The organism is Streptomyces sp. NPDC058240 (assembly GCF_042882135.1).
Lineage (GTDB): Bacteria > Actinomycetota > Actinomycetes > Streptomycetales > Streptomycetaceae > Streptomyces.
The window spans coordinates 8157-63597 of record NZ_JBHVWT010000011.1 but is presented as its reverse complement, the minus strand read 5'-3'; the positions used below and the strand labels follow the sequence as shown (position 1 = coordinate 63597).

Sequence of the window (55441 nt, the reverse complement as noted above, 5' to 3'; positions counted from 1 at the left end):
GCTCAGAAATGCGGTGGCTCGCCGCTGAGGACGCCCACCCGGGTCGTCGACACGTACGAGGCCCGTGTCACCACGGACGCGGACGGCGGCACATGGAGGTCGTGGGGATCGACGAGCCGGGCCTGGGCGTGAAGAAGTGCCAGGGGCTCGGCGAGCGCGCGGGCTTTCCCGGCAAGTGGACCGCCAGTGGCGATCTGCAGGACTCACGTCGGTGACCACCTCGGGAGTGGCGGTGTCGAGCTTGCCGTCGAGGTGCAGGAATGCCAGGCCGCGGACGAGGGCCCACACCGTGGTCGACTGGAGGAACGACTGCGAGGCCGACCGGCAGATGCGGCCGGTGACCTGGTCCGACAAGGCCCGCCCCCGGTCAAAGCTCTCCCGTTCCATCGTCGGGGCCCGCCCGCAAAGCGCAACCTGCGGCAGGTACTCCTCCCTACGCCGACCGGTCCGCTCATCGAAGAAGTGAGCCTGCCCGGCACGAGGTGATCGCCGGGCCGCCCGGTGGGCTCGTGGACGCCGTACAGCTGAGGACCCGCGTACGACGCCACACCACGAGATCCGCCTCGATGTCACGGCCTCCACGGCGGGGGTGGAGCGTACATGTCAGCCGCCGAGCGCATGCACCTCACTCAGGATGGCGCGCATCTGCGGTCCCGACTTCTGGGCGTAGTCGCTGCCCGTGTATCCCCACCAGTCCCAGCAGCCCTGGGGATTGCCGCGCAGGAGGCTGATGTCGGTCTGCGGATAGAGGATCACCAGGTTGTTGGTGTCGGCGTACTCGTTGAGATGGGACTCGCGGGCGAACCGGTCACCCACGAACTTGTTGTCGCTCATGCAACCGTGCAGGGCGACGACCAGCTTGCACGCCGCCCCCGCCGCGCAGGAGTCCGGCGTGTAGAGGAAGCTGCTGCTTCCCATGCTGTACCACTGGGCCAGACCCCCCGGCACATACCGGTTCTGGTCGTGCCGGCTGACGGTGCCCGACTGGGCGGCGGCCGGTGCGTTCACCTGCCCCAGCCAGTGACCGAGCATCTCCCCCTGCGGATCGTTCCCGCAGTTGATCAGGAACGGGTAGAACGTGGTGCCACAGCTCAGCGGGGCGTTCGGAGTGGGCCAGCCGTGCCCTGCCGGATCGGTGTCGTGGTACGCGGTCCGGGCCCCGAAGTCCCGGTAGAGCTGGACTCCTTCGTCGCTCACCGATGTCCGGACGAGGGGATCCTTGGTGCCGTGGTACGTGTAGACGGGCTTGCCCGCCAGGTTCGACACGGGGTCGATCCGTCCCTCGGCCGACCAGCGGCGGACGATCTGCTCGATGCCTTCCGGGTCGGTCGAGATCAGTCCCGTACCGCAGGCGATCAGGCCGACGACGATGCCGCCCTTGCCGCAGTAGTACGGACCCGCGGCGACGATGCCCGCGCCCTTGAAGGTGCCCGAGTAGGCGACCTGGAGCTGCGAGGCCATGAACCCACCGGAAGAGATGCCGGTGACGTAGGTATCGGTGATGTTGAGCCGGGGGAGGCCCGGTTCGCCCGCGTGGGCGGGGGCGGTGAGCCCCAGGGCCGCGGCCAGGGCGGCCGCCAGGGTGACAGCGGCGGACCGCAGGGAGCTGAGCTTCATCGTGCGCTCTCCTTCACTGGTGTCCGTCCGGGGAAAGGGGGGGCGGGAGTCGGGGTCACGGAGGAAGACGGACGGGGCCATGGTTGGCCGTGCACCGCCCCGCGGGAAATGGAGGTGAGCCACGTCGTCCACGGCGATGAGTGGAGATTCTCTCCGTCGCCCGGTGTGCACGGCGGCAACGGTGCGGTATCACTGGCCGGGTGATGACAAAGCCGGAGACCACCGGTGCTCTGCTGCGCCTGCTGCGCGAGGAGGCCGACGAGACGGAGTTCCGCGCCGTGGCAGCGGCACCGCAACTCGTCGACGACGCCCTGGAGATACGTTCCAGGCTCGCGGCCCACCGCCGCCGGGAGGCCGCGCTCGCCGCGCTCTACGAGACCACCGGCGACCTCGCCTCGCTGCGCGATCTGGAGGACGTCCTGCCGGCGCGGAGGGGCTGGTGGCCATCCAGGGCGTACCGCTGAAGTTCGGCGATCAGGTGTACGGGGTGCTGTTCGCCGCCAACCGCCGGGTGCGGCCCTTTTCGCCGGACGAGGTCGACCTGCTCATCTCGCTCGCCAATCACGCAGCCCTCGCCATCGAGAACGCCACCCTCTTCGAAGAGGTCCGCAAGACCGCCGCCGTCCACGAGCGGCTCACCGCCGTCGCGCTCGACGGCGGCGGTCCGACGGGGCTGGCGTCGGAGCTCGCCGATGTACTGCGCGGCAGCGTCCTCGTCCTCGACGCGCAGGACCGGCCGCTCGCCTCGGCGGGCGACGCACCGCCCGAACCCGCCGGCCTCGTACGGGAGATGGCGCAGGCTCGGGCCCGCCGCGGCTCCGCGACGCGCGGAACCGTCTGTGTCACCCCGATCGTCGCCGCCGACGAACATCTCGGCACGCTGCTGCTCGTACGCGGCGGACTCGACGCCTCCGACATCCACGCCCTGGAACGGGCCGCCCAGTCGGCCGCCCTCATGCTTCTCGGTGAACGTACGGTCGCGGAGGCCGAGCGCCGGCTGCGCGGCGAGATCCTCGAAGACCTGCTGGGCGCTCCGCACCGTGACCCCGAAGGGCTGCGCCGCCGGGCCGCATTGGTCGGCCTGGACCTGGAGTGCGACCATGTGGTGCTGGTGGCCCGGGGCGGGGACAACACCAGGCGGCGCCGCATCACGGAACTGGCGGGCGGCCATGCCACCCGGCTCGGCGGCATCGCGGGGGAGTACGGCGGCAACACGGTCGTCGTTCTGCCCGCCGCCGACGACCCCGGCGGTGCTGCCCGCACCTTCGCCGAACTGCTGACCGACGGGACCGGACACCCTGTCACGGTCGGCGCGGAGCCCGCGGCACCCGGCGCGGCGGCCGTCGTCGAGGCACACCGCGACGCCGCCCGCTGCCTGGACGCACTCGTCGCGCTGGACCGTGTCGGCGAGGGCGCCTGCCGAGACGATCTCGGCATCCACGGCATCCTGCTGGGTGCGGCGGGCCGCGACGAACTGGACCGCTTCGTCCGCCGCACGATCGGTCCGCTGCTGGCGCACGACGAGACCCGCGGCAGCGAACTGGTGCGCACCGCGCTCACCTACTTCGCCTGCGACGGCAACCTGAGCCGTACCGCCACCGCCCTCTACGTCCATGTCAACACGCTCTACCAGCGCATCGACCGGATCTCCGCGCTGCTCGGCCCGCTGTGGCGGCATGGCGACCACGCACTCCAGGTCCACTTGGCCCTCACCATGAGGCGAACGGCGGGATAGGGCTCTGCCGGCTCGTGCGACGCCATCCTGATCAAGGCCGGCTCGGCTGGACGGCGTCCCTGCCGGGCGTGGCCGGCGCTCAGCTCAGGACGCCGGCCCGTCATGCGGGGACGCGCCGTGCACCTGCTGATGCCGGCCCGTCCGATGCCGGGCGTCGGCCCGTCGACGAAGCCGAACACCACCGATCCTGTTCGCCAGTTGTACGGTGCTCCCTGCACGCGATGGTGTGCAGGGAACCGAGGCACAGGCCGGGGAAGTCGCCCGACAGCCTCTAAGCCTTGCGGGCGACGGCGCACCACATGGGCAGGGTGTCGTCCGGGGTGTCGGACGGTCCGGGACGCCAGCGGGTCAGAGTGACGACGCCCGGTTCCAGGATCTCCAGGCCATCGCAGAATCGTTGCACCTCGTCGTGGGTGCGCGGGGTGGCGGAGGCGTGGCCGGCGGCGCGCTCGTTGTAGATCCGCATGGATTCGGCGACCTCGGGGGCGGTGACGTCGACGGCCGGATGGGACAGGACGAGGTGACTGCCCGGGGCGAGGCGGTCCAGGAGCCGGCGGGTGATGTCCCACGGGTCCTCGGCGTCCTTGATGTACTGCAGGATCGCCACCAGCATGAGGCCGACCGGCTGGTCCAGATCCAGGGTGTGGGAGGCCGCGTCGAGAATCGCGTCCACGTCCCGCGCATCGGCCTGCACATAGTCGGTCTGTCCCTCGGGGCCGCTGACCAGCAGTGCCCGCGCGTGGGAGAGGACGATCGGATCGTTGTCGACGTAGACGACGCGCGATTCGGGAGCGGCCCGCTGGGCCACCTCGTGGGTGTTCTCCGCGGCGGGAATGCCCGTACCGATATCGAGGAACTGACGGACCCCGGTCGCCGCGAGGTGACGTACGGCGCGGCCGAGGAAGGCCCGGTTGGCCCGGACCGACGGCACAATCGTCGGGTTCGCCCGAGCAGCGAGCTCGGCTGCCTCCTGATCCACCGGATAGTGGTCCTTGCCGCCCAGCCAGACGTTGTAGACGCGGGCGGGGTGCGCGTTCGTGGGATGTGTCGCGGACAGCGCGTGGTCGTTCATCGTGTGTCACCTCGTGCGGCATGAAAGGCCAGGTCGGACCCAGGTTTCGGCAACGGTACCCCGGTGATCCGCGCCGCACCGCCGATCGGTGGAAGCCGCTCGGCGGGCGTTCGGCCCACCGGGCTCAGAGCCCGGTGACCCTGGCACTCGCCGACAGTTCGTAGACCAGGGTGACCGTGCGGCGGCTGCCGGGCGGGAGGGCGACGTCCCAGCGGGCGATGCCCTCGGCGTCGACCGCGTCGGGTGCCGGGAAACATGCATCCTTGCGCAGGCGGGTCTCCACCGCCGAGACCTCGGAGACCGGGATCCGCTCCCGAAGGACGACCACCCGCTCGCCGAGTTCCCCGGGGGCGGAGAACCGGGACAGGTGCAGCCGGACCGTGCGGGTGACCACGGTCCGCTGGGTGAGGGCGGCGGAGTCGCGGGACTCCTCGGCCTGCCGGATCACCCTGTAGTCGTCGCAGCTGCCGAAGGCCAGCTCGACGGGGGCACCGGGGGCGGTGAAGTCCAGGGTGCCGCGGCCACTGAATCCGCTGCCGCGGACCAGGTCCACGGGCCCGGCGAGCAGCGCGTGGCCGGAGAGATTGTCGAACCGCACCACCTGGGTGACCAGCGGGGACAACTCCGGTGAGCAGGCGTACTCACTGGGCGCGGCCGTGGTGAACGCGGAGAGCGGCACCCGGTGGGCGCGGCCGTCACCGGGCACCGAGACCGGCGCGGGGGATCTCAACACCCGCGCCTCGCCGCCGTCGTCCACCCCCGGCAGGCCGAGCACCGGGGCCGGCTCGAGGGTCCCGATCTCCTCCTCGCGCAGCTCGACGTCGACGGCGCGGCGCTCCGCAGCGGAGCGGTCCATGAGCGCCAGCCGGTCCTCGCCCAGCCGTGGCGGATCGGTGGCCAGTGCCGAGCGGGCCGTCGACAGTGTCAGCCGTACGTCCGACCAGTCCTCACCGGTGCGCTGCCAGACCATCGCGTCGGTCTCCAGCGTCAGGGAGGCCCCGTCGAGCACGGCCCGGTAGGCGGGCCGCCACAGCGCACATGGGGTGAGGTGGCTCAGGCGCAGCCCGACCGGCCCGGCGGCCGAGGCCTCCACGGTCAATTCGATATGGCCGACCAGCTCGGCGGGCTCGTCCTCGGAGAGCTGCATGGCCCGCTCGGCTTCCCCGAGTTCGACAGCGAGGGCGGCCAGCCGGGCCTCCACGGTGCGGAGTTGCTCACCGTGCGCGTCGCGCTCTTCGTCCACCCGGTCCAGTTCCCGGGCCCAGCGGGACCTTTCGGTCTCCCCGGAGCCGGCGCCCTCGCCGATCTCCCGCAGCAGATCGGCGGCGAGGCGGCCGAGCAGGCCGAGGCGGGCATGCAGCCGGTCGCGGCTCCGGCCCAGGGCCAGTTGCTCCTCTTCGAGGATGTGCACGCGGTGGCGCAGGGCGGAGTCGCCGTCGGTGGGCGGCAGCGGCCCGCGCGGCGTCCAGCTGCGGACGATCCGCACGTCGAGCACGCTCGCGGGGTGATCGGCGGTCAGCTCGGCATGGAGGGTCCGGTCGACGGCCAGCGCACTGACCGGCCCGAGACGCAGCCGCTGGACACCGGCCTCCAGGTCGAGCAGGACGGCTCGCTCGATGTGGGCGCGGTCCTCCAGGCACGTGACGGCGGTGACGGGGAGGGCGATCGGCTTCGGGGCCGTGGACATGGCGTGTCAGCTCCTGCGGTTGCCGCCGACCAGGGCCTTGCCGGTCGGGATGCGGATCTCGTAGCCGCCGTCCAGGGCGGCAGTGGCGCCTGCGGGCAGGTCCAGTCGCCAGAGGCGGGTGCCCGGCGCATGCCGATCGGGCCCCGTGCCCTCCTCGGGTGCCGTCCAGTCGGCCCGTTCCTCGATCCGGGCGTCCGGTTCGAAGGTGACCGGCACCCTCTCGCGGACTTCCACGGTGACGGGCCTCGCGAGCCCGTTGGCCAGCTCCACGTGGACGCGGTGGTCGAGCACGGTGGTGTTGTTGCGCAGGCCCGAGGTCGACTCGTGCAGGTTCGTACGGCGGGTGACCCGGATGCCCTCGGCCGGCCCGAGCCCCACCCGGCGGACACCGCCGGGGGCAAGCGTGGGCAGTGCGGCGGTCAGCAGGAAGTCGTCATCGACGGTGACCTCCACCGGGCCTGCCAGCAGTGCCTGGTCGGTGGCGTTGGAGAGCACCAACGTCGCGTACACCGTCTGCTCCACGGACGGTACGCAGAGGTACTCGGTACGCAGGCCGACCGGGATCTCGCCGACGGTGACGGTGTGCCAGGTGCCGTCCGCCGGAATGTCGGCGCGGGCGGTGGCATCGAAGCGGTGGTCGAAGGAACCCGCCGACTCGCGGGGCCGCACGGCCTGTCCGGGCAGCGGCAGCGCGGCCACCGCTTCGGCGCGGCGGCGGTACTCGACTGCCACCGGGTCGAAGGGGGAGCCGGGAAACAGCCGGCCTCGGCGACCGCCCTGCTCGTCGGGGCCGCACAGGACAAGGGCGGCATAGTCGAGCTCGGTGCCGCTCGGCTGCGGCGGACCGGCCACCGGTGCCGGCGGGGATGGCGGCACAGCCCGGCCCGGAGCCGCGGGCGCCATGGGGGCGGGGGCCCCCGTGAACGGCATGCCCCGGGTACGCGGACTCTCGCCCGGTCGCGGACCGCCCGGCTGCGCGAGGGCGGGCATCCCGCCGCCGAAGGCCTCAGGGGGAGCGCCGTATCCGCCGCCGGGCGCCGGGGCTGCGGCCGGCGGGCCGCCGTAGCCCTGCGGTGCCGGTGGCGGGGGCGGTGGCGGAACGGGATCGGACGCGTAGCCGCCCGCGGCACCCGTGGCCCCTGGCCCGGCCACGGCAACCGCGGGCAGGGCGGTCGGGGCCGGGCCTGGGCCCGCGGCGTCGTACCCGGAGAACAGGTCGACGAGCCCGGCCGGGGGCTCGCGCCAGCCAGAAGGCGCCGGGGCGGGCTGACTGCGTCCGATCCGGATCGAGCGGAGCCTCGGCAGGTCGGTGCGGCGCCGAAGGTCGGCGGTGGCCAGGGCGATGCGTACACCGGTCCAGTCCTCGCCGGTCCGCTGGGCGACCGAGGCGCGCAGCACCAGGCGGCCGCCGCCGTCGCCCTGACGGTGGGTCAGGCGATAGGCCGGCACCCAGACGGCGCCCGGAACCCCGTACTCCAGCTCCAGCTCCACCTCCGCGTCACCGGAGCCGTCGAGGGCCAGGACCGCGCAGACCGTGGTCTCCAGATGCGCTGACGGCGCGTCGGAGGAGGCGCGGGCGAGCCTGTCGGCGGCGACGGTGAACTCGTGCTCGACGTTGCGCAGTGCCTCCTCCAGCTCGACGAGGCGGTTGTGCAGTCCCGCCAGCCGCTCGTCGACGAAGTCGGCGAGCTCCAGCCACGCGTCGACCGGGGTGCGGCGGTGCGGGTCCTCGCGTCTGCGGGGAGGCGGGACCGGGTGGAGGGCCCTGATCTCCTCGATCAGGCCCAGCTGCCGGTCCCGGCGTCCCTGCGCCGCCGCGTGCTCGTCGCCCAGCCGCTCGACCTCGCGCCGCAACTCGTCGGGCGTGCCCGTGCCGAGCGGCTCGGCCTCGACTTCCACCCGGGCCTCGGTGACGCGCACCCCCGGGGTGCCCAGGACACGGGCCCTCAATGAGCCCGGGTCCAGCGAGCGCGGCAGTCCCGTCACCCGCACCCGGCCGTCGGACGCCACGCTGCCCCGGGCCAGACGCCGGCAGACCGCGCCCTGCGCGTACACCACGACCGAATCGAGGGTCGACCCCCACCTCCGTGCCGACTCAGCCGTCATGTGCTCCGCCCCCGTTGCGTACATGCTGGGCGAAGCTTACGCCCGGCCGGTCCGTGCGTCCGCGTCGAATCAGGCAGCCGGTATCTCCGTCACCGCGGAGGCGTCCTTCGTGTACGGCTGCTTCAGCGGATCGCGCAGCGTTCACCGGGGTCTGCCCCTGCACCCCGGCCGCGCTGTTGCCGCTCCACGGGGAATCGTGCGGCACCGGCGGCGCCGCCGACAGCCCCGACGCCTTGACGGAACACGGCGTCTGTCGCGCCGATGGTGTGGTTGGCTACGCCGTATGGGTCTCACGCGAGTACTCCCCGGGTGCACGCCTGCGGGGGCGGCGAGCTGTTGCGGCGAGGATGCCGGGTGGTGTCCCGCTGTCCGACCGGGGGGTGGGGCATGAGTGTCCGTGGTGGGTCGTCGGAGTCCGGCGCTGTGCCGGCTGCGAAGGCGGTGCCCCCCTTGGACCCCGAGCTGAGCCTTGCGCTGGCCGCCTTGAGCAAGGAGGCCGGGGAGCCGCTCACCTCGGACAATCTGGAGGCCCGCCAGGAACGGGATGCCGCGGCCCGGCCCAGGCCGACGGCCGAGGAGCTTCGCGCCGACGGCCGTTTCGAGGTGGCGGAGCTCCGTGTGCCGGGGCCGCCGGACGGGCCGGACGTCACGCTCGTCAGCGCACGGCCGTCCGGGCTCGTCGGGCCGCTGCCGCTGCTGTACTACATGCACGGGGGCGCGATGGTCATGGGCAACGCGTGGTCCGTGCTTCCGCGGATTCTTCGCGAGTGGGCCCTCCCGCTGGAACTGGCCGTCATCTCGGTCGAGTACCGGTTGGCGCCGCGGGCGCAGTACCCGGAACCGCTGGAGGACTGCTACGCCGGACTCGTCTGGGCGGCCGGGCACGCGGCCGGACTGGACATCGACGCGGACCGCATCGTCATCGGAGGGAAGAGTGCCGGCGGCGGGCTCGCCGCGGCCCTCGCCCTGCTGGCCCGTGACCGCGGCGGCCCCCGGGCACTGGGGCAACTGCTGCTGTGCCCGATGCTCGACGACCGCGGCAGCACCTTCTCCAGCCATCAGATGACGGGCCTCGGCGGGTGGGACCTCACCTCCGGCGCGACCGCGTGGAAGGCGCTGCTGGGCGACCGCCACGGCGCCGCGGACCTGCCGCCCTACGCGGCTCCCTCCCGCGCCACGGACCTGTCCGGACTCCCCCCGGCCTATGTCGAGGTCGGGTCGGCCGAGATGTTCCGGGACGAGGACGTGGCCTACGCGAACGCGATCTGGCAGGCCGGCGGCCAGGCCGAACTGCATGTGTGGCCCGGTGCCTCCCACGGCTTCGACGGCCTGGCACCCCGGGCGGCTCTCAGCCGGGACGCACGCGACGCCCGTACCCGCTGGCTCCGGCGCCTCCTCGCGCAGTCCGGCACGGGGAACCGGCCCGCCGCAGGGGCCGCCGGACGGCAGACGTAGAGGATCGCTCCCGCCCCGGCGCGACGATGCCCGATTCGTCCGTCGACCCTACGGTGGAGGCATGGCGGTGATCAACGGTTGGCGGCCGGGAACAGAGGCCCGGCTCCGCGCGGTGGACGCGGTGGGCGCGGCCGTGCTGTTCGTGCTGTCGGTCGTGGCCGCCTCGCTCGAGCCGCACAAGCACCAGTTCCTGTTGCGCTGGCCCGCGGTGCTGGTGGCAGCCGTCGGCTGCTCCGCACTGTTGCGGCGGCGTCGCCACCCGTTCGGCGTACTGGCCGTCACCATTGGCTGTGGGGTGACCTTTCAGTTGCTCGGGGTCCGGGACAGCCCGCTGGTGGTGAGCCCGGTTCTGGTGGCCGTCTACACCGTGGCCGTGCGTACCGACCGGCGTACCGCCTGGACCTCGGCAGCTGTCTCGGCCGGCGTCCTGGTGAGCACCGCCGCGGTGTTCACCCCGCAGTCGTGGCTGGAACCGGACACGGTCGCGATGCTGGCCTGGACGGCCCTGCCGGCCGCAGTCGGGGACGGAGTGCGCTCACGCCGCGCCTATGTGGTGGCCGTGGAGGAACGGGCGGAGCACGCGGAGCGCACCCGCGAGCAGGAGGCGCGGCAGCGAGTGGCGGCCGAACGGGTCCGGATCGCGCGCGAACTGCACGACATCGTCGCGCATCACATCGCCTTGATCAACGCGCAGGCGGGCGTTGCCGTCCATCTGGTGGACCAGCGGCCGGAACAGATCCTCACCGCGCTGGAGGACATCCGGGACACCAGCCGCTCCGCGCTGGACGAACTGCGGGTGACCGTGGGCCTGCTCCGGCAGTCCGACGATCCGGTGGCGCCGCGCGATCCGATGCCGGGCCTGGCGCAGGTGCCGGCCCTGCTGGCGTCGTTCGAACGCGCCGGGCTGGCCGTGAGCCACACCCTGTGCGGCGACACCGAACCACTGGATCCGGCGGTCGACCTGGCCGCGTACCGCATCGTGCAGGAGTCCCTGACCAATGTGCGCAAGCACGCCGGAGCCGATCACGCCCGGCTGTGCCTGCACTACCACCGGGAGCGGCTTACGATCACCGTCGAGGACGATGGGTCCGCCGGACCGCGCCGTCCTCACCCGGGGGCCGGTCACGGGCTGATCGGCATGCGTGAGCGGGCTGCCACGATCGGGGGCAGGCTGCACGCGGGACCACGCCCCGAGGGCGGATTCACCGTGACGGCAGAACTGCCGCTGCGCCCCGGCCCGGCACGGGATCGGAGAGACGGGCATGACGATTCGCGTACTGCTTGCCGATGACCAGGCCCTGCTGCGGGGCACCTTCAGAATGCTGTTCGACGCCACGGACGACATGGAGACCGTCGCCGAGGCCTCCAATGGGTGCGAGGCGGTCGAACTGGCCGGCACACAGCACCCGGATGTGGTCCTGATGGACATCCGCATGCCGGAGATGGACGGCCTGGAGGCGACCCGGCTCATCAGCGAGTCCGAGGACCTCGCAGGCGTGAAGGTGCTCATCCTGACCACCTTCGAGGACGACGAGCACGTCGCCGAGGCGCTGCGTGCGGGCGCGAGCGGCTTTCTCGGCAAGGGTGCGCGACCCGAGGAGCTTCTCGATGCCGTGCGCACGGTCGCGGGCGGCGAGGCGCTGCTGTCCCCGACGGCGACGCGGGCGTTGATCACTCGGTTCCTGGCCCAGCCGGATCCCTGCCCGGTGGCCGTGCACGAGCGGCTGGAGTGCTTGACGCCGCGGGAGCGCGACGTCACGGCCCTCGCCGCCCTGGGCCTGTCCAATGATGAGATCGCCGATCGCCTGTTCGTCAGCCCGCTGACCGCCAAGACCCACGTCAATCGGGCGATGACCAAGCTGGCGGCGCGTGACCGTGCCCAGCTCGTGGTCGTCGCCTATCAGTGCGGGCTGGTCAGTCCGGCGGCCGAGCCGGATGGCCCGGAAGTGCCCGCGTAGCCGTAGGCACGGTGTTCCGCGGTCGGCCCCGGCAGTAGTCCGGCGTACCGGATACCGCAGTCGTGGTAGGCGGGAATCACTGTGTGGGGACGATGTGCCGGGGGCCCTCCCCGGGCGATGGTGGGACCATGAACGGAGGTTTCGCCATGATCGAAGCCCAGTGCCTGACCAAGACGTCCGGCGAGAAGCCGGTTCCCGCACACCTGACCCTGCTGCGCGACGCCCTCGCTTGCGGGCAGGGCCAGAGCATGAGGGCGGGCGTGGCCACCCGGGCCGAACGCAGCCACGCGTGCTCCCGTCGCAGCGGGCCGGACCGCGCCGCCCCGACGATGCAGATCACACTGGCCCAATGGGTCAGCAGGACCACGTCGTCCATCGGGTGAGCCGTGCATCGGGTGAAGGGACCCGACGAGGCTCCCCGCGGGTCCGGGCCGCCCGCCCATGCCGGCCATGGGCGGGCCGCATCCGGATCAGCCGGCGCCGAGGACGCGCCAGTCGCGCGTACCGGTGTCGGCGGGTGTGCCGTCGAGGATTCTGGCGGTGCGCGTCGCCGGTTCGAGGGCGACGGTCGCGAGGCTTGCCCAGCGCCGGCCGAGCGGCTTGTCCGGATCGGGCAGGCAGGTCACCGGCGGTTCGCCGTCCCCTGTCACGAGGTGGCCCGTGAGCTCGTCGAGCGTGGTCGGCGGCTCTGCGCGCGTGAGACGTGCGCGGACGAAGTCGTAGCGCTCGCCCGAGTCGGGCTGGTAGAGCCAGGTCTTCTCGTCCGCGGCGGGGGCCGGCGTCAGGAAGTGGTTGGTGCGCACGAGCGTGTCGTGTTCGGGCTGCATCGAGAACACACCGACCGGGCTCAGATCACCGCGGCGCCCGGGAACTCGTGGACGGCCGTGCCGGGACCCCGCAGCGATTCGAGGTCCGACGCGTCGCCGACGGCGATGACACGGCCGCCGGTGATCGCGACCGCGTTCGCGTCGGGGGCGACGGCCTCCCCGGCCAGATGCTCGATGTGGTGGGCGAGCACTATGACGTCGGCTTGCACAGGATTTCCTTCTGGTCTTGCGGAGTTCGATGTCTTGCCGCGTTCGATGCGCGGATCGGTGTACGGGGCGGTTCCTTCGCGCGCACGGCACGTGGCACGACGCCGTGCGCGCAGGATCGCCCGAAGGGCACGCGTCAGTCGCGCGGGATGCTCCGAAGGGCGCGGGTCATCGCCCAGTAGACGGCGGCGGCGGCGATCATGCCGGACGGAATCGCCATGTCGATGTCGTCCAGGGCCTTGGCGATCGGGCCGACCCAGAAGCTGGTGTTCACCCACAGCGCGGAGGTGAGGCCGACGACGACGACGATGGCGAGGAATCCGGCCCAGTGGACGCCGCGGTGGTACCAGAACGGGCCGCCGCGCCACTGTTCGAGGAGGTCGGGCCCGTTGTAGCGGTTGCGCCGCAGGACCAGGTCGGTCACGGCCACCGCCATGGCCGGGCCGGTCACGACGACCACGAGTTGGAGCATGGTGTTGACACTGGTCAGGAAGTCGAAGACGAGGATCGCGTACAGCGTCATGATCGTGCCCAGCACCCCGATGATCAGGACGGCCGGGATGCGCGCGAGACGGACGCCGACCGACTGGATGGACAGGCTGGCGCTGTAGGCCGTCATGCCGTTGTTCGTCATGGTGTTGACGACGACCGCGATGACGAAGACGGGGATGAACCAACCCGGCAGGATGCTCTCCAGCGCGGCCTCCGGGTCGCTCATGTCGAGGCTGGTGGCCGCCAGCGCCCCGACCATGGTGAAGACGGTGCTCGGCAGGTACAGAGCCGGGCGACCGGGGCGGCACATGCGTGTACCTGACCGACCTCTCCTGGTCGCTGCTCATCGGTTCCGCCCGCCGACCACCGGACGCCCCCGCCGGCCTGGCGCGGCACCTGCGCCGCCAGGCCCGTCTGCTCGTGAGCCGCCGCCTCCGGGACCCGCGGCTGCTGCCCGAACTGTCGCCCCCGTCCGTGGCCGCCCGGACCGGCGTGGTCCCCGGGGCCGGCCCCGAGCCGGACCTGACCGGTCCGGTCCGGCCACCCGGCGCGCCACCGAAGTGCGCGCCGCCGAGCTGGTGACGGGGCGGCTCCACGGCAGCCCCGGCCACCCGTCGGTCCTGCTCGTTCCCGCCCTGCGGATGGCCCTCGGCACCGCGCTGGCGGGATGGACGGCCCTCCTGCTGGGCCTCGGCCACGGATACTGGGCGGCGATCTCCGCCGCCGCGGTGCTGCACTCCGTCAACGTCCGTACGGCGGCCCAGCGGGCGGTGCAGCGCACCCTGGGCACGGTGGCCGGACTGGTGCCCGCTCTCGGCGTGCTGGCCGTACACCCCGATCCCCTGGTGCTCGTCCTCGTGATCGTGTTGCTGGAGTTCCTGCTGGAGTACGTCGTGGCCCGCAACTACGGCCTCGGCGTCGTCTTCCTCACGCCGCTGGCGCTGCTGCTGACCGACCTGGCCACTCCCTCGCCCGCCGGGACCTTCGTCCTGGACCGGGCGCTGGGCAGTGTCGTCGGGATCGTCATCGCGCTGGGCTGTGCGCTCATGGTGGTCCATGACCGCGCGGCGGTCCGGGCGGAACGCGCGCTGGCCGCGTGCACGGAGGCGGCCGAGCATGCGGAGCGCGCGTCGGACCACGGTCTGGAGCCGTCGTTCCCCGTCGTCCAGACGCATCTGGCGGCAGCCGTGGTGGAGTTGCGTGAGGCCGACGACGCCGCGGCGGGCGAGCTCTGGCCCGCGGAGATCGATCCCACCGAACTCGCCGCCGCGGAACAGCGGGCCCACCTCCTCCTGGAGCGGTTCGCCCGGTGACGGTGACGGTGACGGTGACCGTGATCGTGCCGCTGTGCGCGGCGCCGCCCGTACGGACCCCGCTCAGGCCGCGGGGTCGATGGTGACCTTGACGTGCTTCATGATCGGCTGGTCGCTCTGGGTGCTGTAGTCGCCGAGCGCGCACAGCACGTTCATCTCCGGCATGTACCCCGCCGCACAGCCGCGCGGGATGTCGTAGGGGATCGCGAGATAGCCGTTGAGGGACCGCCGGCTGCCGTCCTTGGCGGTGCTCGTGATGTCGACGGGGCCGAGGTCGGTGATACCGCGTTCACGCATGTCGGCCCGGTTCATGAAAACGAGCGTGCGCAGGTTCTTGATGCCGCGGTAGCGGTCGTTGTCGGAGTAGATGGTGGTGTTCCACTGGTCGTGGGACCGCATGGTGCCCAGCGCCAGGGTGCCGGCGGCCGGGACGACGTCGGGCAGCACGGCGGTGGAGAACTCGGCGCGCCCCGACGGGGTGAGGAAGACCAGTTCACGGGCGGGCTGCTTGATGCGGAAGCCCAGCGGCAGCCGCACCCGGCGGTTGAAGTCCTCGAAACCGTCTAGGACCCGGGCCATGGTGTCGCGGATCCGGTCGTAGTCCTCGATGTACCACTGCCAGGGCGTGTTGCTGTCGGGCAGGGCGGCGCGGGCCATGCCGGCGATGATGGCCGGCTCGGACAGCAGGTGCGAGGAGGCGGGGCGCTTCATGCCGATGGACAGATGGACCATGCTCATCGAGTCCTCGACGGATGTGCTCTGGACGCCCTTGCGCTGATGGTCCTTCTCGGTACGGCCGAGGCACGGCAGGATGAGGGCCCGGCGGCCGTGGACGAGGTGGCTTCGGTTGAGCTTGGTACTCACCTGGACGGTGAGTTCACAGGTGCGCAGCGCCGCGTAGGTGGCCGGGGTGTCGGGCGCCGCGAGGGCGAAGTTACCGCCCATGCCGACGAACACCTTCACGTCGCCGCGTTGCATCGCCTTGATCGTGCTGACGGTGTCCAGGCCGTGCTCACGGGGCGGCTGGATCTCGCAGACCTCGGCGAGGCGGTCCAGGAACGCGTCGCCGGGGCGGTGATCGATGCCGCAGGTGCGGTTGCCCTGGACGTTGCTGTGTCCCCGCACGGGCGAGGGGCCCGCCCCTTCCCGGCCCAGATTGCCGCGGAGCAGAAGCAGGTTGACGGTCTCCCGTACGGTGTCGACGCCGTGTTCGTGCTGGCTGAGCCCCAGGCACCAGCTGACGATCGAGCGGTCGGCTTCGCCGTACACACGCGCCGCCTTGAGGATGTCGGCGCGGCTCAGCCCGGACTGGGTCTCGATCTCCTCCCACGCCGTGGCCTCGCACAGCGCGCGTTACTCCTCGAAGCCCGCGGTATGGCGGTCGATGAACTCCCGGTCCAGCGCCCTGGGATCGGATTCGGACTGCTCCAGGATCGCCTTGGCCATGCCGCGCAGCAGCGCCATGTCGCCGCCGATGCGCGGTTGCAGGTTGAGGGTGCTGGTCCGGGTCGTCTTGAACAGGGCCATGTCCGTGAAGTCGTGGGGGACGATGGTGCGGGTGGCCGCTGCCTCGACGAGCGGGTTGATGTGCACGATCTGGGCGCCGCGGTGGTACGCCTCGGCGAGCGCGGTGAGCATCCGGGGCGCGTTGGAAGCGGCGTTGACCCCCAGGATGAACAGCGCGTCGGCGGACTCCCAGTCCTTGAGGTCGACGGTCCCCTTGCCGGTGCCCAGGGATGCCTGGAGGGCGCGACCGCTGGCCTCGTGACACATGTTGGAGCAGTCCGGCAGGTTGTTCGTGCCCAGTTCGCGGGCCATCAACTGGTAGAGGAAGGTGGCCTCGTTGCCGAGCCGGCCGGAGGTGTAGAACGATGCCTGATCGGGGTCGTCGAGCTCGCGCAGGGCACGGCCGACCACCTCGAACGCGTCCTTCCAGCTGATCGGGACATAGCGGTCCGACTCGGGGTCGTAGACCATCGGTTCGGTCAGCCGGCCCTGGTTCTCCAGGTCGTAGTCGCTCCACCCGGACAGCTCGGTCACCGAGTGGGCGGCGAAGAACTCGCGCCCGACCCGCTTGCGGGTCATCTTCCAGGTGACGTGCTTGATCCCGTTCTCGCAGATGTCCAGGTGCAGGCCCCTTGGTGTCGTCCGGCCACGCGCATCCGGGGCAGTCGAACCCGGTGTTCTCGTGGTTCATCCGCATGATGGCCCGCGGACCGTCGACCAGAGCGCCCTCGCGGACCAGGAAACGGCTCACACTCTTCGCCGCGCCCCAGCCCGCGGCGGGGTGGTGGTAGGGATGGAACTCCGGATCGCCCTCGGGGCCGGGACCGACCGCGGGTTCCAGGGGCTGCTGCTCGTCATGGTCGGTGCTCAAGGCCTTCAACCCTTCCGCCATCAGGGCGCGAGGTGAAAACGATCCTGAGGTGAAAACGATCCTGAGGTGAAAACGATCCTGAGGTGAGAAATGATCCTTTTGGGCAGGCTATGCATGCGGATCCACCCGCGCCACCCGGCTTCCACCGGTGCGGTACGCGAAGCACGGCCGCCCGGTGGGTCCCGCGCGGGGTGCGTCCGTCGCCCGCACCGGGCTGCATCCCGGTGCGGGCGCGGATAGCGTGGGGCGTACTTTTTGTCCGCCCGGTGTCTCATGGGCGGCATCCCGGCCGGGCACGGTGATCCACCGAGCCATCGAGGTGGTCACCCTTGACGTCCATGAACCGTTGGCCGACGCTCTCCGCCGTGCCCCGACTCGTCGGAGCGGTGATCGCCGGCGTGGTGGTCGGCGTGGTCACCGCCGTGCCGGCCAACGGACCGTTGGGAATTCTCGCCGGAATCGCCGCTGCGGAGACGCTCTTCGTGCTGACGGGATGGATCGTGCTGTGGCCCATGGACGCGGCGACCACCCATCGCAACGTCCGGCGCGAGGAGTTCCGGCCCGTCGTCGAAGAGCTCGTCGTCGTCGCGGCCTCCCTGTGCGGACTGGTCGGCATCGTGGTGATGCTCCTGGCCGGCCACTCGGACCTGAGCCACGCCGCCGCCGCGACGGCGCTCTGCGGCGTGTTCATGGCCTGGGCGTCGCTCCACCTGATGTACGCCACCCGCTACGCGTACCTCTACTACCTGCCGACCGAGGGCGGGATCGACTTCAATTCCCCGGACCGGCCGAGGTACGTCGACTTCCTCTACTTCAGTTACAACCTCGGGATGACCTATCAGGTCTCCGACACCGGCGTCTCCAATTCCATGATCCGTGCGGTCGTCCTCCGGCACTGCCTGCTGTCCTATGTGTTCGGCGCCAGCATCCTGGCCACCACGATCAACCTCGTCGTCGGAATCGTCACCAGCTGATACGGGGGCTGCCCCCGTACGGTCACGCCGGCAAGGGCACCGGCCCCGGACCGACGCGCGGGTGACGGGCGGCGGCACCCACGGCCGGGGCCGCCCGGGGTGCCGCGCCCGGACACCGTCAGCGCAGCGCCTCGGGCAGCTCCTCCCGGTGGACGATGCCCAGACGCTGCGTGGCACGGGTCAGAGCCACGTACAGGTCACTGGCTCCGAACCCGGCGGGCTCCACGACCAGCACATGGTCGAATTCGAGCCCCTTGGCCTGCCGCGGGCCGAGCAGCACCACCGGCCGGGTCAGATCCGGCTCGGCACCGGCCGTGACTCCGTCCAGCGGAGCCGCGATCTCCTCGTGGAGCGCCCGCGGCGCGATCACCGCGAGGCGTCCCTCCCCGGGCATCAGCTCTGCGACCGCCTGCGCCACGGCACCCGCCAGGTCCTCCCCGGCGTCCCGCGTCCACGGCACCTCGCCGGTGGACCGCACCGAACCGGGCGGCTCGAAGGAAGGGTCCTCGGCCCGTACGACCCGGGCGGCCAGCTCCATGATCTCGGCGGGCGTGCGGTAGTTGACCTGGAGCCGGACGTGCTCGAAGCGGTCACCGACGTACGGCTCCAGGATCTTCTCCCACGAGCCGACACCGGCCTCCTCGGAGGTCTGCGCAGGGTCGCCGACCAGGGTCATCGAGCGGGTCGGCGAACGGCGCATCAGCAGCCGCCACGCCATCGGCGACAACTCCTGCGCCTCGTCGACGATGATGTGCCCGAACGTCCAGCACCGGTCCGCGGCGGCGCGCTCGGCCGCACTGCGGTGATCGGCCTCCTCCTGCCGCTCCGCCATCCGTTCGGCATCGACGATGTCGTGGGCGGCGAGGACCTCGGACTCCTCGTCCTCGAACTCGTACGTCTCCGAGCCCCTCGAAAGCTCCAGCACGCCCTGTGCGTACGCGATCCGCTCCTGGCGCTCGGCCTCGGCCGCCGCCCGCTCGGCACTGTCGTCGACCCCGAGGAGTTCCGCCGTCTCGTCGAGCAGGGGAACATCGGCGGGGGTCCATGTCCCGTCGCCGGGCGCGCGCCGGATGGCTTCGGCTTCCTCGTCCGTCATGTGCACGGGGTCGGCCAGATACTCGGTGAGGAACCCCTCCGGAGTGAGGGCCGGCCACAGCTCCTCGACGGCGGCGTGCACGTCCTCGTCGGCCGCGACGCCCTTGCCGAGCTGGGCGATGTCGTCGGGGCCGAGCAGGTTGGGACCGCCGTACGGGTCCGCGCCGAGCCGCTCGGTGAGCTGCGCGGTGAGGGCGTCGATGATCCGGAAGGCGAAGTGCGGACGGGCGAGATTGTGCGGCAGTCGGGTGTCGCGAGCCGCCTCCCGGGCCTCGTGGGCGATCTCCCGGTCGAGCACGAGGTCCCCGTCGTCGTGCGGGACGACCAGGGGCGCGCCGGGTTCGGGCAGCCGCTGCCGGTCGCGGACGGCGAGGGCGAGCGCCTCCGCCATCCGCGCACCGCCCTTGACGGCGGCGGCGCGGGGCGTGTCGGTGCCGCCGGCGTGGACCCCGGGGAAGAGTTCGGCCTGCGTGGCGAGCAGGACACCGGTCTCGCCGAGCGCGGGCAGTACCTCGCCGATGTAGTGCAGGAAGGCGGGGTTGGGGCCCACGATCAGGACGGCGCGCCTGGCGAGCAGCTCACGGTGCTCGTACAGGAGGAAGGCCGCCCGGTGCAGCGCCACCGCTGTCTTGCCGGTACCGGGGCCGCCCTCGACGACGAGGACCCCGCGGTGCGGGGCGCGGATGATGCGGTCCTGTTCCGCCTGGACGGTCCGCACGATGTCGCCCATGCGGCCGGTGCGGGCGGAGTTCAGGGCGGCGAGCAGTACGGCGTCGCCGCTCGGGTCCTCGAAACCGGTGCGCTCCCGGTCCCGGAGGTCGAGGATCTCGTCGTGCAGCTCGGTGACGGCGCGGCCCTCGGTGGTGATGTGCCTGCGCCGGCGCAGCCCCATGGGCGTGTGACCGGTGGCGAGGTAGAAGGGGCGGGCGACCGGCGCCCGCCAGTCGATCAGCAGAGGCGTGTGCGCGGTGTCGTCCTCGCGGATTCCGATACGGCCGATGTGGTGCGCGGTGCCGTCGGAGATATCGATGCGGCCGAAACACAAGGAGCCGTCCACCGCGTTCAGGGCGGCCAGCAGACCCGAGCGCTCGGCGACGAGCACATCGCGTTCGAGACGGGCCTGCAGGCCGGTTCCGACCGGCGTCAGCGCGTCCTCGACGTCCTGCGCGGCGACTCCGCGCAGGACGTCGACACGGTCGTAGAGCCGGTCGACGAATTCCTGCTCCTTCTGCAATTCGGCGCTTTCCCGATTTGACAAAATGGCTCCCTGCCGGATACGGTGTTTCTTAGTGGCCCAGTGTTGGGTTTTTTCTGTGAGAACACGGAACCACTTAATATACCCGGGAGAATCCCCGGCCCACAATTGCGGGCCGGGGATTTTCTGTGCTGTCGGTACCGCCGGTCCCGGTCCCGTATTCCGGGTGGCTCCTGCCCGCAAGGGTTCTCACCCCGACGTTGTTTCCGGTTTCGGTTCGTGTGGTCGTGGTTTCAGTTCCAGCGGTCCTGGTTGATGAAGCGGCTGAAGCCTCGCCAGGAGTTGGGTCCCATCGACGGCGCGCGGACGAGCGATGCGGCCACACGCCCGCCGATGAGCGGTCCGGTCCACGGACAGCCCGTAGACTCCGCGAATGGCGAAGTACTTCGACGTGCACCCCGAGAATCCTCAGCGGCGCACCATCAGCAGCGTGGCCGACAGCATCCGATCCGGCGCGCTCGTCGCGTACCCGACGGACTCCTGCTACGCACTGGGGTGCCGGCTGGGCAGCCGTGACGGCATCGGCCGGATCCGGTCGATCCGGCACCTCGACGACCGTCACCACTTCACGCTCGTGTGCCAGAACTTTGCCCAGCTCGGGCAGTTCGTGCACGTCGACAACGACGTGTTCCGGGCGATCAAGGCGGCGACGCCCGGCAGTTACACCTTCATCCTCCCCGCGACCAAAGAGGTGCCGCGCCAACTGCTGCACCCGAAGAAGAAGACGGTCGGAGTCCGGATCCCCGACCACGTGGTCGCTCAGGCGCTGCTCGCCGAACTCGGGGAACCGCTGCTCTCCAGCACCCTGCTCCTGCCCGACGAGGACGAGCCGCTGACACAGGGCTGGGAGATCAAGGAACGGCTCGACCACGTGGTGGACGCCGTCGTCGATTCGGGCGACTGCGGCACCGAGCCGACCACGGTCATCGACTTCTCCGGCGGCGAACCCGAGATCGTCCGCCGGGGAGCCGGTGACATCACGCGGTTCGAGTAGCCGCGTCGGGCAGCTGCCGCGCCGTCTTCCTGGACGCCTCGTCGAAGCGCTTCAGCACCAGGCGCGCCACGGCAGTCCTTCCTGCACACGCGCAACGGGCAGGCGGCGTATGTGGCGTTCCTCGGGTACTACGGCCTGTGCCTGGTGGTGACCTGGGCCTGCTGCCTGCGCCGCTCCGCGTGCCGGCTGCCGGGGTGTGATCGCGTCGCCGGGCGTGTGATCCTGCCGGATTCCTCCAGTGCGCGGTCGGGCGCATACTGGGAGGAACCGCACGATTGGAGGACGCCATGATCGTCCTCGGTGTCATTCTGCTGGTCATCGGCCTGGTGGCCGGAATCTCGATCCTGTGGACCATTGGCGTCGCGCTCGTCGTGATCGGTGCCATCCTGTGGATCCTGGGCGCCGTCGGGCACGCGGTGGGCGGTCGGCGCCACTACTGGTAGCGCTGTCGCACCGGCTGTCCGGGGTACGGGTCACAGCCCCGGGAACCGCCGCATGCGGACGTCGCAGTAGGTACGCAGCCCGTCGACCAGGGCGTGGATGGCGGAGCGGGCGCAGTGGGTGGCGTCCCAACCCGCGTACAGGGGGACCGTGAGCGGGCCGTCCGGTGTGCGCACGGTCAGTTCGGACAGACCAGCTCGGCGAGGGTGATGGTGGAGCGTCGGCTCCAGGGGTGATCGGCGGGGACCTGGGCGATGACCGGCGTACGGCCCAGGAACGCGGATTCCAGCGGGGCGGGGGTGGGAGTGGTGGAGACGCCGAGGTCCGCGTCGCTGCGCGACAGCGTATCGAAGACCTTGCTGGGGTCCTCCTGAATGGCGTCGCGCAGCGTGGGCCCCGCGCTGCCGCCGCCCGCCATGAAAGGGGCCAGCAGGTAGGCGACGGTGGAGGGGGCGGTCACCACCGTGAGTGCCGCCTGCTCTCCCTGCCCCATCGCGGACATCGTCTCGGCGGCCTGTTCGGCCCGGCGCACCAGGTCCTGGGCGATGGGACGGAAACGGCGGCCGGCCGCGTTCAGGGTCAGCGAACCAGGGCGGCGGGTGAACAGGGAAACCCTCAAGTCCTTCTCCAGTGCGCTCAGCCGGCGCGAGAGGGAGAGCTGGGCGATATGCACCCCGGGCTCGTGATCCGTCTGAAGGTCGAGGAGTCGGGCGACTTCGAGCGGGTCAAGGAGAGCGGCGACGTGGTGAAGCTCCCGATCGCCGAGGTGCTGCGCACCGACTGGCGAACGTTTCTGCTGGGCATCGGCGCCTCGATCATGGGCATCTCCGCCGCGTACTTCACCAATACGTTCGTGCTCTCCTGGACCACGAACGATCTGCACATGAACCGGCAGACGATGCTGTACGTGCTGCTCGCGCTCTCCGTGGTGCAGTTTCTTTGTGGCAGCCGCTCGCCGCGTTGATCTCCGAACGGGTCGGCGAGGCCAGGTTCATGGTGTGCTCGCTGCTCGCCAACGTCGTCGTCGCCGTCCCGATGTTCCTGCTGATCAATACGGCGCGGCCGGTCCTGGTGTTCTGCGGCATCGCCCTCGAGCCGGTGGAGGCGTCGTCGGGGTCCGTACTGCGGGAGCCGCGGGCGGCATCAGGGGTCGGGCAGGCGCTGGCCTCGCCCTGCTGGTCGTGGTTCTGCTGACGCTCGCGGCCCGAGTGCCCCAACTGCTCAGGTACAGCGGTGTGCACGTCCCGTAGCGCGGGGGTACCGGCCATCGGGTGTGGACCCGGCCCAGGGCGACGTGGACCCGGACCAGGAGCACGGCCGCGGCGGAACCTCTCCGCCGCGGCCGTACCCGTCGTCACCGACCGGGATCAGATCCGGAGCTCGCCGTCCCGGACCACCACTCGCCCACCGGCGATCACCAGCTGCCGGCGCGGCGTACGGACGAGGGCGTCCTGGACGTTCTCGGCGTCCAGCAGCACGACGTCCGCCCGCGCCCCCGCGACGATGTCGTGGGCGTCGCGGTGCACGAAGCCCGCCGCGCGCGTGGAGGCCAGCTCCACCGCGTAGGCCAGTTCCTCGTCGGTGCGCAGACCGTGGAGCCGGGCGAAGCCGAGCGCGACGCGCAGGAGGTCGCCGTCACCGTACGGCGACCACAGGTCCCGGATCCCGTCGGTGCCCAGGCCGATCGGGACACCGCGGTCCCGCATCCCGCGCCAGGGCAGCGGGGCGGTGCGGACCGGGGCCACGGTCGCCCAGGAGATACCGGCTTGCTCGCAGGCTTCGAGCAGGCTCTGCTGCCGGTTCGCCGGCAGCTCGCCCAGGGCGAAGCCGTGCGAGACCGTCACCTTGCCGTGCAGGCCCGTACGCAGGGTGCGATCGATGATGAGCTCGATCTGGAAGGCGCCGAGATCCCCTCCGTCGTGCAGATGGATATCGAGCCCGACGCCCCGCCGCTCCGCGATGCCGAAGAGGCCGTCGAGCTGCGCCACGGGGTCGCGGTCGATCGAAGCCGGGTCGAGGCCGCCGATGGCGGTCGCGCCGGCAGCAGCCGCCTGATCGAGGAGTTCCAGCACACCGGGGCGGCGCATCACGCCGTCCTGCGGGAATGCGACGATCTCCACCTCGATCGCACCGTCGAACGCGGCCACCGCCTCGCGGACCACCTCGATTCCGCGCAGTCCGACACCGAGGTCGACGTCCACGTGACTGCGTACCGCCGTCGTGCCGTGCCGGAGGAACTCGCCCAGCACGGCGGTGGTCGAGGACGGGCTGGGGATGCCGAGCCCGTCGCGCTCCGCGCGTTCGTGGGAGATGCGCCCCTGCGTCGTGGCCTCCCCGCCGTAGGAAACCCATGGTTGCCCCCACCAGCTCTTGTCGAGATGGGCGTGCGCGTTGATGAAGCCGGGCAGGGCGAGAAGCCCGCCGCCATCGAGGCGGTCACCGTCGCCGGCCGCCGTTCCGGCGGGCACCACGGAGAGGATCTCGGCGCCGGACATCACGATGTCCACGGGCGCCGCACCCCGGGGGCGGACGTTCGTCAGTATCACATGAGCCATGAAGCGATGGTATACCAAATGCTCTGGTGTCGGTCGGTCGGGTGACGGAGCCCGGCACCGCGCCGACGCGCGAGGGCGAGCGGCAGTGTGGCGAGGGAGAGCGCGGCCGTGACCATGAGCGCCAGGGGGAACGAGGCCGCCGTGGCGAGGTAGCCGACGAGGAGGGCGCCCACTCCCGTTCCGGCGTCGAACCCGATGTTCCACACGGCGCTCGCGACACCGCTGGACCGACGGTCGACGGCGGCGAAGGCGTCCACCAGGGTCAGGTTCTGGAGTCCGCCGTAGCTGACCCCGACCAGGGCCGTCCCGGCCAGCAGGGGGAACACGCCCGTCGCCTCCGGCGAGGTCACCGCCCAGGCGGTCAGGGCGAGCCCCGAGGCCGTGACGATCACGAGCGGCCACAGGAACGGCCGGGTGCCGTACCGGTCGGCCAGTGCCCCGAACCGCCAGCGGGAGACGGCCGCCGTCCCCGTCAGGAGCAGCAATCCGGCCAAGGTCGCGGTGGGGTCGCTGCTCATCTGCGGGGCGAAGGTGATCAGGGCGCCCCCGGCCGTCGTGACGCCGAGCAGGAGCAGCATCGGCCGGAGCAGCGGAAGGTACGCGGCGCGTCCGCCCGCCGTGCCGTCCCGGTGCGGTGGGTCCTCGGTCCCGGCCGGGTGCCGGCTCAGCCGGCGGGCGAGCCGCAGTGCGGGCAGCACGCCGAGCAGGGGCAGCGCACCGATCGCGAACACGACCTCGAAGCCGAGGTTCTCCGCAGCCCAGGGCGCGGTCGAGACCAGGATGAACTGAGGCCCCGCGATCGCCAGACCGTATGCCCCGACCGCCTTCCCGCGCCGGGCCGGCTCGACGAGTTCGGCGACGGCGCTCGCGCCGCAGACGGTGAGCACGCCGAACCCGAGTCCGCGCACCGCGGCGAGGGCGAGCACCACCCCGAGGTCCGCCGTCAGCAGGTGCGGGAGCGCGGGAACGCCGAGCAGGACCATCCCGCAGACCAGGGTGGTCCGCCAGCCGAGGCGGCGTATCGCCGTCGGAACGAGGGTCTGGGCGAGCACGGTGCAGAGCATCAGGACAGCGTTGACCGAACCGGCGCCGGCCGCGTCGGCGCCGCCGTGCACGGCCCAGAGCGGCGCGGTGGGCAGCAGCACCGCGAATCCCGAGAATCCCGTGGCCGTCAGGAGCAGCAGCGCGGGCATGCCCGGCGCGTTCCAGACCGTTTCCCGCGTGGCGGTGTCCGCCGGAGCGTTCCTCACTGGCTCGTGCCTCCGTGTCGCCGTCGACGGACCGGCTGTCGCGGCCGGTCGGCATGCGAGGGAGGGCCGCGCCGAGGCCGCCCACCGTGCACGAATGGTATACCGAATGCAGTGGAACTGTTAGCCTGGAGAGATGGGCACGGAGAGTGATAAGGGCACGGTGAACGAGTCGCAGACGGTCACGGAGGAGGACCGCGAGTTCCTCCTCCGTTGCGTCGACCTGGCACGTGAGGCGCTTACGGCCGGTGACGAGCCGTTCGGCTCGCTCCTCGTGGACGAACGCGGCACGGTCAGGTTCCACGACCGCAACAGGGTCAAGAACGGCGACGCGACCCGTCATCCGGAGTTCGAGATCGCGCGCTGGGCGGCCGAGAACCTGTCCCCGCAGGAGCGGCGGACGAGCGTCGTCTACACATCGGGCGAGCACTGCCCGATGTGCAGTGCGGCCCACGCCTGGGCCGGCCTGGGCCGCATCGTGTACGCGTCGAGCGCCGAGCAACTGGTGGCGTGGCGCCGGAGTTGGGGCTTCGACGTGGGACCGGTCGCGGCCCTCCCCATTCATGCCGTCGCTCCGGGCATCCCGGTGGCAGGCCCCGACCCGTCGCTCGCCGACGAGGTCCGCGCCCTGCATGCCCGGATGCTGGGCGTGGCCGCCGACAGTTAGGGTCTTTTGTCCGGATCAGGCCTGCTGGTCGTCGCGGGCGGCGTTCTTCTCCTTGATGCGCACCGCTTCCTTCCGGACCTCCGCCTGGGTGGCGCGTTCCTGCTGGAGCCAGTCGGGGGCTTCCTGCTTCAGCGCGTCGATCTGCTCCGTCGTGAGGGCTTCGGTGATTCCGCCACGGGCGAGGCCCGAGATCGAGACACCCAGCTTCGCGGCGACCACCGGCCGGGGGTGCGGGCCATTGCGTCGCAGTTCCTGCAGCCACTCGGGCGGATCGGCCTGCAGTGCGTTGAGCTCGGTGCGCGAGACGACACCCTCCTGGAACTCGGCGGGGGTGGCCTCGAGGTACACACCCAGTTTCTTTGCCGCGGTTGCGGGCTTCATCGTCTGGGCGGTCTTGTGCGACGTCATGAGGACAAGGGTATCGAGCATGTGCGCTACCTCTGACCAGGGCCGGTAACCTGGCGGAGTGACAAGCTCGGAAGAAACCCCTTCGTTCCGGCTCGCGTACGTCCCGGGGGTGACACCCGGAAAGTGGGTGCGGATCTGGAACGAGCGGCTGCCCGACGTCCCGCTGACCCTCGTGGGGGTGTCGGCCGCCGAGGCGCCCGACGTGCTGCGGGGCCGTGACGCCGACGCCGGTCTGGTGCGCCTGCCGATCGACCGGACGGCCCTCAGCGCCATCCCCCTCTACGCCGAGACGACCGTGGTCGTGGTCCCGAAGGACCACATCATGGCGACGGTCGACGAGGTCTCCGCCGCGGACCTGGCCGATGACATCGTGCTGCACCCCCTCGACGACACCCTCGACTGGGAGCAGCGCCCGGGGCGGCCCGCCATCGAGCGCCCCGCCACCACCGCGGACGCCGTCGAGCTGGTGGCGGCGGGGGTGGGGCTGCTCGTCGTACCGCAGTCGCTCGCCCGCCTCCACCACCGCAAGGACCTCACGTACCGGCCGGTGTCGGACGCCCCCGAATCACGCGTCGCGCTGTCCTGGCTGGAGGACGAGACCACCGATCTGGTGGAGGAGTTCATCGGGATCGTCCGAGGGAGGACCGTCAACAGCACGAGGGGCCGAGCGAGGCCCCAGGCGCAGCCGAAGGGCAAGCGCGCCGACTCGGACGGTGCGCGGCGAAAGCCCGCAGCGGGCAGGGCGACCGGCGGATCCACCGGCAAGTCGGGCGGCAGAGCGGCCGGGAAGAACCCGCGGAGCGGCTCCGGCGGCCCCAAGGCCGCCAAACGCGGCAAACCCCGCCGCCGGTCGTAGGGCGTATCCGCGAGGGCCCGCCCGGCCCGGTCCCGTCTCAGCGCCTGCGCCGCACCTTCGGTTCCGGTACGAGACGCATGACGCCGTTGAGCAGATGGTCGACCAGGTCGTGCGAGGGCTTGTCCGTGAGGTTGGTGAGCAGCCGGGCCAGGGTGTTGAGCAGGAACGGCGACCCCATGACGTAACGGTTGAGGACCGGCTGGAAACCGGAACGGCTGAAGACCAGATCGGCGGCCGTGTTGCCGAGACGGTAGTAGCGCCCCCAGCGGCGGTTCATCTCGACGGGGTAGCCGTGCAGCACCTGCTCGCGCCGGGGGCCCCGGGGAAGGGCGAGGGCCAGCGTGGCGGTCTCGGCGGCGACCTCGCCCGCCTCCATGGCCTGGCCGATCCCCTCGCCGTTCCAGGGACTGATCATGCCCCCGGAGTCGCCGACGAGCAGGAGTCCGCGGGTGTAGAGGGGATGACGGTTGAAGCCCAGCGGAAGGGCCGCGCTGCGGACCGGGCCCTCCGCGTTCTCCTCGCGCAGTCCCCAGGCCTCGGGCGTACGGGCCAGCCACTCGTCCAGGGTGGCGCGCAGGTCCGCCTTTCCGTGCCGTCGGTGCGGCAGCGCACCGAGACCGACGTTGACGCGGCCGTCGCCCATGGGGAAGATCCAGCCGTATCCGGGCAGGTGGTGATCGCTCCCGGGGAACCGGAGGTCGGCCCACAGCTCCAGATACTCCTCCGCGGAGCGCTCGGGGCTGCGGTAGTAGCGGCGGGCGGCCGTCGCGATCTGCCTGTTCCTGTCCCGCTGCAGACCCATGGCGAGGGCGAGGCGGGCGGAGGCGCCGTCGGCGGCGATCACGATCGGCGCGTGGAAGGTCAGGGGCTCCTTCTCCGTGGTCGTGGCGGTGACACCGGTGATGCGGCCGGCCCGGTCGGTCAGCGGCTCGGTCACCTTCACGCCGCTGCGCAGCCGAGCTCCGGCGGCGACGGCGTGCCGGGCGAGGATGTCGTCGAAATCGTGCCGGCTGCGCGAAAGGCCGAAGTCCGGGTATCGGCCGAGCGCGGGCCAGTCGATGTGCACCTGGTGGTCCCCGGCCACCCATCGCATACCGCGTGAGCGCGTCCATCCTGAAGCCTTGATGTCGACGCCCATCCTGATGAGTTGGTGCACCGCACGCGGAGTCAGGCCGTCCCCGCACACCTTCTCCCGGGGGAAGTGGGACTTCTCCAGCAGCAGGACATCGACACCCGCCCTGGCGAGGTGGAAGGCCGCGGCCGATCCCGCGGGCCCCGCCCCCACCACGATCACCTGGGCCTCCTCATCCGGGCGGTGGTCGGACCGGGCGTCCGACGGAGACCGGTCTGGCGTCGTTTCCCGCATCGGGAACCCCTTCCTGGAGCCGGTGCCGTACCGGGGACGGCAGCCATCCGCATCATCATCGATCAAGGGCGGCCGGTGCGGAACCCGCCGCACGCCGAGGCCCGGTCCCGTCCCGGCCCGCCCCTCCGCCGCACGTGTTCCGTCGCCCCTTCCCGCCAGCACCGTTCTGCCGCCGCAAGGAGTGCCGTATGAGCACCATGGACGTCCCCTCGGAAGCCGAGTCGGAGATCCCCCGCACCGCGGCCACGGGCCGGGAAGGCCGCGGCGCCGGGGATGACCTGGATCACCCTGGCGCTGATGACCACCGCCTCGGTGGCCGGCCTGCGGTCCGCCCCGACGATGGCCGTGTACAGGCCGGCCTGCGTCTTCCTCTATGTCGTCCCGGCGATCGTGTTCCTGATGCCGACGGCGCTGGTCTCCGCCGAGCTGGCGTCGGGGTGGAACGGCGGTGTCTACCGCTGGGTGAGCGAGGGGCTGTCGAAGCCGCTCGGATTCCTCGCCGTGTGGTGCCAGTTCGCGATGACGATCTTCTACTACCCGAGCCTGCTCGCGTACGTCGCCGGCACCATCGCCTAAGTCATCGATCCGAGGCTGGCCGGCAGGGTTGCGGCGGGCCCGGCCCAGCAGCATGGCCAGTGCCACGAGCCGCTGCTGCACGCCGTCGTGCAGATCGCGTTCGATGCGCCTGCGTTCCGCGTCGACCGCCCGGAGCACCGAGGCCCGGCTGGCGGCGAGTTCGGCGATGCGCCGCTCCAGCAACTCCCGCTCGGAGGGCCCGAAATGATCGCGTGCCAACCGGGTGTCGAGTGCGTTCAGCGAGAAGAGACCCTGGAGGTCGAGGAAGAGGAGGACGCCGCCGAGTACCGCCTGGGGCAGCAGGCCCTGCCAGTCGGTGGGGTCGCGGGCCACCTCCGCGGCGAGCAGTCCGGCCAGTACGGCCCCGTATCCCAGCAGCGCGAGCACCCCGGCGTACAGTGCCCCGGCGCCGGGGCGGGCGGCCAGATAGCGAAGGACATCCCGGTCGGACGCGTGGTGGGCGGGGAACACGTCGCCGAAGAAGACACTGCGGCGGAGCCGTTCCAGGCCGGTGAGCCCCCGCGCCCCGGCGCTCAGCAGGGCCAGAGCGCGCAGCCGGGTACGGGGCCACAGGACGAACGGCAGCGACAGGCCGCCCGGTACGGCGAAGTACAGCAGTCCGGTCAGGGCGGTGCAGCAGCCGAGCAGTGCGCCCGCGGCTCTGCGGAACCATGGCCGAGGGTGCGCCACAGGGGCGCCCGTCTCGTCGCGCCGCAGGTCGGGCAGGTCTGGAAGATGGCCGGTCGTACCGTCCGCGGAGTCCCCCTGCACGGTTGCCGACCCCCGGGTCTCTCGTTCGGACCATGCCGGGCTCGCGTGCCCCGGCACCGCGCCTCGCCGCGTTGTCGTCGGTCGCCATGACTCCGCCATGACGCCCACCTCCGCCTTGCGATCCACAGCACCGGACCTCGCTCCCTGATCCGGCCTGATCCGAACGAGAGACCCTAGCCGCGCGGCATGCTCACGGCAAGATCCTTCCGGCCGGGCAGGCGCGACCGCAGGAGTGCGGGGCTTCGGCGTCGGGCTCACGGGACCCGGCGGTGTTGTGCCCGGCCACGGGGTCGCAGGCGCATGGCCACGTACCCGGCGAGGGCGACCAGGACCAGGACGAGAACGGCCTTGGACAGGACCCCGACGTAGGTCTCCACCAGATCCCACCGGTCGCCGAGCCAGTAACCGGCCATCACGAGCACCGAGTTCCACAGCAGGCTGCCCGCGGCGGTCAGCGTCACGAAGAGCGGCAGCGACATGCGCTCCACACCGGCCGGCACGGAGATGAGACTGCGGAAGATCGGCACCATGCGGCCGAGGAGCACGGCCTTGGTGCCGTGCCGGGCGAACCACTGTTCCGTACGCTCCAGATCGGAACCCTTCACCAGCGGAAGCCTCGCCCAGATCGCATGCATGCGGTCGCGGCCGAAGAGCATTCCGATCCAGTACAGAACCACCGCGCCGACCACCGAACCCAGGGTGGTCCAGAAGAGCGCGGAGGCCAGACCGATGACACCCTGCCCCGCCGCGAACCCGGTCAGCGGGAGGATGACCTCGCTGGGCAGCGGCGGAAAGAGGTTCTCCAGGGCGATGGCGAGGCCGGCTCCCGGACCTCCCATCGTGTCGACGAGGCCGGCCGCCCAGCCCGCCACACCGCCCGCGGGTTCTTGGGGGAGACCCAGAATGACGAAATCCATGAACTGACTCCTGGCCGTTGTGGTGAGGCGCGAGAAGTCCGCCGCGCCTCACCGGCAACGCTAGGAATCGACGACCGGCGCCGGTACGGGGGTTGCCGTCGAACCGGCTACGGTTCTCCGCACCCGCCACCCTGCGGTTTTCCGTAATCCCGGCGTCGCGCCGACGAGATGGCCGGGTCCGCAGGTCATCTCACTTCTGGGCGAAGACGATCCAGACCTGGCCCGGGGCGAAGGTCATCGGCTTGTCGTCCCGGGTGGTGAAGGAGGTCGTGGAGCCGGCCGCGGGCCGTGACCAACGGACGTCGTACTCCTTGCCGTCGCGCAGCACCAGGGCGGAGCCGGAGCCCACGGTCTCGGTGTACGGGGACGTGCTGCCCCACCGGTCCCGGAACAGCGAGGGGCGCACGGTGACGTACTGCACCACCACATCGGCCGCGCCGAGCCGGGCGCCTTCGGCGGTACGGGCCGGTGTGCCGTCCATGGACACGAGCCACCGGCTCCGCTCGGCCGACCAGGTGAACGCGAAGCTCGCCGCCGGATAGCGGACCGTGCGACCGGCGACGCTCCTGCCGCCCGGCACGGCGGCGGCGAAACGCAGCCCGATGTCCGAGGCCGCGTTCGCACCGGTGGTGGCGTGCGGCGTCCTGCCGGTGCGCAGATAGAGGTTGTGCGGTGCCGGGCGGCCGGTGTCGCGGAAGTACGCGTTCGGATCCTTCTCGGGGGACACCGGGTCCAACGGGGCCGCCGCGATGGCCGGGAGTAGCTTGGACTGGGCCCCGGAGAAGGCGAGCGTCGGCCGGTCGAACTGGCGGAGCAGCTCCAGGTCCGACTCCCGGGCGCTGCGCACCGGGCCGACCACGGTCGGCAGCCTGGACGAATAGGCGGCCAGTATGCGGCTGAGACCGGCCTCGACCTGCTCCACGTAGATGATGTCCGCCTTGTCGAGCCCGGTCTGCGGGCGGGCGGGGCCGACGTTGTCGATCTTCACGGCGAGCACATGGGCGCGCGATCCGGCGGACGTGGGCGTGACGGGGCCGCTCGGCGAGGAGGCCGTTCCCCCACCGCCGCCCCGGCAGCCGGCCAGCGCGGCGACGAGCAGCGCCAGCGCGACCGCTGACACCGCGACCGGTCTCTTCGTCCGGGATGCGTGCATGGCGGCCGTCCCTTCCGCATCGGCCGACGCGACGCCTCCGGCTACTGCCGCTCGCCGCGACGGCTCCCCGCCCATCATCACGCAGAGGGAGGCTCCGTGGGTTCCCACCGACAGGGCACGGCGCGGCCCCCGCCTTGGACAGCGGCGCGCCGGGACCCCGCGCTCAGTACGGCAGCGGGCGGCCGGACGGGGTCCTCAGATCGAGGGGCGGCGGCCGGGACGGCAGCTGCGGTCGTCGGACGATCCTGATGCGGCCCACTGCCACCACCCCCGGTCGGTCACCCGTCATATGCCCGGCGGACGACCCGTTCATGCGGCTCCTCCGTGAATCGTCCGGGCCACCGGGCGTAATCGGCCACCGCGCCCCATCCCGCAGGCAAACCAAGGGATATGACGGATCGTCGGATCGGGTGGTGCCACCGCGTAACGGGAGGGAACGGGAAGGCGCCATCTTTCCGACGCACAGGGGACAGCGCGCACACGCGCTCGCTATCCTCCCGGCTATGAGCCATGAGCGTGGCACGGGTGGGGCATCCGGCGGGGTTCCGCGGAGTTCCGGGTGACCGAGGGCATGGGCCCCGCGCCGGATGCCCGCACCGCAGAGGTGTGGCGTGCCTTCGGCACCTGTTTGCGTCAGTGGCGCAGGCGCGCCGGGCTCACCCAGGCCCAGGTGGGTGCCCGCGTCGGATACGACCACACCGCGATCAGCAAACTGGAGCACGGCACCCGCCGGACACCGCTGCCGCTGGCCCGCAGGCTGGACGAGCTGATGTCGGCGGGCGGCGCGCTCCTCGCCGCCTGCGAGGCGGCGGAGGCCGCGGGCGCGGGCGGCACGGGCGAGGAGGGTGCGAGAACGCGCCCCGCACCGGCCCCCGCACGGCAGGGCCCCCTGCCCGGGGAGCCCGCGGGAAGCACCCTGCTCGCGATGCTGCCGCCGGACACCGTCCTGCCCAGCCGCCTGCCCAGCTACGGGCTGATGTGTCCGGTGCACGGCCGTGACGGCTGCACCGTCCCCGTACTCGCCGATGTCGTCGCCCTGCACTCGGCCTTCTGCTCGCTCGGCCCGGCCACCGTGGCGTGCCCGGCGCTGGACATCGACACGGTGCATGCCCTGACGGCGCTGCTCGCCGTCTGCCTGCGGGCCGACGAGGAGCGCGCCTGGCCCGGAGCGACCGTCGTGGTCGAGCGCACCCTGCACGCGATGCTCCGTTGGATGGCCCTGCCCGCGGCCCCGTACCAACGCCAACTCGCGCCGCTGGCGGCCGAGTACGCGCAGTCCGCCGGCTGCCTGCGACTGCTGTGGGGCCGCAACGCGACGGCGATGGCCTGGCTCGACCGGTCGCTGGTCTGGGCCGGGCTGGCCGGTCACATCGGAACGGAGGTGGCCGCGCTCAGCGACATGAGCACTCTGGCGCGGCTGGAGGGCGACGGCCCGTCCGCCCTCGCCTACGGAGGCGCGATCCGGCAGGCCGCCGCCGGCCGGTACTGGGCGGGTGCGATGAGCGATCTGTACCTGGCGCGCGGACACGCGGTACGGGGCGACGCGCGGCAGACCCTGGGCCACATCGACCGTGCCTGGTCGCAGCTGGACCGGGTCGGCGAGCAGGATGAGACGGAGGCGCCCTGGCTGTCCGTCGCCTCCGTGCGCCTGCGGGTGGAGTCGGGTGCCGCCGGAGCGCTGCGCGACCTCGCCGCGGCGACCGGGGACCGGCGACTTGCGCTGCGCGCGGTCGGGGCGGCCCGCACCGCGCTGGGTCTGCTCCCGCCCGGGATGCATTCGGCGCGGATGCTGTTCCTGGTACGGATGGCGGACGCCCATGCCTGCGCCCAGGACCCGCAGGCGGCGATCGCCATCGCGGGACCGGTCCTGGACACCACCGAGGTCACCGCCTCGACACTGCTCGGCCAGGAACTGCGCGGCCTGCACAGCCGGTTGGCAGCCCGGCACGACAACCTGCCGGAGACCGACGACTTCACCCGCCGGCTGGCGGCCGTGGTCCGCTGAGACACCGGAGGCGGGACGTGTGTGCACACGCCCCGCCCCGGATGGCACACCGGCGGAGGATCAGCCGACGTTCAGCGTCACGTCGTCCACGACGAAGCTGGTCTGCAGATAGGCGTCCTCACTGCTGGTGAATCCGAGGGTGACCGTCTGGCCGGCGAAGGCGCCGACATCGACGGTCTTCTGGGCGTAGGAACCCGCGGCGTCCGCGTTGGAGTACGTCGCGAGCGTCTTGGTGCCCAGCTTCACGGTGAACGTGTCGTACGCGGTCGGGTCGCCCGCCGACTCGTCCGTGTCGGTGCGCAGATAGAACGACAGTTTGTACGTCGAGCAGCCCGACGGAATGGTCAGCGACTGCGAGGCCGTGTCCGAGTGCGTGGATCCCCAGCCCCCGAACCAGGCCGTGTACGCGCCCGTGTGGGCCGGCTTCTCCGACGTCCGGTTGTTGATCACACCGTCCGTCTGGGTCCACGGTGCGACACCGTTCTCGAAGCCGCCGTTGACGACGACCTGCCGGGCCTGGCAGGTGCCGCCGCCACCGACGACGAGCGAGTACGTGGTGGCGTGGGTGGCCGTGCCGGTCCCGGTCACCGTGATGGTGTATGTGCCCGCCGCGGCCTGGGCCCCGGCGGAAACGGTCATCGTCGAGGAGGAGCCCGACTGCACGGACGCCGGGGCGAACGAGACGGTGACCCCGCTCGGCGCGCCGGAGGCCGTCAGCTTCACGGTCTGCGCGGAGCCGCCGGTGGTCGCGGTGGACACGCTCGCGGTGACCGAGCCGCCCGGCTGGACGTTGCCGGTGACCGGCTTCACCGAGACGGAGAAGTCGTCGGCGGGCGCGGTGGTGCCGACCGAGGTCTTCCACACGGTGTACGCGACGCCGTCGGCGCTGCGGTCGAGCGCGGTCGCGTTGATGTTGGCCGTGGTGTCACAGGACGAGTGGTAGCAGGAGTCGTAGGAACGGCCCGCCGTGCCGCCCCACTTGGCGGCCTGAGCCGAGGTCTTGGTGTCGCTGGCGCCGGTCGCGTAGCCCGAGGTGGGGATGCCGCCCTGCTGGAAGGAGTAGTCGTCCGACCGGCCCTGGCCCTCGACGTTCTCCTCCGGCGAGAGGTTCAGCGAGTCCCAGTACTCCTTCATCGGCGCCGAGGCGGCCGAGTTCACGTTGTTGATGAAGTAGCCGGCGTTGGTCGAGGCCACCATGTCGAAGTTGTAGTACGCCTTGATGGCGCCGCGCTGGGCCGCGCTGAGCTGGCCGACGTAGTACTCGGAGCCCTGGAGGCCCTGCTCCTCGCCGTTCCACCAGGCGAAGCGGACGTGCTTCGTCATGGTGGGGTTCCGCTGGGCCAGCGCGAGGGCGTTCTCCAGCAGGGTGGCCGAGCCCGAGCCGTTGTCGTTGATGCCGGGGCCGGCCGAGACGCCGTCCAGGTGGGCGCCGAACATGATCGTCTGGTCGGTCGGGCCGCCCGGCCAGTCGGCGATGAGGTTGTTGCCCTGGTAGGTGCAGCTGGTGCAGGTCTGCTCGCTGACGGTGTAGCCGGCGGCCTGCAGCTTGCTCTTCACATAGGCGACGGAGGCCGTGTAACCGGCGCTGCCGGCCCGGCGGTTGCCGCCGTTCTGGGTGGCGATGGTGTTCAGCTGAGTGAGGTGCGCCTGCACGTTGGCGACGCTGATGTCCGGTGCGCCGCCGCCGGGGTTGCCGCCGCCGTTGTCGACGGTCAGGGTGTACTGCGCGGTGTGGCTCTGGGTGCCGTCACCCTTCACCGTGAAGGTGTACGCGCCGGGCGCGGCGTTCGAGGACGCCGACATGGTCATCGTCGAGGAGGCTCCGGCCTGCACCGACGACGGGCTGAAGGTCGCGGTGACACCGCTGGGCAGACCGCTCGCCGTCAGGCCGACCGCCTGCGCGCTCCCGGAGCTGACCGAGGTCCGCACCGTGGCCGTCACCGAACTGCCCGGCTTCACGGAGCCTGACGCCGGGTCCAGGGACATCGTGAAGTCGTTGTTGCCGCTGGGCGTACAGGCGGGGTCGCCGCTCTGCGCGGGAACGCTGATGGCGTCCCAGGCGGCCTTGGTCCGGTCGAAGAGCACACAGCCCGGGTCGAGGTTCTTCGCGGCGGTCAGCGTGGCCGTGCGGTAGCGCTTGTAGGTCATCCCGCTCGTCTTCAGCAGCATGCCGCCGTAGAAGACCTTGCCCGCGCTCTGGATGCCGACACCGGTGACCGAGGAGCTGTTGCAGGTGGGGCTGGACGGCTTGCCGCCGCCGGGGTTCGAACCCTCGGCCAGCAGATAGAACCAGTGGTTGAGCGGACCGGCCGCGGCGTGCTCCTCGGTGTTGGGTATCGAGGAGCTGTAGCAGTTCGGGTCGCCGATCTGCCCCGGGTTGTACATGATCCGGATCGGCCCGTTGCCGACCAGGTTGATCTTCTCGCCGACGGTGTAGTCGGGGTCGTCGTACGGCGCCGGCTCATTGGTGTACGCCTCGGTCAGGGCGCCCATGATGTCGCCCGTGGCCTCACCGAGACCGGACTCGTTGTTGGCACCGCCGGGCGTGTACTGGTCGATGCCGTGGCCGAACTCGTGGCCCACCACGTCGATCGCGCCGATCCACTGGTTGGCGTTGTTGTGGCCGATGGAGACCGAGGAGCCGTCCCAGTAGGCGTTGACGTCGTTCAGCCCGACCTCGACCGGCCAGCTGCCGCCGTTGCCGTTGTGTCCGTTGCGGCCGAGCCAGTCCTTGAGCATGTTCCACTCGTGCTGCGCCGCCCACATGACGTCGACGCAGCCGGTCTCCTTGCTGGAGGCGTTGCCGGTGCCCCAGGAGTCACTGGACTTGCTGAAGACACTGCCCGTGCTGTAGTCGGCGCAGCTCAGGCCGGGCCGGTTCGGGTCACGCAGCGAATAGCTGCTGCCGGACGCGGTGGTGTCGATGGCCAGCGGTGACGGGCCGTTCCACTGGCTGTTCCCGGTGCCCGCCTTGACGTCGTCGTAGCTGTCGAGCACCTTGCCGGTGCCCGCGTCGACGAAGACATGCAGCCGGCTGGGGGATTTGGCGGTGCGCCCGGTGAGTACCGTCTCCCAGGCCAGCCGGGAGGACTTGTCCGTGGCACGGACCACGAGCCGGTGCGATTCCACCCGCTGCACCGTGCGGAGCTTCTTGCGGGCGGTGGTCTCGGCCGCCCCGGCGGAAATGGTCGGTGTGGTCGGCACGTTGATCCGGCGGGACACCGCGGACTGGGTGCCGCGGACCCGGCCCTCGGAGTCGGCCACCACGACGGCGTCCCCGCCGACGACCGGCAGCCCGCGGTAGGTGCGCTGGTACGCGACGGAGTACAGACCCTTGACCCAAGGGGTCACCATCTGTCTCTCGTACCGCTCTTCGGGCCCCTTCGCCAGGGTGTCGAGACCACTGGCGGCGGCCCGGTCGGCCGCCGACACGGCGGCCGAGAGCGCGCTCGGGGCGGGCGGGGACGGTTCGGCGGATGCAGACTGCCCGCCGGTGACGACCAGCATTCCGGCGAGGACGGCCAGGGTCGTCCCGGCCGTCATCGGTCTGAGTTTCATCGAGGCTCCTTGATTCGGGGGGCCTCGATCACGGGCAGCCGCGTACCATGACGCACTTGCCCGGCCGTGGTCGGCCGCCCGCGCCCCCGGTGTCCGTGATCGAGCGACCGAACACTCACACGTCGTCATGGACTCGTCAACGAACTGCGGGGGGTGCCGGGGGACTTGGCAAGTTTGGTCAAGCCGCGGTGGTGGGATCGCACAACGTCGGTGCTGTGCGCGGCGGTTACTCCAGTCCGGAGATCGTGAACACCGTGCGCGCGTGCCTGCGGTCGATGCGGTCGGACAGCTGTCGCAGTGCCGTCACTCCGCATCGCAGCGTCCCGCGCTCCACGCAGCCGCGGGCATCCTCGTCCAGTCGGTGCCACAGAGCCGGATTCGCGAGGAACACCTCCGGGTCGACCTCGACCCGGCAGCCGTCGGCGTCACGGAGCACCAGGCGCTGGGCCACGCCGTCCGACCAGCGCACCGATACGAGCCGGTCGGTGCGCACGGTCCGCTCGCGCAACAGGCCCCGGCAGGAGAGCCGGCCGACGCCCGCCCGGACCCGCGGTGGCACCAGGACCGCGCACAACAGGGCGGCCAGCCCGGTCCACAACAGGGCGCGCGGCCAGCTGAGACGACCGGCGGCCGCGTCGACAGCCAGCAGCAGCCCGAGCAGCGCCACGGAGCAGTGGATCGCGAAACGCAGGTCGGCGGCCCAGCCGTGGTCATCGGCGGTCATGCCGGAGGGAGGCGGTCGCAAGCCGTGAGGGCCGGGAGTGCTCCGGGTGATGTGGCGTCGCATGGCAGTGACGCTAAGCGCGACCGCCGGTCCCGACGGCGTCCGTTGACGAAGCGCTGACGTCGGGGTGGAGGGTCCTGACGGTTGCTTGACGCATGGGCCGCAGGCCGTGAATGAGGCTGTACAGAACAGGTGCCCGCCATTATCCTGCACGCATGGCAAGATCTGACGAGAAGACAGTTCTCATAATCAACGTACCAGGGGCGGCGATTGATTGCAAGTCTGCCTGGTGGGCGGAGCTCCACAGCCCCGACGGAGCCGACTGCGGGATACGGACGGAAAGGCTCGGATCATGACCACGGAGACCCTTGCGGCAGCAGCGGCGGGCACCTGGCTGCTCGGCGACCTCACGGTCAACCGCATCGGATTCGGCGCCATGCGCCTGACGCAGAAGGGCGCGGCGTTCGACGACGACGCGGCCCCGAGCGACCGCGACCGGGCCATCGCCGTGCTGCGCCGCGCGGTGGAGCTCGGCGTCAACCACATCGACACGGCGGCTTTCTACTTCTCGTCGCTGCGCTCCGCGAACGAGCTGATCAACCGGGCACTGGGGCCCTACCCGGACGACCTGGCCATCACCACCAAGGTCGGGCCGGGCCGTGACCCCTCCGGTGACTGGCTGCCCTGGGCCCGGCCCGAACAGCTGCGGGGGCAGGTCGAGGAGAATCTCCGTCAGCTCGGCCGTGACCACCTGGACGTGGTGAACCTGCGCACCTACGGGCCCGCCCCGATCGCCGAGCACTTCGGCGTGCTGGCCGAGCTGCGCGGGAAGGGGCTCATCCGCCACCTCGGTCTCTCCAACGTCCGGCCGGCACAGCTCGCCGAGGCGCAGGCGATCGCACCCGTCGTCTGCGTGCAGAACCGGTTCGCGGTCGACTCGTCCCTTCCCGGCTCGTCGAAGATGCTCCGGATCTGCGGCGAAGAGGGAATTGCCTTCGTGCCCTTCTTCTCCATCGCGGGGGAGGGGCGCGAGGCGGGGCCCGTCGGGTCGGAACGACCGGAGATCCTCGCGGTGGCCCGCGCCCACGGGGTCTCGTCCGTTCAGGTCCGGCTGGCGTGGACGCTGCATCAGGGCTCCCATGTGCTGGCCATCCCGGGCACCGGAAATCCGGCCCATCTGGAGGCCAATGTGGCCGCCGGTGCGCTGCGGCTCACGCCGGAGGAACTGACCCTGCTGCAACAGGGCCTGTGCGCCGCTGTTGCTCCGCAGGCGGGCCTGTCCGCCGCCGTAGCTCCGCAGGCGCGGTGACGGAGTCAGTCCTCCTCGTCGCCCTCCTCGTCCTGTGCCGGCTGCTCCGGTGCGGACGAGGGGGCGTTCGACTGCGGCCCGGTGGTCGCGGTCGGGCCGGAGTCGGGGGTGTCGGGTGAGCCGGAGTCCGGGGAGAACAGGGTCATCCCCAGGTACACGGCCGCGATGAAGGCGACCGTACCGGCGATGGCGCTCGCCACCCTGGGCCGGCGCCTGATCGCGTCCCGGGCGCCGGAACCCCGCCGGGCGGGTGCGGCCCGTTCCGCCGGGCGGCGTCTGCGGCCGCCGGACTGCGGCAGCCGATACGTCGTCATGCCCGGGCCCTGCTCGGCGGAGCCGGCCGTCGGGGCGGGGCCGTACGCGGGCGCGGCTGCCGGGGTGCGCGGAATGCCCGTCCCCGCGGGTGCGGGAACGTGCGGAGCGCCGGTCGCCGCGGGCGGGGCCGGGGCGTACATCGGCAGGGGCTCCGGCTGCCCACGCCAGGCATCGCCCTGGAACCACTCGGCGACCTGCTGGGCGCCGGGCCGGTCCTCGGGCTGCTTCGCGAGCAGCCCCAGCAGGTAGGAGTCGAAGGCCGGGGACAGGTCGACACCCCGCTGTCTGAGCGGTACGGGCGGCGTATCGACATGTTGATAGAGCGTGGCGGTCGCCGTGTCCGAGCGGAACGGCGGATCTCCCAACAGGAGCTGGTAGATCACACAGCCGAGGGAGTACATGTCGGACGCCGCACCGGCCGTACGGCCCAGGGCACGCTCCGGGGCGAGATAGAGACTGGTGCCGACGATCTGTCCCGTCGTGGTCAGCGCGGCGGACGGGTCGTCGACGAACTGGGCGATGCCGAAGTCGCCGATCTTGACGGACCCCTCGGCGTTCAGCATCAGGTTCCCGGGCTTGATGTCACGGTGCACGATGCCCTGGCGATGGGCGGCGGCGAGACCCGCGGCCGCCTGCCCGGCGATCCGGGCGACCTGCTCGGCGCCGAGCCGCTCCTCGGCCGCGAGGAGATCGCCCAGGCTCCTGCCCTCGACGAGCTCCATCACGAGGAAGAAGCGGTCCTCCCAGGCCCCGAAGTCGAACACGGCCACCAGATGAGGGTGGCTCAGGCGGGCCGCGGTCTGCGCCTCCAGCCGGAACCGGGCGGTGGCCGACTCGTCCGCGTGACCGCCCAGCAGCAGCTTCACGGCGACCGCTCTGCCGAGCACTTCGTCCGCGGCACGCCACACCTCGCCCATGCCGCCGCGGCCGATGGGGGAAATCAACCGGTACCGACCAGCTACCAGCACCTGTGCACCAATCTCGAATTGTGGGCCGCTTCTGCTGCCACGGCGGCGACCCGACCGGGATCGGGGCGAGGTGGGGGGCGCGCGGCAAGATCAGGATATCGGGCCGCTGGACCTCGTGGTCCCGTCGAGTGCCCCGCCGTCCCCGCCGGGCTCCGGCGGGCGGGGACGAACCGTGTGTTTTCCCGTCGGCCTCGGTCCTCTCACCAGGTGTCGGCGAACGGACGGCGGCTGCCGGGCGGGGCGGCCGCGGCGGTGCCCTCCGGTTCGCGGCCGTCCAGCGCGGAGAGGATCCAGGCGCCGCCCTCGATCACCACCGGGCCGCCCATGCCGATGGTGGCCTCCGGCGTCGCGATCACCACGTCGCAGCAGCCGAGCAACGCCGCGTTCCCCGCGAAGCACCGTCCCGACACGATGCCGACCAGCGGGACGCGACCGCTGAGGCGGCCCATCTGGTGGAACGTCGTCACATCGAGGCCCGCGACCGCCGTGGTGTCCGTGTCGCCGGGCCGCGGCCGTACTCGACGCCATCGGCAGATACTGGGTGACGACCATGGCCGGGACCGTCGAGAACTACCTCGAACTCCTCGGTCTGCTCGAAGCGGCCGACGGGCCGCGCCCCGACCTCAGCAGCCTCACCGCCCCGCTCACCGTCTCCTTCGTCCGCAAGCTCACCCCCGCGCTGCGGTCCCGCTGGCGCGAGGCCGCGGGGCACGACAGCGTGCTGCGCGAGGCGTCGTACGGCATGACCGAGACCCACACCAGCGACACCAGCACCCTCGGCTTCCAGGACGACGACCACGACCTGCTGGCCGACCCGGTCTTCTGCGGACTGCCCGTGCCCGGCACCGACTTCATGGTCGTCGACGATCGTCGTGCGCGGCCCGTCCGTCCTCACCCGCTACTGGCGCGCCGAGGAGGCGACCGCGGCGGCGCTGCGCGACGGCTGGCTGCACACCGGCGACATCGGCAGCCTGGACGAGGACGGCGCGCTGCGCTACCACGGCCGCGACAAGGACATGATCAAGGTCAAGGGAATGAGCGTCTTCCCCACCGAGGTCGAGACCCTTCTCGCCCGGCACCCGGACGTACTGGCCGCCGCCGTGGTCGCCGTCGACGACCGGGAATGCGGGCAGCGGCCCCACGCCTACGTGCGCATCGTCCCCGGCTCCGCGCTGACCGCCGCCGCCCTGTACGCCTGGGCGGCGGAGACGATGGCCACGTACAGGGTCCCCGGGATCGAGCTGGTCGAAGCCTTCCCGATGACCGCCACCGGCAAGATCAGGAAGACGGATCTCGCCGAGCGGGCGCGGGCCGGGCTCCTGCCTCCGGGAACAGCCAGTCGTACGCGGCCTGCGCCGTGAACTCGCCCTGCCCGCCCGGAAAGAGAAGACCGGCCGCCTCGAACGCCGGATCGCCGGCCGTCGCGGCCACATAGGGAATCGCGATGCAGCGCATGCCCGCCGCATGCGCCGCCGCCGCGCCCGGGGCGGAGTCCTCCAGCACCACACAGCGGGTCGGCGCCGCACCCAGGCGCCGGGCCGCTTCCAGGAATACATCCGGTTCCGGCTTGCCGTGCGCCACCTCTTCGGCGGAGACGTACGTGGTCAGACACGCGTCGAGTCCGGTGCCCGCCAGCACCGCCTCGATCGCCGCCCGCGACGAACCCGACGCGACCGCCATGGCGACGCCGTCCAGGTGCAGCCGTTCCACGAACTTCCGCATCTGGGGGAAGACTTCGGTCGACGTCCTGGCCAGTTCCAGATACAGGGCGCCCTGACCCGCCACCAGTTCGCCGACGGGCGCCTCGATCCCGTACCTGTCGCGCAGGGCCGCCAGCGTCTCGTGGACGCCGATGCCGATGAACCCGAGGTGCTCGGCCCAGGTGAAGCCGGGCACGCCGTGCTCCGCCAGCAGGCGGCGCGCCGCCTCGTAGTAGTTGGGCTCGCTGTCCACCAGCGTGGCGTCGAGATCGAAGACGACGGCCGGTTCGGGGAGGTGCGGAGAACTCATGTCGTCCAGCATGCCAAGCCGGTGATCACTTCCGGCCGCCCGCCGCCGTACGGCCCACCGATTCGACCAGCGGAAGCAGCCGGTGCGGCACCCGTTCCCGCAGCGCCACCTCGGTACGTGTCCTGACCACTCCGGGCAACTGGATCAGCCGCTGGATCACATCCTCCAGGTGTCCGTTGTCACGGGCCACCACCCGCGCCAGCAGATCCCCGCCGCCCGTGGTCGAGAAGGCCTCGACGATCTCCGGCACCTCGGCGAGCGCCTCGCCGACCTCGTCGAGATGCCCCTGGGTGACCTCCAGATGGGCGAAGGCCAGCACCGGGTGTCCCAGTGCCGCGGGGGACAGGACCGGCCCGGTACCGGTGATCACACCGTCCCGCTCCAGCCGGTCGATCCGGGCCTGGAGGGTGCCCCGGGCGATGGAGAGGATGCGCGCGTACTCACGGACGCTGGTACGCGGCTGCTCGATGAGCAGCCGGAGGATACGGGTGTCGAGGGCGTCCACCGCCATGGTCCGCTGGCCTCTTCCTGGTACGACGATCCGGGCTGCGACTGTACCAACGGCACAGCGGAGGCACTGCCGGAGCGCCCCGGCCCGGCCCTGACCGCGTGTCATACCTGTAGTCCTTGAGAGCTACGGAAAAGGTTCACACTCCGGTGGGACGCCGACTACAGGGCCCCGTCCATAGCTTCTGTACCGAAGCACCGAAGCACCGAAGCACCGAAGCGCTGAAGTGCCGAAGTCACCAGGTACGGAAGGAACAACCCGTCATGCCGTCCCATCCGCGCAGGTCCCGCCTGCGCCGCGGCCTGCTCGCCGCGCTGGTGGCCGCCTCGGTGGCCGTGCCGGTCTCGGGCGCGGCGGGCCCCGCGGCCGTACCGGCGCCCGCTCCGGCCGTCCGGGGCCCGCTGCGTACCGACGCGCCCGAGGCCCTCGCCGGGCGGTATGCCGCGACACGGGCCGACATCGGCGCGGCCGAGCGGGCGGCGGCCCGCCACGGTGACCGCAGGCGCGCTGCCGCGCTGCACACCATGGCCGCCCTCGACCGCCGTTTCCTCGCCTTCGACGGCCGCGACGGCGGCCGTGGCGTCGAGGTCGTCGGCGATCTGTCGCACGCGAAACGGATTGCCGTACTGGTCCCCGGCGCGGGCATCGACATCGACCACTACTGGCGCCTGCGCAACGGCTCGCTCGCCCTGCGCAAGGAACTGGGCGAGCGGTCGGCGGTGGTCGCCTGGCTCGGATACCGGACGCCGGCGACGGTGAGCCCCACCTCGCTCACCTCGGGGCGGGCCGTCGAGGCCGCCCCCGAACTGGTTAGATTCATACGGGAGTTGATGCGGGTCAAGCCTGCGGCCCGTACCACCGTCCTCTGCCACTCCTACGGCTCCGTCGTCTGCGCACGGGCCGCGCACGGACTGCGGGTCGCCGACATCGTCCTGTACGGCAGTCCGGGCACCGGCTTCCGGAACGCCGCCGCCCTGCACACCCCGGCCACCGTCTGGGCGGGCCGCGCCGGCCACGACTGGATCGCGGACGTACCGCACGTGGAGCTCCGACTGCCCTTCGTGGACATCGGGTTCGGAACGGACCCGGTCACGCCCGGGTTCGGTGCCGAGATCTTCGCGGCGGGCTCCGGCGGTCACAGCGACTACCTGAAGACCGGTTCCGAACCGCTGAGGAACATCGCCCGGATCGTGGCCGGCGCGGCCGGATCCGCCAGGACCCCGGGAGGGCACCATGCGTGATTTCACCCGCCGGATCGAATCCGCCACCCCCGCCGACCGCGACCGTGCCGTCGACGCACTGCGCGCCCTCGCCATCCTCGGCGTCGTCCTCGGCCACTGGCTGGTGACCGCACTGGTCGTCGACAGCGGCACCGTGCACGGAGCGAGCCCGCTCCGGTACATGCCCGGCCTCACCCCGGTCTCCTGGATGCTCCAGACCCTCGCGGTCTTCTTCCTCGTCGGCGGACTGGTCGGCGCGAGGAGTCATGCCGCCGCCCGCGCCCGGGGCGAGAGCTACGGCCGGTGGCTGCGCACCCGGATGAGCCGGCTGCTGCGCCCGATGGCCGTGGTGCCGGTCGTATGGACCGTGGCGGCGTGCACGATGCTCGCCTCCGGGGTGGACCAGGACACCGTGCGCGCCCTGTGCAAGCTGGTGTGGTCCCCGCTCTGGTTCATCGTGGTCTTCGCGGCGTTGACGGCGGCGACCCCGCTGGTGGCGAAACTGCATCCGCTGTGGCCGTTCGCCGTCGTGCTGGTCGTCGACCTCTACCGGTTCGGCCTGGATGCTCCCGGCGGATTCGCCTCGGTCAACGTGGCGGCGGGCTGGTTGGTGCCGTACTGCCTGGGTGCGGCCTGGTCCCGCGGCGAGCTGCTCAGCCGCCGGACCGGCTGGACGCTGCTGCTCGGCGGGGCCGCGGCCACCGCCGGACTGGTCCTGTGGGCCGGCTACCCCGCGGCCATGGTCGGGGTGCCCGGTGTGGAGATCTCCAACCTCGACCCGCCGACCCTCGTCGTGGTCACCTTCGGCCTCGCGCAGTGCGGGGCGGCGCTGCTGCTGCTCGGCCCGCTGCGCCGGTTGCTGCGGCGCCCCGCACTGTGGGCGGTGGTGGCGACGGTGAACCTCTCGGCGATGACGGTGTTCCTGTGGCACCAGACCGCGATGATCGCGGTCACCGCGACCGGCCTGTTGGCGGGTGGGGCGCTGCCGGGCCTGCACACCGTGCCCGACGGACCCGGCTGGGTACTCGCCCGGCTGGCCTGGCTGCCGGTGTTCGCCGGGGCGCTGCTGATCTGCTGGCTGGCGTTCCGCGGTTACGAGCAGCAGCGGTCACCGCGGACGAAGAACCTGGTCGTCCGCGAGGGGCGACCCGCCGGATCGATGGCGGCACGACGTGTCTAAGGTGCGAGCTGTGAACCGGGGGGACATGGTGAAGCGATCGGCGCGGGTACTGCGGGCATTGCCCCGTACCCTGCGCGAGGACCTCGCGACCTCGGCTGTCGACCCGAACGGGCAGTCGGGGCAGCCGCGTTGGCTGGAGTGGCGGCCGGTGATCATGGTGCCGCTGCTGATGTTCGCGGTGGGGGTGCTCATCGCGGGCAGCAACCAGTACGCCTTCGACTTCGGGATGGGCATTCAGCTCGGCATCCTCTTCGCCGGGGTTCAGTCGGCGGCGATCGTCGTCGCCCTGTACCGCCCGGTCCAGGCCTGGTGGGCGTCGATGCTCATCATGGTGCTGGTCACCCCGTTCGCCGCGAACTCCGGCTTCGGGTCGCGGTTCCTGTGGAACGGAGCGTTCCCCTGGAGCGGGGCCGGGATCGCGATGCAGGCCGGGGTGCTGTTCCTGGTCGCGCTGCGGATGCGCCCCCGGATCGCCGCCGAGACCCTGACGATCACCGTGCTCGCGGGGCTCCTCTGCGGAGCGAGCACCCCCTGGCGCAGCGCCAACGACATCCGCCTCGCCGTCGCCGTCCTCGTCATCACGGTGGTGATGGGCGTCGCGCTGCACGGCCTCGCGGTGGCCCGTACACAGCTGGTCGAGCAGGAGGAGCTCACCGCCGAGGAGCGTGCCAGACGCACCCTGCTGGAGGAGCGCAACCGCATCGCACGCGAGCTGCACGACGTGGTCGCCCACCACATGTCGGTCATCTCCATCCAGGCGCAGGTCGTCCCGCACCTGGTCGAGAACCCGTCCGACGAGCTGAGGGAGAACGTCGAGGGCATCCGCAGGAACGCGGTCGACGCGCTCACCGAACTGCGCAGGGTGCTCGGTGTACTGCGCTCCGAGGACCCCCTGCCGCAGGCCGTGCGGCACGCCCCGCAGCCCACCCTCGAACGGCTCGACGAACTGATCGGCAACGCACGCGGTGCCGGGCTCACGGTCACCGCCGAGACCACCGGGGAGCCGCGTCCGCTGTCGCCGGGCGTCGAGTTGTCGGCGTTCCGCATCGTGCAGGAGGCGCTCAGCAACGCGATGCGGCACGCGCCGGGTGCGCGGGTGCGGGTGGAGATCCGCCACCGGGCGGCCGGGGTCACGGTACGGATCACCAACACCGCGCCGGACCGGGCCGCCCCGCCCACCCCGGGCGCCGGCCACGGCCTGCTCGGCATGCGCGAGCGCACCGCGATGCTGGGAGGCGAACTCGCCACCGGAGCAACCCCCGACGGCGGGTACGAAGTCACTGCGATACTGCCCACACCGCCCCCTGCGGAGCCCGCCGGTTCCGCCGCGCCCGCCGACCCTGCCGAGGACACCCGATGACGGCCATCCGCGTTCTGATCGCCGACGACCAGATGATGGTCCGGCAGGGCCTCACGGTGCTGCTGAACGCCGAACCCGGCATCGAGGTCGTCGGCCAGGCGGTGGACGGTGCCGACGCCGTGGAGAAGGTGGCCGAACTCGCCCCGGACGTCGTCCTGATGGACATCCGCATGCCCCGGCTCGGCGGCATAGAGGCGACACGCGTCGTCACCGGGGCCGACGGCGCCACCGTCAAGGTGCTCGTCCTGACCACCTTCGATCTCGACGAGTACGTCTACGAGGCGCTGCGCGCGGGCGCGTCCGGGTTCCTCCTGAAGGACGCCTCGGCCGGCGAACTCGCCCATGCGGTACGGGTGGTGGCGGAGGGAGAGGCCCTGCTCGCCCCGAACATCACCAAGCGGCTGATCGCCGAGTTCGCCCGGGTGAGTGCCGGTCCGCGCGCCCAGCTCAAGTCCCGCACCGGTGAACTGACGGAACGTGAGACCGAGGTGCTGGCCCTGATCGCGCAGGGTCTGTCCAACACCGAGATCGCCGAGCGTCTCGTGGTGGCCGAGCAGACCGTGAAGTCCCATGTGGGCCGGATCCTCTCCAAGCTGGGACTGCGCGACCGGACCCAGGCCGCGGTCCACGCCTACGAGACGGGTCTGGTGCGCCCGGCCGGCTACTGAGCCCGCTCCGTCACCCACGTAACACCGCGTCCGCGTCCGCCACTTGCCACCGCACGACCGGGAACGGCAGGAGCGGTACGGCTCCGGCGCGTACAGAACCGAACCGACACCGACCGATCGGGCCGAGGCCCGCCCGGCGAGCCGCCGTGTCCCGAGACCGGGCAGCAAGCTGCCTCCTCCTCGCGGTCTGACCGATGCCGACCAACCGAAGGAACCGAAAAGTCCATGGGCTCCACCCTTGTCATCACCAATGACTTCCCGCCGCGCCAGGGCGGCATCGAGACCTTCGTGCACGCGATGGCCACCCGCGTCCCGGACGACGACGTGGTCGTCTACACCTCGCACGAGCCCGGTGACGTCGCCTATGACGCGAGCCTGCCGTTCCCCGTCGTACGGGATCCGAGCCGCATGCTGCTGCCGACCGGCCGGGTGACCCGCAGGGCCGTCGAGATCGCCGGGGCCCACGGCTGCGACCGGGTCTGGTTCGGCGCCGCCGCCCCGCTGGCCCTGATGGCGCCGGCCCTGCGGCGCAGCGGCGTACGGCGCATCGTGGCGACCACCCACGGCCACGAGATCTGGTGGGCGAGAACACCCGGCGCGCGCGGGCTCATGCGCCGGATAGGCGGCGGCGTCGACGTGGTCACCTACCTGGGCCAGTACACGCGCGCCCGGATCGAGCCCGCACTCGGTCCGCGTGCGCGCATGAGCCGACTGGTTCCCGGGGTCGACGCCGAGGTGTACCGGCCCCGCGCCGGCGCCGGGCCCGACCCGCTTTCCGAACTCGCGCTGCACGGCAAGCGCGTCATCCTGTGCGTGGCCAGGCTCGTCCCCCGCAAGGGCCAGGACACCCTCATCCGGGCCCTGCCGCTGATCCGGAGCAGGGTGCCCGACGCCGTGCTGGTGGTGGTCGGCCAGGGGCCCGACGAGGCCCGGCTGCGCAAACTGGCGGCGCGGCACGCCGAGGGGGCCGTGCACTTCGCGGGCGGCGTCTCGCACACCGATACGCCGCCCTACTACGCCGCGGCGGACGTCTTTGCGATGCCCTGCCGCACCCGGCGCGCGGGTCTGGAGGCGGAGGGGCTCGGGATCGTGTTCCTGGAGGCGGCGGCGAGCGGTCTGCCGGTGGTCGTCGGCGACTCGGGCGGTGCTCCGGACACCGTCCTCGACGGCAGGACCGGCCGGGTCGTGGACGGCACCGACCCCGCGGCCGTCGCCGAGGCGCTGACCGGGATACTCCTCGACCCCGACCGGGCCGCGATGGGCGCCGCGGGCCGCGAGTGGGTCCGGGAGTCCTGGTCCTGGGACGCCTCGGCCCGCCATCTGACACATCTTCTGACCCCCGTCGAGCAGGCGCGGGTGCCCCTGCCGGGCGAGGAGTAGGGAGCCGCCGCGGGGCGGTGCGGCGCACCGGACGTGGTTCGGTGCGCCGCCGGTCCGTTGGCTTACTCATGGCGCAGCAGACCCGGCAATCACTGTGCCAATGGCTCAGTGATTTTTGCCCGAGTTGAGCCATGAGCCGCAAGGATGTTGTGATGTACCCGTCGATGGCGCTGCGGATCTCCGCGGCGCCTTTTTCATGCCGGTGTGCAGGACCGGTGTGCGGAAGCGGGAGCAAGTGGTGCTGAAGAGGATGTTCGTTGCCCCGGACCCGGGCCGAACGAGGCTGCGCAGCAGTGTCCGGGCCGTCCTGGGCATCGGACTGGCCGTCGCGGTGTGCGGTCTGGCCGGCCACTCCCTCGTCGCGGCTGTCACCGGCGGCCTCGCCGCGCTGCTGGCCCTGTTCACGGTGCTGGACACCACGGTGCGGGGGCAGGCGATCACCACGGCCCTGCTGCCTGTCGCCGGTTTCCCCGTACTCGCCCTCGCCGCTGGGCTGCACGACTACCCGGTGGCCCGGGACATGGCCTTTCTCGCGGTCATCGGCGCGGGTGTGTACGCCCGGCGATGGGGGCCGCGCGGCCACTCGCTCGGCGTGTTCGCGTTCATGGCCTTCTTCACCACGCAGTTCCTCCACACCCTTCCCGGGCAGCTGCCCGAGCTGTACTCGGCGGTCGCCCTCTCCCTGCTCGTCTCGTCGACCGTCCGCTTCGGGCTGTGGTGCTACGAGCGGCGGCAGCCCGCCTCCGTCGTCCCCGCCCCGGTCACCGGCACGGGGCTGGGCCGGGCCACCACGCGGCAGGCGATCCAGGCGACCGCGGGCGGAGCCCTCGCGCTGATGGCGGGACTCGTCCTCTCCGAGGAGCGCTGGTACTGGGCCGTGGGCGCCACATGGTGGGTCTTCGTGAACACCGCCTCGCGCGGCGAGACGCTGGTGCGCGGCTTCCGCCGGGTGCTGGGAACACTGGTCGGCGTCCCCATCGGTCTGGCCGTCGTCGTTCCGCTGCACGGAGCGCCCGTGCCCACCGCGGTCGTGGTCGCCGCCGGCGTCTTCGGGATCTTCTACACCGCCGCGGTCTCCTACACCTGGATGGTGTTCTCGGTGACCGTGATGGCCGGGGCGCTCTACGGACTCCTCGGCGTGCTGGACCCCGCCCTGCTCGTGCTGCGTCTCACGGAGACGGGTGCGGGCGCGCTCGGCGCGATGCTCGCGGTGCTGCTCGTGCTGCCGGTCACCACGCACGCCACGACCGACGCGTGGATCCAGCGGGCCCTGCGCTGTGTGCACGCCTGTACCGCGGAAGCCGCCGCACGACTGTCGGGATCACCGACCGCCGATCCCGCACCCCGGATCACCGAGCTGGAGGCGCTGCTCGGGCGAGTGCGGATGTCACTGGCCCCGCTGGTGCACCCGCTCAGCCCGCTGCGCGCCCGCAAGGCCCGTGCCGGTCAGGTCCTCGCCCTGCTGGACGCCTGCGCGCGCGAGGTGCGCGGACTGGCCTCCGTCGCGGCGGACCCGGAGGCATCCCACGACGCCCGCCTCGCCGCCGCCTGCTGGCGGGTCGAGGCATCCGTGGAGGCCCTGACGGCCCCCGACCCGCGGCTCCGGGCGGGCGTACCCGGTGTCCCGCCGCACGCGTTCGCGGCCGAGCCCGCGCTCGCCCATCTGCACGGCCTGGAGCGGGCACTGGCCGAGCTCGCCGCACCGCTGCACAGCGATCCGCGCGCCCCGCTGATCACCGCGTGAGGCGCCCGCGCGGGCGGGCCCGGCAGCCGAGGCACTGGTCTGGACCTGGCGGGTGGCTGCTACCGTCGCCCCGGAAGATCACGACGGTACGGACCGTCGTGGTCAGTCGGCGGAGAGGGGCAATGCGGTGACTGGCAGTGCGGTGGGCAGCGACGACGGTGCGGTGCGGGCATTCATCGGGTCGTTCACCTCGGCGGGCGGACGGGGAATCACCGTCGCCGCCGTGGACCAGGAGACCGGGGCGCTGACCGTCCTCGGTACAACGGACATGGTCCCCGACCCCTCGTATCTCGCCCTGGGCCACGGACCGGGGCCGGGCGGCGGCGCGCTCTACGCGGTCAGCGAGACCGAGCACGGTGCGGCGGCCGCCCTGGACATCACCGGTGACGTGCCGCAGCCGGTCGGCGGGATCCGGCCGGTGGACGGCAGCGGCCCGACCCATCTCGCACTCGCGGGCGGTCATCTGCTCACCGCCAACTACGACTCGGGCAGCGTCAGCGTCCTGCCCGTGCGGGCGGACGGTTCCCTCGGCCCGGTCGCCTCCTTGCTCCGGCACGAGGGCAGCGGTCCGAATGCCGACCGGCAGCGGGCCCCGCACGCCCACCAGGTGCTGCCGGACCCCTCGGGGAACTGGGTGCTCGGCGTGGACCTCGGGACGGACTCCGTACGGATCTGCGCGCTCGACACGACGACCGGAACACTGAGGCTGCACGGCGAGACGGCCCTGCGGCCGGGTACGGGCCCGCGCCATCTGGCGTTCCACCCCGCAGGCGGCCACGCCTACGTCCTGAACGAACTCGAACCGACCGTCACCACATGCAGGTGGAATGCCGCCGCAGGCGTTCTGGAACCGGTCGGGGAGACGTCCGTCCTGCCCGCGGAACCGGCGGAGGACAGTGACGCGGCGACCTACCCCTCCGAGGTCGTCGTCTCGCACGACGGACGGTTCCTCTGGACCGCCAACCGGGGGCACGACAGCATCTCGGTTCTCGCCCTCGACGCGACCGGCGAGAAGGCGACCCTGGTCACGACCGTGGACTGCGGCGGGCACTGGCCGCGCGATCTCGCACTCGACCCCACCGGCCGCCGGCTGTACGCGGCCAACGAGCGGTCCGGCGACGTCAGCTGGTTCGACATCGACCCGGCGACCGGCATCCCGCGTCGCGCGGGCTCGCTGGACGCCCCTGCCGCGTCCTGCGTGATCTTCGCCTGACCCTCGCACCCTGCGCAGCACGATCGCCGTACGGGCCCGGAGAACCGGGCCCGTACGGCGATGGCGGACTGCCGGGCGCACCCGGCACCGGGTCAGTGCGCCTGGGCACCCTGCGGCGCGACCGGCGTGATCCCGAGCGTCGTCATGTACATCGACAGCACGAGCTTGCCGATCGCCGGGTACGCGCCGAGCGGCTCGGCCGTCGCGCAGCCCGCCTCCTTCGCGGCGGCGTCCAGCAGCCCCTCGGCCACCTCCGGGCCGACGAGGTACGGAGCCAACGCGAGCTGCGCCGAGCCGGAGCTCGTGAGCTGCTCGGCGATCGACGCGACGGAACCCTCGACGTCGAGCGCCGCGGCCATCACCGGTACCGCGAGCCGGGCGGCCAGCAGCATGCCGGTGATCCCGGCGGCCTGCACGGCCTCGTCGCCCCCCACCGTGGCCAGCACGATGCCGTCGGCGGCCGTGGCCACCGTGAAGAGCCTGGCCCGGTCGGCGCGGGCCAGACCGGCCTCGGAGAGCCGTACGTGCAGCGCCTCGGCGAGCAGCGGGTGCGGGCCGAGCACATCGGTCAGCTCGACCTGCGTACCGCTGTCCATCACGGCCTGTCGTATCCGCCGGATCAGGGCACTGTCCGGCCCCGCGAGCAGCGGCACGACGACGGCGGACGGTCCCTCGGGCTCGGCGACCTCACGGCCCGCGGCCCGCGCCTGCTCGAAGCGCGCGACGCGGTCGGCGGCGCAGTGGGTGAGTACGGCGGAGAGCGTGGGGTACTCGGCATCGTCGCCGTCGAGGTAGCCGATCCGGGCGTTGAGGCCGGGCAGCTCGGAACGGGCGATGCTGATCACCTCTTCGGCCAGGCTGCGCGTGGCCGAGGAGGGGGTACCGGGAAGGGCGAGAACGAGCGCGGCGGCGCCCTCGGGCGCGACCACGGGCTCCGGGCGGCGGTGCCGTCCGGACTGGCGAGGTCGCGGCATTCGTACAGGCAGGCCGGAAGCGGGCCCAGTGGGGGTGCTCATGGCGCCGCATGCTACTGGTTTTGGGTGCGGCTCTGTTCGGGGAGGGCCCAGGCAGGCGTTATCTGTCCGCTTTTATCCGATGAGCGGCTTACCGGTTGACTGTCCCGCTCTGTCGTCGGCTACTCGGGCTTCTGCTCAGGCCCTTCACCAGGCACCCGGAGCAGCGTCGGGTGGCGGGGCAGCCGCAGATCCCCGGCCGCCAGCGCCTGGGCGATGGACAGTGCACCGGTCAACGGATCACCCGAACCGGGGACCGCCCGTGCGTGCGGAAGCTGTCGGGACAACTCCTCGCGCAGCGGCACGAGCAGCGGATCCCCCATCCGGAACAGGCCACCCGTCAGTGCCACTTCGCACGGCTCGCCGTCGGCCCCCGCCTTCGGGCACACCGCAGCGGCCGCCTCCGCGACATGTACCGCGGCCTCGCGCAGAATCCCCGCGGCGACCGGATCGTGCGCCGCGCACGCGGCGACCTCGGGTGCGAACGAGGCCAGTACGGCGGGCCGGTCGGTACGCGGATAGAGCAGGCCGGGCAGCTCCGGCGCCGGCCCGAACACCTCCTCCAGCCGGGACAGCAGAGCGGCGGATCCGCCGCGCCGCCCGTCATGGGCGCGCATGGCCGCATCGAGCCCGGCCCGGCCGATCCAGGCTCCGCCACCGCTGTCACCCAGCAGATGCCCCCAGCCGTCGGCCCGGCGCCAGCTGGTCAGATCCGTACCCAGCGCGATCATGCCCGTGCCGGCCGCGACGACCGCCCCCGGGCGCTGGCCGACCGCCCCCGCGTACGCGGTCACCGCGTCGGCGGCCAGAGCCAGCCGCCGCACCCCGAGCGCGCCCTCCAGGGCCGACGGGAGCTCCGCGCGCAGCTGCCCGCCGAGGGTCGCCATTCCGGCGGCGCCGATCGCCACGGCGTCGATTCCCGAGCCGTCCTCGCCGCCGTACTGCTCCAGCAGTGTGCGGGCGGCGGGCAGCAGTTGTTCCAGCAGATGGCCCGCGTCGATCCCGGCCGGTCCGGTGCGCACCGGACCGCCGCAGACCGTCGTCGCCACCGGGGCGGACCCGCCGACGGTGCCCAGCGCCACGCGCAGCCCCGAGCCTCCCGAGTCCACGCCGAGCACATACGGCCCCGGTGCGGCGGCGGTGCTTTCCGGTGATCGCCGCGGTGCGCTCATGGGCCGGCTCCAGGGAGGAAGAGGAATGACGGCGGCAGCCTATCCCCAGTATCGCGGGCCGGGTTCGGGGGAGTGCGGGTTCGGGGTCGGGGCGGACCGTGTACGCCGGTAGAGTGACGTTCCGTGGCACCACGACCGTTGAATGAAGTAGTCGAGCCCGGCTGGGCCGAGGCACTCGCCCCCGTGGCCGGACGCATCGCAGCGATGGGCGATTTCCTGCGCGCGGAGGTGGCGGCCGGACGCACCTACCTGCCGGCCGGAGCGAACGTTCTGCGCGCGTTCCAGCAGCCCTTCGACGACGTACGCGTCCTGATCGTCGGTCAGGACCCCTACCCGACGCCCGGAATGGCGATGGGGCTGAGCTTCTCCGTGGCCCCCGAAGTGCCTCAGGTACCCGGCAGCCTGGAGAACATCTTCCGGGAACTGCACACGGACCTGGGGCTTCCGCGTCCGTCGAACGGCGATCTGACGCCCTGGACACGACAGGGCGTACTGCTGCTGAACAGGGCACTCACCACGGCGCCCCGCAAACCGGGCGCGCACCGCGGCAAGGGCTGGGAGGAAGTCACCGAACAGGCCATCCGCGCCCTGGCCGCACGCGGCAAGCCGCTGGTGTCCGTGCTGTGGGGGCGTGACGCCCGCAACCTGCGGCCGTTCCTCGACGGCTTCCCGGCGATCGAGTCCGCGCACCCCTCGCCCATGTCGGCGGACCGCGGCTTCTTCGGCTCGCGCCCGTTCAGCCGCACCAACGAACTCCTGCTGCGCCAGGGGGCCCAGGAAGTCGACTGGCGGCTGCCGTAGCGCCCCCGCCCGGCATCGCGCCGGACCGGGGCGCACGCCTCGCCGACCCCGGAGTGGGGGGGGGGGGTTCGCGGGGGGGGTGGGGAGGTCCCCGGGGCCGTCCCCCGCGTTCCGCATTCCTGCGACTCCATCCCCCTCTCTGTCGATCACCGTTCCTCCTTCCTTTTCTCCC

The 55441-nt window shown here is 71.9% G+C and carries 51 protein-coding genes and 4 pseudogenes (1 of these 55 running past the window's edge); 28 read left to right on the top strand and 27 right to left on the bottom strand.

The window, feature by feature from the left end; all coding sequences use genetic code 11:
* Window positions 1–132 carry the 3' portion of a hypothetical protein gene (locus tag ACFVX4_RS19865; RefSeq protein WP_389979143.1) on the top strand. The gene continues 186 nt to the left of window position 1, outside the view, so only the last 132 of its 318 coding nucleotides appear in the window; its start codon lies off the left edge, out of view; the stop codon is at window positions 130–132.
* A gap of 78 nt (window positions 133–210) precedes the next feature.
* Here ACFVX4_RS19865 and ACFVX4_RS19860 read toward each other — a convergent pair.
* Together ACFVX4_RS19860 and ACFVX4_RS19855 are read right to left on the bottom strand one after the other, a co-directional pair.
* Window positions 211–297 (bottom strand): annotated as a pseudogene (locus tag ACFVX4_RS19860) (TetR family transcriptional regulator); the annotation flags it as partial.
* A gap of 306 nt (window positions 298–603) precedes the next feature.
* Window positions 604–1617, bottom strand: coding sequence for a PHB depolymerase family esterase (locus ACFVX4_RS19855; RefSeq protein WP_266423054.1), 1014 nt, complete (start codon window positions 1615–1617; stop codon window positions 604–606).
* 136 nt (window positions 1618–1753) lie between these two features.
* On the opposite strand from ACFVX4_RS19855, the gene ACFVX4_RS19850 reads away from it, so the two are divergent.
* A complete protein-coding gene (locus ACFVX4_RS19850; RefSeq protein ID WP_389978804.1) occupies window positions 1754–3352 on the top strand; it encodes a helix-turn-helix domain-containing protein in 1599 nt (532 codons plus the stop codon).
* 271 nt (window positions 3353–3623) lie between these two features.
* Here the strand turns inward: ACFVX4_RS19850 and ACFVX4_RS19845 are convergent, their stop codons facing one another.
* The 3 genes from ACFVX4_RS19845 to ACFVX4_RS19835 all read right to left on the bottom strand — a co-directional run bounded on the left by ACFVX4_RS19845 (window position 3624) and on the right by ACFVX4_RS19835 (window position 8217).
* Entirely contained in the window at window positions 3624–4424 is an 801-nt protein-coding gene (locus ACFVX4_RS19845; RefSeq protein ID WP_389978801.1) for an SAM-dependent methyltransferase, read from the bottom strand.
* A 124-nt stretch (window positions 4425–4548) separates the two neighbouring features.
* A complete protein-coding gene (locus ACFVX4_RS19840) occupies window positions 4549–6111 on the bottom strand; it encodes a DUF4139 domain-containing protein (protein ID WP_389978798.1) in 1563 nt (520 codons plus the stop codon).
* Between the two features lie 6 nt (window positions 6112–6117).
* Window positions 6118–8217, bottom strand: a complete 2100-nt coding sequence (locus tag ACFVX4_RS19835; protein ID WP_389978795.1) for a DUF4139 domain-containing protein — start codon at window positions 8215–8217, stop codon at window positions 6118–6120.
* Window positions 8218–8604: 387 nt separating this feature from the next.
* Between ACFVX4_RS19835 and ACFVX4_RS19830 the strand changes: the two genes are divergently transcribed.
* The 4 genes from ACFVX4_RS19830 to ACFVX4_RS19815 all read left to right on the top strand — a co-directional run bounded on the left by ACFVX4_RS19830 (window position 8605) and on the right by ACFVX4_RS19815 (window position 12013).
* Window positions 8605–9672 carry an alpha/beta hydrolase gene (locus tag ACFVX4_RS19830; RefSeq protein ID WP_389978793.1) on the top strand — a complete coding sequence of 356 codons (1068 nt, stop codon included), beginning with the start codon at window positions 8605–8607 and terminating at the stop codon, window positions 9670–9672.
* Window positions 9673–9733: 61 nt separating this feature from the next.
* Entirely contained in the window at window positions 9734–10963 is a 1230-nt protein-coding gene (locus ACFVX4_RS19825) for a sensor histidine kinase (RefSeq protein ID WP_389978790.1), read from the top strand.
* On the top strand, window positions 10935–11630 hold the full coding sequence (locus tag ACFVX4_RS19820; RefSeq protein WP_389978787.1) for a response regulator: 696 nt from the start codon (window positions 10935–10937) through the stop codon (window positions 11628–11630). The genes ACFVX4_RS19825 and ACFVX4_RS19820 overlap by 29 nt, the downstream gene beginning before the upstream one ends.
* A 128-nt stretch (window positions 11631–11758) precedes the next feature.
* Complete coding sequence (locus tag ACFVX4_RS19815) at window positions 11759–12013, top strand: hypothetical protein (RefSeq protein WP_389978784.1); 255 nt, start codon at window positions 11759–11761, stop codon at window positions 12011–12013.
* Between the two features lie 87 nt (window positions 12014–12100).
* Here the strand turns inward: ACFVX4_RS19815 and ACFVX4_RS19810 are convergent, their stop codons facing one another.
* The 3 genes from ACFVX4_RS19810 to ACFVX4_RS19800 form a co-directional block, all read right to left on the bottom strand.
* Entirely contained in the window at window positions 12101–12457 is a 357-nt protein-coding gene (locus tag ACFVX4_RS19810) for a hypothetical protein (protein ID WP_389978781.1), read from the bottom strand.
* Between the two features lie 20 nt (window positions 12458–12477).
* Window positions 12478–12666: a hypothetical protein gene (locus ACFVX4_RS19805; protein WP_389978779.1), complete on the bottom strand. Its 189-nt coding sequence runs from the start codon at window positions 12664–12666 to the stop codon at window positions 12478–12480.
* Between the two features lie 134 nt (window positions 12667–12800).
* Window positions 12801–13466, bottom strand: coding sequence for a cytosine permease (locus ACFVX4_RS19800; RefSeq protein WP_389978777.1), 666 nt, complete (start codon window positions 13464–13466; stop codon window positions 12801–12803).
* Between the two features lie 2 nt (window positions 13467–13468).
* Between ACFVX4_RS19800 and ACFVX4_RS19795 the strand changes: the two genes are divergently transcribed.
* Together ACFVX4_RS19795 and ACFVX4_RS19790 are read left to right on the top strand one after the other, a co-directional pair.
* The gene (locus ACFVX4_RS19795; protein ID WP_389978774.1) at window positions 13469–13738 is read left to right on the top strand and encodes a hypothetical protein; all 270 of its coding nucleotides are present in this window, start codon (window positions 13469–13471) and stop codon (window positions 13736–13738) included.
* A complete protein-coding gene (locus ACFVX4_RS19790) occupies window positions 13717–14469 on the top strand; it encodes an FUSC family protein (RefSeq protein WP_389978771.1) in 753 nt (250 codons plus the stop codon). Before ACFVX4_RS19795 ends, ACFVX4_RS19790 begins: the two co-directional genes overlap by 22 nt.
* Window positions 14470–14532: 63 nt before the next feature.
* On the opposite strand, the pseudogene ACFVX4_RS19785 reads toward ACFVX4_RS19790, so the two are convergent.
* Window positions 14533–16867: pseudogene (locus tag ACFVX4_RS19785) on the bottom strand (FdhF/YdeP family oxidoreductase).
* A gap of 317 nt (window positions 16868–17184) precedes the next feature.
* Here ACFVX4_RS19785 and ACFVX4_RS19780 point away from each other — a divergent pair.
* Window positions 17185–17820 carry a DUF1345 domain-containing protein gene (locus ACFVX4_RS19780; protein ID WP_389978768.1) on the top strand — a complete coding sequence of 212 codons (636 nt, stop codon included), beginning with the start codon at window positions 17185–17187 and terminating at the stop codon, window positions 17818–17820.
* A 118-nt stretch (window positions 17821–17938) separates the two neighbouring features.
* On the opposite strand, the gene ACFVX4_RS19775 is transcribed toward ACFVX4_RS19780, so the two are convergent.
* Window positions 17939–20149: a HelD family protein gene (locus ACFVX4_RS19775; RefSeq protein ID WP_389979131.1), complete on the bottom strand. Its 2211-nt coding sequence runs from the start codon at window positions 20147–20149 to the stop codon at window positions 17939–17941.
* A gap of 394 nt (window positions 20150–20543) precedes the next feature.
* Here ACFVX4_RS19775 and ACFVX4_RS19770 point away from each other — a divergent pair, with 394 nt between their 5' ends.
* Both ACFVX4_RS19770 and ACFVX4_RS19765 read left to right on the top strand, forming a co-directional pair.
* Window positions 20544–21164, top strand: a complete 621-nt coding sequence (locus tag ACFVX4_RS19770; protein WP_385332716.1) for an L-threonylcarbamoyladenylate synthase — start codon at window positions 20544–20546, stop codon at window positions 21162–21164.
* Window positions 21165–21451: 287 nt separating this feature from the next.
* Entirely contained in the window at window positions 21452–21607 is a 156-nt protein-coding gene (locus ACFVX4_RS19765; protein WP_266423090.1) for a DUF6131 family protein, read from the top strand.
* 30 nt (window positions 21608–21637) lie between these two features.
* Here ACFVX4_RS19765 and ACFVX4_RS19760 read toward each other — a convergent pair whose 3' ends face one another.
* Entirely contained in the window at window positions 21638–21781 is a 144-nt protein-coding gene (locus ACFVX4_RS19760; protein WP_389978765.1) for a hypothetical protein, read from the bottom strand.
* A gap of 2 nt (window positions 21782–21783) precedes the next feature.
* Window positions 21784–22278, bottom strand: a complete 495-nt coding sequence (locus tag ACFVX4_RS19755) for a LysR family transcriptional regulator (RefSeq protein ID WP_389978762.1) — start codon at window positions 22276–22278, stop codon at window positions 21784–21786.
* A gap of 9 nt (window positions 22279–22287) precedes the next feature.
* On the opposite strand from ACFVX4_RS19755, the gene ACFVX4_RS19750 reads away from it, so the two are divergent.
* Window positions 22288–22569 carry a hypothetical protein gene (locus ACFVX4_RS19750; protein WP_389978759.1) on the top strand — a complete coding sequence of 94 codons (282 nt, stop codon included), beginning with the start codon at window positions 22288–22290 and terminating at the stop codon, window positions 22567–22569.
* Entirely contained in the window at window positions 22566–22799 is a 234-nt protein-coding gene (locus ACFVX4_RS19745; protein ID WP_389978757.1) for a hypothetical protein, read from the top strand. Before ACFVX4_RS19750 ends, ACFVX4_RS19745 begins: the two co-directional genes overlap by 4 nt.
* Before the next feature lie 173 nt (window positions 22800–22972).
* Here ACFVX4_RS19745 and ACFVX4_RS19740 read toward each other — a convergent pair whose 3' ends face one another.
* Both ACFVX4_RS19740 and ACFVX4_RS19735 read right to left on the bottom strand, forming a co-directional pair.
* Complete coding sequence (locus tag ACFVX4_RS19740; RefSeq protein ID WP_389978754.1) at window positions 22973–24160, bottom strand: amidohydrolase; 1188 nt, start codon at window positions 24158–24160, stop codon at window positions 22973–22975.
* Entirely contained in the window at window positions 24148–25410 is a 1263-nt protein-coding gene (locus ACFVX4_RS19735; protein WP_389978751.1) for an MFS transporter, read from the bottom strand. Before ACFVX4_RS19735 ends, ACFVX4_RS19740 begins: the two co-directional genes overlap by 13 nt.
* 133 nt (window positions 25411–25543) lie before the next feature.
* On the opposite strand from ACFVX4_RS19735, the gene ACFVX4_RS19730 reads away from it, so the two are divergent.
* On the top strand, window positions 25544–26074 hold the full coding sequence (locus tag ACFVX4_RS19730) for a nucleoside deaminase (protein ID WP_389978748.1): 531 nt from the start codon (window positions 25544–25546) through the stop codon (window positions 26072–26074).
* A gap of 15 nt (window positions 26075–26089) precedes the next feature.
* Here the strand turns inward: ACFVX4_RS19730 and ACFVX4_RS19725 are convergent, their stop codons facing one another.
* Window positions 26090–26482, bottom strand: coding sequence for a DUF5997 family protein (locus tag ACFVX4_RS19725; RefSeq protein WP_385332703.1), 393 nt, complete (start codon window positions 26480–26482; stop codon window positions 26090–26092).
* Between the two features lie 58 nt (window positions 26483–26540).
* On the opposite strand from ACFVX4_RS19725, the gene ACFVX4_RS19720 reads away from it, so the two are divergent.
* Window positions 26541–27338: a LysR family substrate-binding domain-containing protein gene (locus ACFVX4_RS19720; RefSeq protein WP_389978745.1), complete on the top strand. Its 798-nt coding sequence runs from the start codon at window positions 26541–26543 to the stop codon at window positions 27336–27338.
* 37 nt (window positions 27339–27375) lie between these two features.
* Here ACFVX4_RS19720 and ACFVX4_RS19715 read toward each other — a convergent pair whose 3' ends face one another.
* Complete coding sequence (locus ACFVX4_RS19715) at window positions 27376–28704, bottom strand: geranylgeranyl reductase family protein (RefSeq protein WP_389979128.1); 1329 nt, start codon at window positions 28702–28704, stop codon at window positions 27376–27378.
* 273 nt (window positions 28705–28977) lie between these two features.
* Between ACFVX4_RS19715 and ACFVX4_RS19710 the strand changes: the two genes are divergently transcribed.
* Window positions 28978–29280 carry an amino acid permease gene (locus ACFVX4_RS19710; protein ID WP_389979126.1) on the top strand — a complete coding sequence of 101 codons (303 nt, stop codon included), beginning with the start codon at window positions 28978–28980 and terminating at the stop codon, window positions 29278–29280.
* Between the two features lie 21 nt (window positions 29281–29301).
* Here the strand turns inward: ACFVX4_RS19710 and ACFVX4_RS19705 are convergent.
* From ACFVX4_RS19705 to ACFVX4_RS19695, 3 genes and pseudogenes are all read right to left on the bottom strand, one after another.
* A pseudogene (locus ACFVX4_RS19705) lies at window positions 29302–30150 on the bottom strand (histidine kinase); the annotation flags it as partial.
* A gap of 155 nt (window positions 30151–30305) precedes the next feature.
* The gene (locus ACFVX4_RS19700) at window positions 30306–30968 is read right to left on the bottom strand and encodes a DedA family protein (RefSeq protein WP_389978742.1); all 663 of its coding nucleotides are present in this window, start codon (window positions 30966–30968) and stop codon (window positions 30306–30308) included.
* A gap of 190 nt (window positions 30969–31158) precedes the next feature.
* On the bottom strand, window positions 31159–32121 hold the full coding sequence (locus tag ACFVX4_RS19695) for a DUF3048 domain-containing protein (RefSeq protein ID WP_389978740.1): 963 nt from the start codon (window positions 32119–32121) through the stop codon (window positions 31159–31161).
* 559 nt (window positions 32122–32680) lie between these two features.
* On the opposite strand from ACFVX4_RS19695, the gene ACFVX4_RS19690 reads away from it, so the two are divergent.
* The gene (locus ACFVX4_RS19690; RefSeq protein ID WP_389978737.1) at window positions 32681–34126 is read left to right on the top strand and encodes a helix-turn-helix domain-containing protein; all 1446 of its coding nucleotides are present in this window, start codon (window positions 32681–32683) and stop codon (window positions 34124–34126) included.
* 60 nt (window positions 34127–34186) lie between these two features.
* Here the strand turns inward: ACFVX4_RS19690 and ACFVX4_RS19685 are convergent, their stop codons facing one another.
* Both ACFVX4_RS19685 and ACFVX4_RS19680 read right to left on the bottom strand, forming a co-directional pair.
* Window positions 34187–37669, bottom strand: coding sequence for a M28 family peptidase (locus tag ACFVX4_RS19685; protein ID WP_389979123.1), 3483 nt, complete (start codon window positions 37667–37669; stop codon window positions 34187–34189).
* A gap of 241 nt (window positions 37670–37910) precedes the next feature.
* A complete protein-coding gene (locus ACFVX4_RS19680) occupies window positions 37911–38408 on the bottom strand; it encodes a hypothetical protein (RefSeq protein WP_389978734.1) in 498 nt (165 codons plus the stop codon).
* Between the two features lie 352 nt (window positions 38409–38760).
* Between ACFVX4_RS19680 and ACFVX4_RS19675 the strand changes: the two genes are divergently transcribed.
* Window positions 38761–39717, top strand: a complete 957-nt coding sequence (locus ACFVX4_RS19675) for an aldo/keto reductase (RefSeq protein WP_389978732.1) — start codon at window positions 38761–38763, stop codon at window positions 39715–39717.
* Window positions 39718–39722: 5 nt separating this feature from the next.
* On the opposite strand, the gene ACFVX4_RS19670 is transcribed toward ACFVX4_RS19675, so the two are convergent.
* Both ACFVX4_RS19670 and ACFVX4_RS19665 read right to left on the bottom strand, forming a co-directional pair.
* Complete coding sequence (locus tag ACFVX4_RS19670) at window positions 39723–40949, bottom strand: serine/threonine-protein kinase (protein ID WP_389979120.1); 1227 nt, start codon at window positions 40947–40949, stop codon at window positions 39723–39725.
* 251 nt (window positions 40950–41200) lie between these two features.
* Entirely contained in the window at window positions 41201–41449 is a 249-nt protein-coding gene (locus tag ACFVX4_RS19665) for a hypothetical protein (RefSeq protein WP_389978729.1), read from the bottom strand.
* Between the two features lie 101 nt (window positions 41450–41550).
* On the opposite strand from ACFVX4_RS19665, the pseudogene ACFVX4_RS19660 reads away from it, so the two are divergent.
* Both ACFVX4_RS19660 and ACFVX4_RS19655 read left to right on the top strand, forming a co-directional pair.
* Window positions 41551–41832: pseudogene (locus tag ACFVX4_RS19660) on the top strand (acyl-CoA synthetase); the annotation flags it as partial.
* Window positions 41833–41872: 40 nt separating this feature from the next.
* Entirely contained in the window at window positions 41873–42361 is a 489-nt protein-coding gene (locus ACFVX4_RS19655) for a hypothetical protein (RefSeq protein ID WP_389978726.1), read from the top strand.
* On the opposite strand, the gene ACFVX4_RS19650 is transcribed toward ACFVX4_RS19655, so the two are convergent.
* Both ACFVX4_RS19650 and ACFVX4_RS19645 read right to left on the bottom strand, forming a co-directional pair.
* A complete protein-coding gene (locus tag ACFVX4_RS19650; RefSeq protein WP_389978723.1) occupies window positions 42279–43010 on the bottom strand; it encodes an HAD family hydrolase in 732 nt (243 codons plus the stop codon). The genes ACFVX4_RS19655 and ACFVX4_RS19650 overlap by 83 nt on opposite strands.
* Before the next feature lie 25 nt (window positions 43011–43035).
* Window positions 43036–43521 carry an Lrp/AsnC family transcriptional regulator gene (locus ACFVX4_RS19645; protein ID WP_389978720.1) on the bottom strand — a complete coding sequence of 162 codons (486 nt, stop codon included), beginning with the start codon at window positions 43519–43521 and terminating at the stop codon, window positions 43036–43038.
* 260 nt (window positions 43522–43781) lie between these two features.
* Between ACFVX4_RS19645 and ACFVX4_RS19640 the strand changes: the two genes are divergently transcribed.
* The 7 genes from ACFVX4_RS19640 to ACFVX4_RS19610 all read left to right on the top strand — a co-directional run bounded on the left by ACFVX4_RS19640 (window position 43782) and on the right by ACFVX4_RS19610 (window position 52283).
* Window positions 43782–44759 carry an alpha/beta hydrolase gene (locus tag ACFVX4_RS19640; RefSeq protein ID WP_389978717.1) on the top strand — a complete coding sequence of 326 codons (978 nt, stop codon included), beginning with the start codon at window positions 43782–43784 and terminating at the stop codon, window positions 44757–44759.
* Window positions 44752–45918: an acyltransferase gene (locus ACFVX4_RS19635; RefSeq protein ID WP_389978714.1), complete on the top strand. Its 1167-nt coding sequence runs from the start codon at window positions 44752–44754 to the stop codon at window positions 45916–45918. The genes ACFVX4_RS19640 and ACFVX4_RS19635 overlap by 8 nt, the downstream gene beginning before the upstream one ends.
* Before the next feature lie 10 nt (window positions 45919–45928).
* Window positions 45929–47278, top strand: a complete 1350-nt coding sequence (locus tag ACFVX4_RS19630) for a sensor histidine kinase (RefSeq protein ID WP_389978711.1) — start codon at window positions 45929–45931, stop codon at window positions 47276–47278.
* Entirely contained in the window at window positions 47275–47946 is a 672-nt protein-coding gene (locus tag ACFVX4_RS19625; protein WP_389978708.1) for a response regulator, read from the top strand. Before ACFVX4_RS19630 ends, ACFVX4_RS19625 begins: the two co-directional genes overlap by 4 nt.
* A gap of 225 nt (window positions 47947–48171) precedes the next feature.
* Window positions 48172–49326, top strand: a complete 1155-nt coding sequence (locus ACFVX4_RS19620; protein ID WP_389978705.1) for a glycosyltransferase family 4 protein — start codon at window positions 48172–48174, stop codon at window positions 49324–49326.
* 238 nt (window positions 49327–49564) lie between these two features.
* On the top strand, window positions 49565–51070 hold the full coding sequence (locus ACFVX4_RS19615) for an FUSC family protein (protein ID WP_389978702.1): 1506 nt from the start codon (window positions 49565–49567) through the stop codon (window positions 51068–51070).
* 142 nt (window positions 51071–51212) lie between these two features.
* Entirely contained in the window at window positions 51213–52283 is a 1071-nt protein-coding gene (locus tag ACFVX4_RS19610; RefSeq protein ID WP_389979117.1) for a lactonase family protein, read from the top strand.
* Window positions 52284–52375: 92 nt separating this feature from the next.
* Here the strand turns inward: ACFVX4_RS19610 and ACFVX4_RS19605 are convergent, their stop codons facing one another.
* Both ACFVX4_RS19605 and ACFVX4_RS19600 read right to left on the bottom strand, forming a co-directional pair.
* Entirely contained in the window at window positions 52376–53299 is a 924-nt protein-coding gene (locus ACFVX4_RS19605) for a sirohydrochlorin chelatase (protein WP_389978699.1), read from the bottom strand.
* Between the two features lie 119 nt (window positions 53300–53418).
* Window positions 53419–54468, bottom strand: coding sequence for an N-acetylglucosamine kinase (locus ACFVX4_RS19600; protein WP_389978695.1), 1050 nt, complete (start codon window positions 54466–54468; stop codon window positions 53419–53421).
* A 123-nt stretch (window positions 54469–54591) separates the two neighbouring features.
* Between ACFVX4_RS19600 and ACFVX4_RS19595 the strand changes: the two genes are divergently transcribed.
* Complete coding sequence (locus ACFVX4_RS19595; RefSeq protein ID WP_266423185.1) at window positions 54592–55269, top strand: uracil-DNA glycosylase; 678 nt, start codon at window positions 54592–54594, stop codon at window positions 55267–55269.
* The last annotated feature ends 172 nt before the right edge of the window (window positions 55270–55441 follow it).

What these genes read in the sequence shown, in the direction of transcription:
- ACFVX4_RS19855 (WP_266423054.1), bottom strand. Translation starts at nt 1,617, where the DNA reads ATGAAGCTCAGCTCCCTGCGGTCCGCCGCTGTCACCCTGGCGGCCGCC.
- ACFVX4_RS19850 (WP_389978804.1), top strand. Translation starts at nt 1,754, where the DNA reads ATGAGTGGAGATTCTCTCCGTCGCCCGGTGTGCACGGCGGCAACGGTG.
- ACFVX4_RS19845 (WP_389978801.1), bottom strand. Translation starts at nt 4,424, where the DNA reads ATGAACGACCACGCGCTGTCCGCGACACATCCCACGAACGCGCACCCC.
- ACFVX4_RS19840 (WP_389978798.1), bottom strand. Translation starts at nt 6,111, where the DNA reads ATGTCCACGGCCCCGAAGCCGATCGCCCTCCCCGTCACCGCCGTCACG.
- ACFVX4_RS19835 (WP_389978795.1), bottom strand. Translation starts at nt 8,217, where the DNA reads ATGACGGCTGAGTCGGCACGGAGGTGGGGGTCGACCCTCGATTCGGTC.
- ACFVX4_RS19830 (WP_389978793.1), top strand. Translation starts at nt 8,605, where the DNA reads ATGAGTGTCCGTGGTGGGTCGTCGGAGTCCGGCGCTGTGCCGGCTGCG.
- ACFVX4_RS19825 (WP_389978790.1), top strand. Translation starts at nt 9,734, where the DNA reads ATGGCGGTGATCAACGGTTGGCGGCCGGGAACAGAGGCCCGGCTCCGC.
- ACFVX4_RS19820 (WP_389978787.1), top strand. Translation starts at nt 10,935, where the DNA reads ATGACGATTCGCGTACTGCTTGCCGATGACCAGGCCCTGCTGCGGGGC.
- ACFVX4_RS19815 (WP_389978784.1), top strand. Translation starts at nt 11,759, where the DNA reads ATGAACGGAGGTTTCGCCATGATCGAAGCCCAGTGCCTGACCAAGACG.
- ACFVX4_RS19810 (WP_389978781.1), bottom strand. Translation starts at nt 12,457, where the DNA reads ATGCAGCCCGAACACGACACGCTCGTGCGCACCAACCACTTCCTGACG.
- ACFVX4_RS19800 (WP_389978777.1), bottom strand. Translation starts at nt 13,466, where the DNA reads ATGTGCCGCCCCGGTCGCCCGGCTCTGTACCTGCCGAGCACCGTCTTC.
- ACFVX4_RS19780 (WP_389978768.1), top strand. Translation starts at nt 17,185, where the DNA reads ATGAACCGTTGGCCGACGCTCTCCGCCGTGCCCCGACTCGTCGGAGCG.
- ACFVX4_RS19770 (WP_385332716.1), top strand. Translation starts at nt 20,544, where the DNA reads ATGGCGAAGTACTTCGACGTGCACCCCGAGAATCCTCAGCGGCGCACC.
- ACFVX4_RS19765 (WP_266423090.1), top strand. Translation starts at nt 21,452, where the DNA reads ATGATCGTCCTCGGTGTCATTCTGCTGGTCATCGGCCTGGTGGCCGGA.
- ACFVX4_RS19740 (WP_389978754.1), bottom strand. Translation starts at nt 24,160, where the DNA reads ATGGCTCATGTGATACTGACGAACGTCCGCCCCCGGGGTGCGGCGCCC.
- ACFVX4_RS19730 (WP_389978748.1), top strand. Translation starts at nt 25,544, where the DNA reads ATGGGCACGGAGAGTGATAAGGGCACGGTGAACGAGTCGCAGACGGTC.
- ACFVX4_RS19725 (WP_385332703.1), bottom strand. Translation starts at nt 26,482, where the DNA reads ATGACGTCGCACAAGACCGCCCAGACGATGAAGCCCGCAACCGCGGCA.
- ACFVX4_RS19715 (WP_389979128.1), bottom strand. Translation starts at nt 28,704, where the DNA reads ATGCGGGAAACGACGCCAGACCGGTCTCCGTCGGACGCCCGGTCCGAC.
- ACFVX4_RS19710 (WP_389979126.1), top strand. Translation starts at nt 28,978, where the DNA reads ATGACCTGGATCACCCTGGCGCTGATGACCACCGCCTCGGTGGCCGGC.
- ACFVX4_RS19700 (WP_389978742.1), bottom strand. Translation starts at nt 30,968, where the DNA reads ATGGATTTCGTCATTCTGGGTCTCCCCCAAGAACCCGCGGGCGGTGTG.
- ACFVX4_RS19695 (WP_389978740.1), bottom strand. Translation starts at nt 32,121, where the DNA reads ATGCACGCATCCCGGACGAAGAGACCGGTCGCGGTGTCAGCGGTCGCG.
- ACFVX4_RS19685 (WP_389979123.1), bottom strand. Translation starts at nt 37,669, where the DNA reads ATGACGGCCGGGACGACCCTGGCCGTCCTCGCCGGAATGCTGGTCGTC.
- ACFVX4_RS19680 (WP_389978734.1), bottom strand. Translation starts at nt 38,408, where the DNA reads ATGACCGCCGATGACCACGGCTGGGCCGCCGACCTGCGTTTCGCGATC.
- ACFVX4_RS19675 (WP_389978732.1), top strand. Translation starts at nt 38,761, where the DNA reads ATGACCACGGAGACCCTTGCGGCAGCAGCGGCGGGCACCTGGCTGCTC.
- ACFVX4_RS19670 (WP_389979120.1), bottom strand. Translation starts at nt 40,949, where the DNA reads ATGGGCGAGGTGTGGCGTGCCGCGGACGAAGTGCTCGGCAGAGCGGTC.
- ACFVX4_RS19665 (WP_389978729.1), bottom strand. Translation starts at nt 41,449, where the DNA reads ATGGGCCGCCTCAGCGGTCGCGTCCCGCTGGTCGGCATCGTGTCGGGA.
- ACFVX4_RS19650 (WP_389978723.1), bottom strand. Translation starts at nt 43,010, where the DNA reads ATGAGTTCTCCGCACCTCCCCGAACCGGCCGTCGTCTTCGATCTCGAC.
- ACFVX4_RS19645 (WP_389978720.1), bottom strand. Translation starts at nt 43,521, where the DNA reads ATGGCGGTGGACGCCCTCGACACCCGTATCCTCCGGCTGCTCATCGAG.
- ACFVX4_RS19640 (WP_389978717.1), top strand. Translation starts at nt 43,782, where the DNA reads ATGCCGTCCCATCCGCGCAGGTCCCGCCTGCGCCGCGGCCTGCTCGCC.
- ACFVX4_RS19635 (WP_389978714.1), top strand. Translation starts at nt 44,752, where the DNA reads ATGCGTGATTTCACCCGCCGGATCGAATCCGCCACCCCCGCCGACCGC.
- ACFVX4_RS19625 (WP_389978708.1), top strand. Translation starts at nt 47,275, where the DNA reads ATGACGGCCATCCGCGTTCTGATCGCCGACGACCAGATGATGGTCCGG.
- ACFVX4_RS19620 (WP_389978705.1), top strand. Translation starts at nt 48,172, where the DNA reads ATGGGCTCCACCCTTGTCATCACCAATGACTTCCCGCCGCGCCAGGGC.
- ACFVX4_RS19605 (WP_389978699.1), bottom strand. Translation starts at nt 53,299, where the DNA reads ATGAGCACCCCCACTGGGCCCGCTTCCGGCCTGCCTGTACGAATGCCG.
- ACFVX4_RS19600 (WP_389978695.1), bottom strand. Translation starts at nt 54,468, where the DNA reads ATGAGCGCACCGCGGCGATCACCGGAAAGCACCGCCGCCGCACCGGGG.